The organism is Serratia proteamaculans, assembly GCF_949794035.1.
Lineage (GTDB): Bacteria > Pseudomonadota > Gammaproteobacteria > Enterobacterales > Enterobacteriaceae > Serratia > Serratia proteamaculans.
Genome location: NZ_OX461105.1, coordinates 458,512 through 514,972 on the forward strand (window position 1 = coordinate 458,512; position 56,461 = coordinate 514,972).

Below are 56,461 nucleotides of genomic sequence, written 5' to 3' on the forward strand. Positions count from 1 at the left end.
CGCCGTTCCAGCGACGGCAATCCCGCATCCAGCAAGGTCGTTTCCCCCTGAAATTTAAGCATTGCACTGCAAGGTCTGCGCCGAAATGCAGGCTCGCGCCGTGCCCGCTGACACACCAGACAATCACAGCCGAACACCGGGATCTGCTGAGCACCGCCGGTACCGAGAAAGGTCAGTTGCATGTCGTCACTCCCGATTATAAATACTTCTCCGCGAAGGCATGGATATCACGGAAATCCGCCAGCCGTTGTTGAAGCGTTTGGTGGTCCCAGTGCCACCACTGGCCGCGTTCAATACGTTCAATCAGTGTGTCGTCAAAACGCATACCGATCTTCTTGGCCGCCACCCCGGCGACAATTTCATAAGGGGCCACATCCTTGGTCACCACTGCCGCGCTGCCAATCACTGCGCCGTTGCCAATGCTGACACCGGGCATCACGATGGCGTTATGGCCGATCCACACGTCGTGGCCAATGGTCACGTGGTGCTCACGCCGCCAGTCGAAAAACGCCTCGTCATCTTCCCCCAGATCGTACTCCGACGCGCGATAGGTGAAATGGTGCTGGGCGATGCGCTGGTAGGTGGGGTGGTTGCCGGGATTGATGCGCGCGTAAGAGGCAATCGACACGAATTTACCGATGGTGGCGTAAAAAATCTGGTTATGTCCGGCGGTGTAGGAGTAATCGCCCATTTCCACTTCCTCGAGGATCGCATCGTCGGCCAGATGGACATACTGGCCGAGACGGCTGCGGTTAAGCGTCACGTTGTCGCCGATTTTCGGCTGCGCCAAATCGTTCATGGCATGGCATCCTGTGGTTGTTTGGCGGAAGCGGGCAGCAGCGCCAGTAGCGCTGTCAGGGTGTCATCAAGGTTGCCGTCGTTATCCAACCGGCTGCAAAGGGCGGGAAGTTTTTGCTGATACTCCGCCGCCCGCGCCAGCCGTTGTTCGATTTGATCGGCATTTTCACGCCCGCGATTTTGCAGGCGCTGGCGCAGAACATCGCTGCTGACCTGCAGGCATACCGGCAGCAGCTGTGCACCATAGCGCTGCTGCGCCTGCGACAGGTGGGCACGCGAGCCGTTGACCACCACGTCGATCCCCTGCAACAGCCAGAGATCGACCTCGATCCCAAAGGCGTAATGGTGCTGGTGCGCCTGCCAGTCGAGGGCAAATAACCCTTTGGCACGGCGGCGCAGGAACTCCGCTTCGCTGAGCGCAATATGGTTCTCGCAGCCGGCGTCTGCCGGCCGGGTGATATAGCGGTGCGCCACCAGCGGCGCGCTGTCGGCATCGGCCCGCAGTGCGGCCAACAGGCTGTCTTTGCCCGATCCGGAAGGGCCCATCAGATAGATAAGCTGCGCCATCAGAATACCTGCTTGCCCTGGCGCCACACGTTCTGCACGTAGATGTGCTCGCCGTGTGGTCGTGCCAACACCAGATCCGCCCGCAAACCTTCGGCGATAGTACCGCGATCCTGCAGATCCAGCGCTCTGGCCGGGTTACGGGTGATCATCTGCACCGCCTGCGGCAAGCTGTAGCCGTTGCGTTCATCGGCCGCAATGCGAAACGCCGCATCCAGCAGGCTGGCCGGATAATAGTCGGAGGACAGGATATCCAGTACCCCCAACGCCGCCAGGTGATGGGCCGCTACGTTGCCGGAATGCGAACCGCCGCGCACGATGTTCGGCGCGCCCATCAGTACCTGTAACCCCTGCTGGTGCGAAGCGAGCGCGGCATCTTCGGTGGTGGGGAATTCGGCAATCACGCTGCCCAGCGCACAGGACTCGCTGACGTGGTCGGCGGTGGCATCGTCGTGACTGGCGAGCGAAATTTTACGCGCCCGGCAATGGGCGGCGATCGCCTCACGGTTCGGCGTGGCCCAGCGGGCCGAAAGCCCGACCTGCTGCTCCTCATATTCACTCATTTGCTGGTCATTAAGATGGTATTTGCCCTGATAATACTCACGGTATTTTTCACGCGAGGCGAACTGGCGCTGGCCCGGTGAATGGTCCATCAGCGACACCAGCGACACGCCGGGCTTGTCCATCAACTGCTCGAACAGCGGCAGAGTGCTCTCGTTTGGCAGTTCGCAGCGCAGGTGCAGCCGGTGCTCGGCGCGGTTGACCCCGGCGCGTTGGCTATAGATCACCGCGTCGATCATTTTTTGCAGGTTTTCCAGCCGGTGGCCGCCGTCCCGAACGTCACCGATCGCCACCGCGTCCAGCACGGTGGTGATGCCGTTGGCTACCATCAGTGCATCATGGCTGCTCATGGCCGAATGCGCCGGCCAGTCGACGTTCGGCCGCGGGGTGAAAAACTTGTCCAGATTGTCGGTATGCAGCTCAATCAGCCCGGGCAACAGCCAGCCACCTTCACCGTTCAACGCCTGCGGCAACTGGCTTGGCGTATCGGCAAAGCTGCGGATCACACCGTCGTTGATCTCCAGCGATCCTTCGACGATCTGATCTTCCAGCACCAGTTTCACGTTATTGATGATCATCAGAGGATCTCCAGCGCCTGTGGCGCCTGCATGTCATATAACCTGTCGGCGACCTGCTGACGGACGCCTTCATCATGAAAAATGCCGACGATGGCTGCACCACGTTGTTTAGCCTGCTCGATCAGCCCGACCACTGCCGCGCTGTTACGGCTGTCGAGTGAGGCGGTCGGTTCGTCCAGCAACAGGATCGGGTAGTCGACGATAAAGCCACGAGCGATGTTCACCCGCTGTTGTTCGCCGCCGGAAAAGGTGGACGGTGCCAGCTGCCACAGGCGTTGCGGCACGTTGAGCTGGTTGAGCAGCGTCTCGGCGCGTTCGCGGCATTCGGCGCGGTTGACGCCCTGTTCCAGCAGCGGTTGCATCACTACGTCCAGCGCGCTGATACGCGGGATCACCCGCAGAAACTGGCTGACCCAGCCGAGGGTATGGCGGCGTACCGCCAGGATCTGGCGCGCTTCGGCTTGCACCATGTCCAGCCATTCCCCCTGGTGGTTGACCCAGATATGACCGCTGTCGGGCAAATAGTTGGCGTACAGTGAGCGTAGCAGCGTGGATTTACCGCTGCCGGAATGGCCGTGCAGCACCACGCATTCGCCATTGCTGACCGTCATGTTGGCGTCGTGCAGGACCGGCAGTTGCGTGCCGTGCTGCTGGTGGAGCACAAAGGTTTTGCTGAGGTGTTCAACCCGGATTTGAATAGTCATTTATCATTACCTTGCGTTACGACAGCACCGAAGAAACCAGCAGTTGGGTATAAGGATGGTGCGGATCGTCCAGCACCCGGTCAGTCAGGCCGCTTTCCACCACCTCGCCCTGTTTCATCACCAGCAGCCGGTGTGCCAGCAGGCGCGCCACGCCGAGATCGTGGGTGACAATCACCGCCGCCAGCTGCATCTCTACCACCAGCGTGCGCAGCAGATCGAGCAGCCGCGCCTGTACTGAAACGTCCAGCCCGCCGGTGGGCTCGTCCATAAATACCAGCTTGGGATGAGTCACCAGATTGCGGGCGATTTGCAACCGCTGCTGCATGCCGCCGGAGAAGGTGGTCGGCAGATCGTCAAGGCGTGACACCGGGATCTCGACGTCCTCCAGCCACTGTCCGGCCTGTCGGCGGATGTCGCCGTAGTGACGCTGGCCGATAGCCATCAGCCGTTCGCCAATGTTGCCACCGGCAGAAACCTTGGGCCGCAGCCCGTCGAGCGGATGCTGATGCACCACACCCCAGTCGGTGCGCAACAGGCGGCGGCGATCGCTTTCCGCCATCGCGTACAGGTCATGCTGTTGCCCGGCCTGCGGACGATAAAGGATTTGTCCGTGCTGCGGTGCCAGCCGTGCGGAGATGGATTTCAGCAGCGTGGTCTTGCCGGAGCCGGACTCACCAACGATGCCCAGCACTTCGCCGGGGTAGATATCGAAAGACACATCGCTAAAGCCTTTGCCCGGCGCGTACAGATGGGTGAGGTTATTCACCGACAGCAGTGGCGTGGTGCTCAGAGGGATAGAAGTCATCAGTGCTGCGCCTCTTGCGAAGGTTGCGCCAGCTGCTGCTGGCAGTAATCGGTGTCGGAACAAACGAACATGCGGCTGCCCTGATCGTCGAGCACCACCTCATCCAGGTAGCTGTGGCGTGAGCCGCACAGGGCGCAGGGTTCGTCCCATTGCTGCACGGTGAAAGGATGATCGTCGAAGTCCAGGCTTTCCACCTTGGTGAATGGCGGCAGGGCGTAGATGCGCTTTTCACGCCCGGCGCCGAACAGTTGCAGTGCCGGCATCATGTGCATTTTCGGGTTATCGAATTTCGGGATCGGCGACGGGTCCATCACATAGCGGTCATTGACCTTCACCGGGTAGGCATAGGTGGTGGCGATATGGCCGTAGCGTGCGATGTCCTCATACAGTTTCACCTGCATCACGCCGTACTCTTCCAGCGCGTGCATTTTGCGGGTCTCGGTTTCACGCGGTTCGATAAAACGCAGCGGCTCCGGGATCGGCACCTGATAAATCAGGATCTGATCTTCGCGCAGCGCAGTTTCCGGGATGCGGTGTCGGGTCTGGATCAGCGTGGCTTCCGGCGTGCGTTCGGTGGTTGCCACCCCGGCGACGCGCTGGAAGAAGCGGCGGATGGAGACTGCGTTAGTGGTGTCATCGGCACCCTGGTCGATCACCTTCAGCACGTCGGCGCGGCCAATCACGCTGGCGGTCAACTGAATGCCGCCGGTGCCCCAGCCGTAAGGCATTGGCATCTCACGGCCGCCGAACGGTACCTGATAACCGGGGATCGCCACCGCCTTCAGAATGGCGCGGCGGATCATGCGTTTGGTCTGTTCGTCCAGATAACCCAGGTTATAGCCGGTTAATACTTCACTCATCGCGGGCCTCCTGACGCTCGCTGAACTCCTGTCGCAGGCGCTTGAGCAATTCCAGCTCGGCCTGAAAATCGACGTAGTGGGGCAATTTGAGGTGGGAAACAAAGCCGGCGGCTTCGACGTTATCGGCGTGGGCCAGCACGAACTCTTCGTCCTGCGCCGGACTGGCGATACCTTCGTCGTAGTCGGGGCTTTGCAGTGCGCGGTCCACCAGCGCCATCGCCATCGCTTTACGTTCGGCGCGGCCAAACACCAGGCCATAGCCACGGGTGAAATGCGGTGGCTGGTCGGCCGGGTCGATGAAACCGTTGACCATTTCACATTCGGTCAGCAGGATCTCGCCGATATCTACCGCGAAACCCAGCTCTTCAGGCACTATCTCCGCCGAAACATAGCCGGTACGGATCTCACCGGCGAACGGGTGGGTACGGCCGTAACCGCGTTGGGTGGAGTAGCTCAGCGCCAGCAGAAAACCTTCATCACCGCGCACCAGCTGTTGCAGACGCGCCGAGCGTGAACAGGGGTAAACCGGCGGATTACGGGTGATATCATCCGGTGCGGTGCCGTCGTCCTGCTCCGCCAGTGCCAGTTGCTGCTGACTGAGTAAGTCGAACACGTGGGCGCAGTTCTCCGGCAGCGGTTCGTCGGCCTGCGGCGCACGCGGCGCTTCGCCTTCGGCCAGCAGGGCAAAATCCAGCAGACGGTGGGTGTAATCGTAGGTCGGCCCCAGCACCTGGCCGCCGGGCAAGTCCTTGTAAACCGCCGAGATACGGCGTTCCAGCCGCATGTTTTCGGTCGCCAATGGCTCGCTGACCGCCAGCCGTGGCAGCGTGGTGCGATAGGCGCGCAGCAAGAAAATAGCCTCGACCAAATCGCCACTCGCCTGCTTGATGGCCAACGCCGCCAGCTCAGGATCGTAGATGCCGCCTTCGGTCATCACCCGATCCACCGCCAGGCCCAGTTGTTGTTCGATCTGTTGGGTGCCGAGCGCCGGTACGCTGTCGTCACCGCGCCGTAGCTGTTCCTGTAACTGATGGGCGGCCTCAATGGCTTTTTCGCCCCCTTTAACGGCAACGTACATCAGCACACCTCCACATGGGTGGTTCGCGGCAACGCCAGCAGGCGCTCACCGCAGGTCAGCAGGAAATCCAGCCCCAGCGGGAAGCGCTGCGGGCGGTTAATCAGGTAGTCCAGCAGCACTGGCGGCAACGAGGGCGAGATCACCCGTTGCTGTTCAATGCCGGGGCCGGTCAGGCGCAGTGCAGTGCCCTGTTCCAGGCTGTCGAGCTGTACCACTACCGTGGTGCTGAACTCGGGGGAAATCTCACTGCCGTGCGGCAACGCCTGTAAATCAGCGGCCTGCAATTGCGCATCGAACAGGGCAAAACACACTTCTTCGGGGTTATTGGCCAGCGGCGCACCGCTGTGGAAGCGAATGTTTGTTAGCACTTGCTCACTTTCGAATGCCAGACAGAGTTGGATCGGGGTTTCCTGATCGGCCAGCGTCAATAACGCAGCGGTGCTGGCGGCGTTCAGCGCCCCCCAGGCCGGGCTGTCTGGCAGGGTGACGATATGGCCCGGTTCACTTAACGCCTTAAGGATCAAGCGGAAAGCCTGTTGCGATTGTTCAATCGGCTGTGCAAAACCTGTCAGTAGGCTCATCGGTTAATCTCCTCGTACCAGCGTAAAGAAGTCGACCCGGCTGGAGGCGACGGCGCGGGCGCGCAGTTGGCGTTGCTCATGCTGCAAGGCGGCCAGTGGCTCAATCAGCTGTTGTTGCAGTAATTCGGCCAGCTCCGGCAGTTGCAGCAGGGCATCCGCCAGGGCGCAAAGTTCGGCATGCGCCTTGTCACGTCCGGCGATATAGCTGTAGCCGTAGCCGCCGTTTTCGAGCTGTACCACCGCGCGGGTGACGGTCATGTCGCCCAGTACAAAGCGACGGCCGGTGGCCCCCATGCGGCCCTGTAACTGCGCCAGGCCAATCTCCGGCGCGCGAATGGTTTGGTAGCGCGGGCTGAGGTTCAGCGCCTGCCAGTGGCTGCGCAACTGGGTCGGCTGGCTGTGCGCCAATACCGACATCCAGCGTTGTCTTGGCTGTAAGGCTTGCATTCAGTGCTCCATGGTCAGTTCAATCATGTCGGCGCGTGCCAGGCTGACGGAGTATTCCGCCACGCTGTCACCGCCGGTGCAGACGTTCAGGGTGCGCACGCACAGCAGCGGCGCGTGGGTGGCTATTTCCAGCAACCGGCTCTCTTTGGCCTGTGCGCGGCGCGCGCTGATGCGCGTCTGCTTGCGGGTCAGCGGCTGGTGGATGTTGAGTTCGATAAATTCGTGCAGCGAGCCGCTGTGGAACTGCTGCAACGCCGGCCACCAGTCCAAATCGGGCAGATAATGGTCGATCAGGCTCATTGGCACGCCGTTGACCCGGCGCAGGGTGCGCAGGTGGATCACCGTTTCACCTTCTTCACGCGACAGTGCTCTGGCGACATGGCCATTGCACGGGCGTAATACTGCTAGTAAGCGCTCACTGGTGGGGTGGCTGCCCTGCTCGAACAAGTTCTGGCTGAACCGGGTATTGGCATGCAAGGGGTAGTCATACGGGCGCATCAGCACCAAAATGCCGATGCCGTGCCGACGTTGCAGCCAACCACGATCCACCAATTGGTCGACCGCGCGGCGCAAGGTATGGCGATTGACCTGATAGCGTTCTGCCAGCTGTTGTTCGGAAGGCAGATAGTCGCCACAACGGTATTGAGTTCGCAGCTCTTGCTCAAGCTGTGCGGCGATCTGCTGGTAACGGGTAGGGAAACTGGTCGGATGTCTAGATAAGTCCATCATAATAAAAACCTCAGCGTGCCGAATACTCATTAAAATCCAGGGGTTGTCAGCCTTTCTGACAGTGCTGGTGCTTACCCTATGACTTTCAAGCTGGCGTTATCTTGCCGGGCCCAGATGACAATCTCGTTACGCGTCAGTGGCGAACAGATGAACTATTTTGGACAGGCTGATGATGCGTCCGTGGCCGTGGCGCGCTAAGCTGACGTCATTGTTCACTGAACCGAGCCAACCCGATGCCACATCCCCTGACCGCAACTGAACACCGCAGCCGCCCCTGGCCGCTGTGGAAACCGATCCTGTTTCTGCTGGTGGTGGCCGTAGGCCTCTACTACGTCAAATGGCAGCCTTATTATGGCAAGGCTTTTCTGGCGGCGGATACCCACTCGATTGGCAAATCGATACTGGCTAACAGCGACAGCAGCCCGTGGCTGGCGGCCTGGCACTATGCGGTGGTTTATTTCACTGCGGTGTGGAAGGCGGCGGTGCTCGGCGTGGTGTTGGGCTCGCTGGTGCAGGTGCTCATCCCGCGTGATTGGCTGATGCGTACGTTGGGCCACCCGCGGTTCTCCGGCACCCTGTTGGGCGCGGTGATCGCGCTGCCGGGCATGATGTGTACCTGCTGTGCCGCACCGGTCGCCGCCGGGCTGCGCCGTCAGTCGGTGTCCAGCGGGGCGGCGATGGCGTTCTGGTTGAGTAACCCGGTATTGAACCCGGCGACGCTGATTTTTATGGGCTTCGTGCTTGGCTGGCAGTTTGCCGCTATCCGGCTGGTGGCCGGGGTGATTATGGTGTTGGGCATCGCCTGGCTGGTGCAACGTGCCACCGCCAAGGATCCGCAGCCTGCGGCACTGCAAATGCCGGTGATACCACTGGAGAAAACCGAGGCTCAGCCCTTTCTTGGTCGTTGGCTGAAGGCATTGTGGTCGCTGTTTTGGTCCACCATTCCGATCTACATTCTGGCGGTGCTGGCGCTGGGAGCGGCGCGTGTCTGGCTATTCCCCCATGCCGATGGTGCGATAGACAACAGCCTGCTGTGGATTATTGGACTGGCGATCGCCGGTTGCCTGTTCGTGATCCCCACGGCGGCAGAAATCCCGATTGTGCAGGCCATGATGCTGGCGGGAATGGGCACTGGCCCGGCGCTGGCGCTGTTGATGACCCTGCCGGCGGTCAGCCTGCCTTCGCTGCTGATGCTGAACAAAGCCTTTTCCGCCAAGGCTCTGTGCCTGACCGCCGCGCTGGTGGCGCTATGCGGGATCGTCACGGGCGTGGTGGGAATGGGGTTGGTATAAATTGTTTAATAAATAGTCTCTCATTCGTGTTTGTGTTGTCACAAATGTGCTAACGTTGGTCCGTTGTCAGTTGTTAATTATTGAGCGAATGCAGGAGTATCAAGATGGAAAGTCGTATCCAGTTTCGCATTGAGGATGAGACTAAACGTTTGGCGCAGAAAGCCGCAGAAGCCAAAGGGATCACTTTGAGCGAGGCGTGTCGACGTTTGGCTGAGCAAATGGCGGATGAGCAACGGGCAGCTGAGCAACATGAAAATTGGTTGAAAGAAAAGGTTGATGCCGCTTTTTCCCGTCTACATGAAGGAAGTGCGGTCTATCTTAGCCAAGAGCAGGTTGAAGAAAGCATGGATGCCTTTAAGGCAAAAGTCCGGGCGAAATACGACCAAAAATAGGGATCGTTATGCGTGTCGAATGGGATGATGAAGCGCTATTGGACAGGGAACGTATTTTTGATTTTCTCTATCCCTTTAATCCACAGGCTGCTGAGCAGGCTGATAGTGAGATTGATAAGGCAGTGAAGCGCCTGTTGGATTACCCTGAACTCGGTAAAATTTGGTACGGACAGGCGCGTAAATTATTGATCAGTCAAGCTTCATTATTAGTTTTATACGTTGTTGTCGGCGACGTGATTAAGGTTTTAGCCGTTGCCCATCAACGAGAGAAATTCCCTGACTTATAGAGTCAACGCAGCTTATGCACCACCTGATTAGCGCTGCCGCGCCAGATCAGCGCCGGGTCTTTTAAATCCTGCACAAACTTGCCGTCAATCAGCACGTTAATCCGATCCGCGATTTGCATTTGCTGGGCATCCAGCTCTGCCAACCGGTAGCCGGTCCACAGCCAGATATCCTTGCCGGGGCACTCGGCATGCACCCGTTTCACCAATTGCAGCACCGCCGAGAGATTGGCCGGATGCAGCGGATCGCCGCCGGACAGCGACAGGCCCTGACGCGGAATACGCGTGTCGTTCAGATCGGCAATCAACTGGTCTTCCATCGTCTGACTAAACGGCTGGCCGGAATTGAGCCGCCAGGTGCTTTTGTTGTAGCAACCGGGGCACTGGTGCACGCAGCCGGCAACAAACAGCGTGCAGCGGGTGCCGGGCCCGTTGACCACGTCGATGGGGTAGTACTGGTGGTAATTCATATTTCGCTTTCTGACGGTAGGGGCTCAGCATGCTGAGCCCAGATTCATAACAGCCCGGCGTTAGCCGATCTGCCCGTTCCCCAGGTGTTTCACCCGGCGTTTCACTTCTTCCTGCTTGCCGGCGTTGAACGGCCTGGCGTCCGGACTGCCGAGGTAACCACACACCCGGCGGGTCACCGACACCTTGGACGGTTCGTGGTTGCCGCATTTAGGGCAGGTGAAGCCCTTGCTGGTACAGGAAAATTCGCCGGTAAAGCCGCACTCGTAACACTCATCGATCGGCGTATTGGTGCCGTAATAAGGCACGCGGCTGTAGCTGTAATCCCACACGTCTTCCAGCGCTTTCAGGTTGTGCTGCAGGTTCGGGTATTCGCCGTAACAGATGAAACCGCCGTTGGCCAACGGGGGATAGGGCGCTTCAAAATCCAGCTTGTCGTAAGGATTGACCTTTTTCTCTACGTCGAGGTGGAAGCTGTTGGTGTAATAGCCTTTGTCAGTGACGCCCGGCACCACGCCGAAATCGGCGGTATCCAGCCGACAGAAGCGGTCGCACAGGTTCTCGCTCGGCGTGCTGTACAGGCTGAAGCCGTAACCGGTCTCATCTTTCCAGCTCTCGGTGGCGGCCCGCAGGTGGGCGACAATGGCAACGGCCTTTTCGCGCAGTGTTTCATCGTCGTAAACGTGTTGCTGGTTGCCGAACAGTGCGTTGATGGTCTCATGCAGGCCGATATAGCCCAGAGAGATCGACGCACGGCCATTCTTGAAGATCTCGGCGATATTGTCGTCCGCCTTCAAGCGCACACCACAGGCGCCTTCCATATACAGGATCGGTGCAACCCGGGCCTTGATGCCTTCCAGCCGGGCGATGCGCGTCATCAGCGCCTTCTTCGCCAGCAGCAAACGTTGGTCCAGCAGACGCCAGAAGCGGCTCTCATCGCCCATCGCCTCCAGCGCAATACGCGGCAGGTTCAGGCTGATCACGCCGATATTGTTGCGGCCGTCGTGTACCAGTTCGCCATCCTCTTCATAGGTTCCGAGGAAGCTGCGGCAGCCCATCGGCGTTTTGAACGATCCGGTGACTTTCACTACCTGATCGTAATTGAGGATGTCCGGGTACATGCGCTTGCTGGCGCATTCCAGCGCTAACTGTTTGATGTCGTAGTTAGGGTCACCGTACTGGTGATTGAGACCGTCGCGGATGGCGAACACCAGTTTGGGGAATACCGCCGTCTTGCGGTTCTTGCCCAGCCCGGCGATGCGATTTTTCAGGATCGAACGTTGGATCAAGCGAGATTCCCAGCAGGTACCCAGGCCGAAACCGAAGGTGACGAAAGGCGTCTGACCGTTGGCGGTGTGCAGGGTGTTGACCTCATATTCCAGCGACTGGAAGGCGTCGTAACACTCTTTTTCGGTGCGCGCCATGGCATAGCTCTGTGCATCCGGGATCTGCCACTGTTCGGCGACCTGCTGATGCTTGTTGAAGCTTTCGCTGACGAACGGCGCCAGGATCTCATCGATCCGATTAATGGTGGTGCCGCCATAAATATGGCTGGCGACCTGCGCGATGATCTGTGCGGTGACCGCGGTGGCGGTGGAGATCGACTTCGGGGGTTCGATCTCGGCGTTACCCATCTTGAAGCCGTTGGTCAGCATGCCTTTCAGATCGATCAGCATGCAGTTGAACATGGGGAAGAAAGGCGAGTAATCGAGATCGTGGTAGTGGATCTCGCCGCGCTCGTGGGCCAGTACCACGTCACGCGGCAGGATGTGTTGTTTGGCATAATGTTTGGCAACGATCCCGGCCAGCAGATCGCGCTGGGTGGGGATCACCTTGCTGTCCTTATTGGCGTTTTCATTCAGCAACGCCATGTTGCTTTGCTCCACCAGGCCGCGGATCTCCTGGTTCAGCCGACCGCGCAGCTCACGTGCGACGTCGCGATCGTGGCGATATTCAATATAGGCGCGCGCCAACTGCTTGTACTCGCCGGCCATCAGCTGATTTTCTACCGCCTGCTGGATTTCATGGATATCAACGCGCTGCTGCTGAGACATCCGCTGAGCGACTACGCGGGCGACAGTTGCGCAGTAGTCGGCATCGACAATACCGGCGGCCAGCGCGGCGCGCTCGATAGCTTGCCCAATACGTGCCTCGTCAAAAGGTACCTGACAACCGTCCCGTTTAATCACTACTGGTTTCACGTTGTTACTCCTTGTTCCCCGAGGGAGCGCTGATGCCCGGCAGACTGAACGCTGTTGGGTATCGGTATGATTTCGGCTTATCCACAGGGCAATGCCGCAGCGCACAAGGGCTGAGGCGACGTGTGGATAGTTTTGTTGATAACTACTACATATAGGTGCTGGTGTTTCTTAACGCACTATATATAGATATTGGCGGGGTTTTTTTGACATAGGACAAGGAAATGGAAAGAGCGGGCGCTAGCTGTACAACCGATTATTTTTGGCCAGAAAACTCAGGACGGGCGCTGACGAAAATGCTCGAGCAGGAACTCAACCCAGACGCGTACCCGTGGCGGCAAATCGGCGGAGGCATAGTACAACCACAGCTGGGTTGGCTGCGGCCAGCAGTCCGCCAGCACGGGCTGTAGCGTGCCTTGTGCAAAATGAGGTTCCGCATACCAGCGCGCCAGACAGACGATCCCCAGCCCGGCTAACGCCGCATCCAACAGCATCTCTGGTCGGCTGGCGACCAGGCGACCCTGCAGCTCCAGCGTTTTGGCTTCGCCATGTTGTTGCAATGGCCATTTTACGCTGCGGCCGGTGGCCGGGTTACGATGCAGCAGACAGTTATGCTGCAACAGATCTTGCGGATCCTGCGGCATGCCGTGTTGCGCCAGATAGCCGGGCGAGGCTGCCAGCACCATCTGCATCGGGTACAGCGGCCGCGCCACCAACCGGCTATCGGGATCGACCCGGCTACCGATCCCGACATCAAAACCTTCCCCCACCAGATTGACCACTCGCGCATCCAGTGAAAGATCGAGGTCGATCTGCGGATAACGCTCGAGGAACTGCGGGATCAACGGCATCAGCATCTGGCGGCCGAAGCCCGGGATCATGCTGACGCGCACCGTGCCGGACGGCGCCTGCTGTGCGCTGCCGGCGGTTTCCAGCGTGGCGGACAGTGCCTGCCACAAGGGGGCCACTTGCTGCAACAGCGCCTTGCCTTCGTCGGTCAGCACCACGTTGTGGGTGTTGCGCTGGAACAGCCGCAGAGCCAGCTTTTCTTCCAGCACGCGGATATTTTTGCTGATGGCCGCCGGCGTGACACCCAGTTGGCGTGCGGCAGCGGAAAAGTTCTGTGCCTGGGCGGCGGCGAGAAAGGCCGGCAGCAGGCGATGCACGTCAAAGGGCAGCGACATAATGGTTGATACTTTCAGTTGAAATTGAAGTGACAACCAACAGCCTACACCCGACGCGCAGGAAATGGAAAAATGCGATATCAAATTTTAATCAAGGATCTCCTATGTCGCGCATTTTAGTGTTAACCGCCCACCGTTTTCCCGATGACTCACGTATCAACAAAGCCTTGATCGACGCGCTACGTCCTTTGCCTAATGTGACGGTTCACGAACTGATGCGCGCTTACCCGGACTACCAAATTGACGTGGCGCGTGAGCAGGAGTTGCTGCAGGGGCATGGGGCGGTGGTGATGCTGTTCCCGTTCTACTGGTACAGTTCCCCGGCGATCCTCAGCGAATGGCAGGACGCGGTATTAACCCACGGTTTCGCTTACGGCAGCGAAGGTACCCAACTGCAGGGGAAACCTTTGCAACTGGTGGTCACTACCGGCGGCAATCAACAGGCCTATACGCCAGAAGGCTATAACCGCTATCCGGTGACAGATTTACTGCGCCCGTTCCATGCGATGGCCAACCTGACCGGCATGGATTACCTGCCGCCGCATCTGGTGCAGGGGGTGTTTGATATGAGCGATGAACGCCTGGCGCAAGAGGCTGCCGGCGTGGTGGAACTGCTGAAAAAACTGTAGGGCGCGGCAAGCCACGCCCCGACAGCATCAGTCTTCCAGCAACCACCATACCGCTTCGAACGGTCGCAGGGTGGTGGCCTGCAGCTGGACAGGTGCGTCGGCGTAGTTGCTCATCAGCGGACGCCACAAATCGGACGACTCTACGTTTTCCGCCTGCCAGGCCAGTGGTTCGCGGCCGAGGTTGGCCACTACCAGCAGGCGTTGGCCATTCCAGCTCCGTTGATAGCACCACAACGCCGGGTGCGAAAGAGCCAGATCGCGATAGTCGCCGTGGGTTAACAGCGGATACTGCTTACGCAGGGTGATTAACTGGCGATAGGCGTAAAACACCGAGTCCAGATCGGCCAGCGCCGCTTCGGCGTTGATCTGCGGGTAGTTTTCCGCACAGCCAATCCACGGCGTACCCTGGGTGAAACCGGCGTTCGGCGCGGCGCTCCACTGCATCGGCGTGCGACCGTTATCGCGTGATTTGCTGGCCAGGATCGCCAGCAGCTCGGCGTCACTTTTGCCCTGGGCGCTGAGTTCGGCGTACATGTTCAGGCTTTCCACATCGCGATACTGCCCAATGCGGCCAAAGCCCGGGTTGGTCATGCCGATCTCTTCGCCCTGATAGATATAAGGCGTGCCCTGCATGCCGTGCAGTACCATCGCCAGCATTTTGGCGGCCGGTACCCGCAGTTCGCCTTCATCGCCGAAGCGTGAAACGATGCGCGGCTGATCGTGGTTACACCAAAACAGCGCGTTCCAGGCCTGATTGTGCATGCCCTGCTGCCAGTGGCGGAATATCTGCTTGAGCTCGACATAATCCGGTGCCGCCAGGGTCCATTTTTCGCCACCGGCATAGTCCACCTTCAGGTGGTGGAAGTTGAAGGTCATCGACAGCTCTTCACCGCTCTGTGCCGCGTATTGTCGGCAATGCTCCAGCGTGGTGGAAGACATTTCCCCTACGGTCATCAGGCCACGCGGCTGGAACACATCGCGGCTCATTTCCTGCAAAAACTCATGAATACGTGGCCCGTCGGTGTAGAAACGGCGGCCATCACCCTGACTATCGGACGGGAAATCCTGCTGCTTGGAGACCAGGTTGATCACGTCGAGACGCAGGCCGTCGACGCCTTTGTCGGCCCAGAACTGACACACTTTCTTCAGCTCTTCGCGCACTGGTGGGTGCTCCCAGTTGAGATCTGCCTGTTCGGTGGCGAACAGGTGCAGATAATACTGGCCGCTGTCGGCGTGCCATTGCCAGGCGTTACCGCCAAACTTGGAGCGCCAGTTGTTCGGCAGGGCGTCACCTTCGCCGTCGCGCCAGACATAAAACTGACGGAATGGGCTGTCAGGATCCTGCGAGGCTTGGAACCACGGGTGCTCGGTCGAGGTGTGGTTGAACACCATGTCCATCACGATGCGGATGCTGCGCTGGTGGGCGGCGGCAATCAGACGGTCGAAATCCTCCATGGTGCCGTAGGCCGGGTCGATGGCGCAGTAGTCTGCCACGTCATAACCGTTGTCCACCTGCGGGGAGACATACACCGGCGTCAGCCAGATGGCATCGATCCCCAGCTCCTGCAGATAGTCCAGCCGTTCCGTCACACCGGCCAGATCGCCGTAGCCGTTACCGGTGCTGTCCTGAAAACTCTTCGGGTAGATTTGGTAGATGACACCGTTTTGCCACCAGGGGATTGGATTGCTCATAGTAATACCTTTGACTTGTGACAACGGGCCCGGCGTACCGGGCCCCTACATTTCAATCAGACCGGCAGCTCACCGCGGCTGGCTTTGCGTTTGTAGACCATGATGGTCAACACCAGTGGGATCACCACGGCAACCACGATCGCCACCGTGTAAATCATCCAGAACTGCGGTTTGATCGACAGGATACCCGGCAAACCACCGACACCGATGCCGTTAGCCATCACGCCGTCCAGGCCGCAGATCAGCCCGGCAAAGGCGGAACCGATCATCGCGCACAGCATAGGGAAGCGGTACTTCAGGTTGATCCCGTACATCGCCGGTTCGGTGACGCCGAGGTAGGCCGAAATTGCCGCCGGCACCGAGATTTCACGTTCGTTGGCCTTGCGGCTGACAATGATAATGCCCAGTACTGCCGAAGCCTGCGCAATGTTGGACAGTGCAATCAGCGGCCAGACCGGGGTGCCGCCCATGCTTTGGATCATCTGCATATCGATGGCCAGCGTGGTCTGATGCACGCCGGTGATCACCAGCGGTGCGTACAGGAAGCCAAACAGCGCGGCGCCAATTGGTGCGAAGCTGCCGGTCATCACGGCTTTTACCGCCCAGGCTACGCCATCGCCAATCATGCGGCCGAATGGCCCGATAAATGCGTGCGCCAGGAACACCGCCAGCAGCAGTGAAACCACAGGCACCACTACCAGGTACAGGTAATCCGGCACGATCTTTTTCAGCCGGGTCTCAATCCAGCCCAGCGCCATACCGGCCAGCATGGAAGGGATCACCTGCGCCTGATAGCCGACTTTCTGAATGGTGAACCAGCCGAAGTTCCACACTTCCGGGATCTGCTGCCCGAGCTGATAGGAGTTCATCAACTGCGGGGACACCAGCGTGATGCCCAGCACGATACCCAGCACCGGCGTGCCGCCCATTTTTTTCACCGTTGACCAGCAGATGGCGACCGGCAGGAACATGAAGATGGCTTCACCGAGCAACCACAGGAAGTCATAGATGGTTTTCCACGCCGGGTGCATCTGCGCCAACGTTTGACCGCCGGACATCGGGATGTCGCCGATCACGTTGCGGAAACCGAGGATCAAACCCCCGCTGATCAGCGCCGGCAGCAGCGGGAAGAAGATTTCGGCGAAGTGCGAGATAGCGCGTTCGCTCCAGGTCATGTTCTGGCGCGCCGCCACCTTGGCCTGCTCTTTATCGGCTTCATTGACGCCGGTGGTGGCGATCAGGGCCTGGTAGTAATCCCCAACCTCGGGGCCGATCACTACCTGGAATTGCCCGGCGTTGGTGAAGCAGCCTTTGACCATCGGCAACTCTTCGATTTCTTTCGGTTTGGCCAGAGCTGGGTCATTGAGAACAAAACGCAGCCTGGTAATGCAGTGGCTGACGGTCGCGATATTCTCGCGCCCGCCCACCAGCACAATCAGGCGATCGATATCCTGCTGTTTTACTTTGCTCATTATTAGATACCTTTCTTGGTATGGGACTGCCGCAGAGGTGTTGTCGGAGTAATGATCAAAGCTTAGTCACTCCGCTTTTTTTATGAAATGGGAACGTTCCCGGTTTGGGGCGAGGATCACAAAACGATAAAAAAATGACCATTTATCCAGCAGGGAATTTTGCGAGCCAGCCGAAACATCCGGAAATATTATCTTGAACAAGGGCATTGGCGGCTATACTGTCACCCTTAACAATCAATAAGTTGATTGAAATTAGTGGCACCTATTACTTAAGACGTTAAGCGAGTGCCGCTACCACGCACTTTTTTCAAGGAAGAATGATGACTTTGACACTGCCTCGATTGCTTATTGTCTTCACCGCACTGTTGCTGAGTGCCTGTACCAGCCAAAAAAGCAGCCCGGAACGCCACGCCAAGCATGCGATTTATCAAATGGCGCGAGAGGATTTTTCCCCAGAAATACGAACCCAAATTCCGGACTCGATAAAAGCCTCTATTCCGTTCTTTGACCAGTTCTATCAAATGGGGAAGGCCGATCGGGCCAAGGGATTGACGCGCCAGCAGGCAGAACAGCGGGAAGCCTATTTCCGCAGCCCTGAATTCCTCAGCGACGTGGGGAAGAAAGGGAAATTTATCAATCAGGAATATTCAGTGGATAACCCGCAAAAACAACGCCAGATCCTGCTGGATTCCGCCGTGGCTACTTACTGGGATGGCTATGACGGCCGGCCTTGAGGGATAGAGTAAAACGATGGCGTTAATTAAAAGCCCAGCAAACTAGTGTTTGTTGGGCTTTGTTTAAAATAAATTGTTTGTGAAACTTAGATAGTTATTCGATACCGTATTTTTTCTCTAGCACGAATTTTGGAGTTTTCCAGTTAGGGCCTTTTTTAACGAGCATTTTATCCCCCCATTCTACGATGCCACTTTGGCGTAACTCCTCAAATACTCGCATGAACTCACCGCTCTCAATTACTGAAAATTTGTAACGGCTAAATAATCTATCCATCTGAGGATAGCCAAATCCTGTTCCTCTCCCCGCTAGAAAGGCAATCACATCCGCGACTTTTTCTTCCTTTGCCAACCGATCAAAATCAATCATTTTAACATCCTCAATTCTTGTTCTTCCTCAGATTTTATAGCCTCGGGCGTATATAAAAGCGACTCGGAATTACCTAATCTATAATCCTCTAATGTTGCGGTGTGGGTATTATTCCATGTTTCTCCGGGGTTATTAGGGAGTGCACCATCTTTAACATCAAGATTACGATACCTTTCCAGTTCTCTAATCTCATGAGTATAAAACCGCTTGTCAGTATCGGTAGCTACGAGTTCACCTCTCAGAATTTTATCCAGGCGACCGATCATTACTTTATTGGCATCCGACTCTGTAAACCGCCCTATATGCAGTTTTACCTTGTCTACACCGGCACGGTCAATCCTAGCGGTTTTCCAGTCCAGATTCTGGATAGGCCCGCCGGCTTTCTCGGTATTGTAATCACGGCCGCTGTGTTCGCCTCTGGCGTTAGTTTCCCCATAAGGCTTACTGACCATCACATAGATAGCTTCAACGCCGACTTCCGTCGCATCCGGCTGCCACAGGATGAAATCTTGCAAATCCTGGACGACATCTGCAGGGAAGGTCGTGACGACTATGCTGTCCGCCTGCCTGACATTGGTGCCGGTATGTACTGGTGATTTGGGTGCCGGTGAACCATTGCCTGTATGTGACGGTGCTGCTGGCCCCGAGGGAACCGGGTTGATCAGTATGGTCCGGGCAGGCACGCCTCCCATTGCAGGCAATGTGATTTTATCCAGCCCGGTTGCCTCATCACGGACCGGTCTGAACACCGGTACGCTGGCAGATACACCGCCGACACCCGTTCTGACAAAGTTTACACTCTGCCTTCCGTCCCTGTCCCTCGATATAAAACCGCGCACCGGCAAATCGATCGAGGTCATCCCCGGCTGGATCGTCGTTGTTCCAACGGCCGCCAGACTTGCCTGGAAGGCAAACATATTGATGTCACGACCGGGAACCTGGTCACTGCCCGTTCCGGCTGCTGTCGGAATAAACCCGAGGGCAAGAGCCCCCAGTACCGATCCTGCGGCGACAGCGGTACCGGCACGTATGCTGCCGACTTCCGTTGCCCCACGCCACAGCGCGCCCGCTACGGAACCGGCCAGTTCGCTGGAGGTGGTTATAACACCTTGTGCCACCGTCGACATCTGCAGCATGGCGGGCGCACGGTTGAGTACCATTGCGCCTGCGGTAGCCAGCGCGGCATTGGCTGCTTTCAGCTTTTCGGGTGGGTAAGCCGGCGCGTCCAAAATACCCGCTTTGGCAAACAGCGCTTTCCTCGCCTCTTCAACTTTTCGGGCTTCTTCGGCCTTACGGGCTTCCTCGGCCTTACGGGCTTCTTCGGCCTTGCGGGCTTCTTCGGCCTTGCGGGCTTCTTCGGCCTTACGGGCTTCTTCGGCCTTGCGGGCTTCTTCGGCCTTGCGGGCTTCTTCGGCCTTGCGGGCTTCTTCGGCCCTGCGGGCTTCTTCGGCCCTGCGGGCTTCTTCGGCCCTGCGGGCTTCTTCGGCCCTGCGGGCTTCTTCGGCCCTGCGGGCTTCCTCGGCTTTCCGAACCTGCTCCTCTTTTTCCTGTTTCAATATTTCCTGTTGTTCTTGCCATATTTGTTGAGATGCATCAAGCATGTCCCAAGAATTACCACCAAGAATACCTATCCACGGGTTATTCGTTGGGGTATTTGGAAACCCAATGCCTGGATTTCCTGTATGATTGACATTACCATTATTATTAGGGTTTACTGTTAGTATGTCACCGTTCCAATTACCTGTGGTTGGCCATCCCCACTGTGCTCCGTCCCATATCTGACCTGTCTCAGGTGGAGTGCCATTGTTATTGTTACTGGAGTTTCCCATGAGAATCCTTTTATTAATTTATAAATAATGCAGTTATTTTTTTGTTTTATTTAGATTTAAGTTTATCCTTTGTATAATATAAGTTAAATATTATTATTTATTCTGATTTATTTGTTCTAGCACCGTCAACCGAGCCTCCAGCGCAAGCCGGGCTTCACGTTCTTCCTTTAGCGCTTCAACCAGCAACGCGACCACGCCATTGATATTAATTCCGCGGGCGTCTTTCAGAACGCTGCCGTCATTTAATTTCAATTCGGTGGTGGTGACGGATTGAGGTAATACATTCTCTACTTCCTGGGCAATGACCCCGGCTTCCGGCACGCCCTGTTTCAGGTAGGTATAACCGCCAATTTTCCCCAGCTTCTCCAGCGCACCGCCAATTTTTTCGATATCGGTTTTCATTCGGGCATCGGAGCTGCTGTTCCAGGTGCCATTGGTGTAGGCATTACCTTTATCCCGGAATTCATACCAGCCATCGCCGCCACCGTTGGCAACGTGCAGCGCCAGCAGGTGGTGCTTGCCAATACGTTCATAGTGGTATAGGTCGGCGGACAGATCTCCTGCTCCCTGTATATGCAGGCCGTTGGTAATGCGGTCGGCATTATTGTTAACGTTTTTATTGCCAGCAGCCCAAATCCAACCATCGGCATTGCGTTTGATTAATTGCCCGACCGAAAGCTCGCTGTTGGCTCTGATCTGTAATTCGTTCCAGTTCCCCTGCCAGTCACGGTAAGAGAGCAAGCCATGATCCTCCTTGCCGGCGACAACGCGCGATCCCATCAACATGGTGGTGGTCACATTGCCGCTGGTGAAACCGGCACTGACGTCGGCAGCATAGTAGACTTGCCCTGCGATCAGCGGTGTTGGGCCGGTGGTCTCGGCGCTGATGCCTGCATTGTGTGAAACCATAGCGCCGCCAGAGATATCTACGCCGTTACGCAGTGAAACCCGGCCGGTTGAGAGGTTAAAAGAGAAGGGACGCAGGGTGTTCCACTGCCCATCCTGTGCCTGACCCTTGGGTGTGGTCAGGGCGTAAAAATCCTTACCGTCGTTACGCAGCATCACGCCGGTATTGCCGTTTGCCAGGCGAAAACCGTTTGCCGCCTTGGTCACAATTTCACCGTCACTGACGACACGTTTACGCAGGGTGGTCAGTGACTTCAGCTCAGTCACATCGTCATTAACACCGTTAGCCACCTGAGCATTTTCCTTTTCTTCAGCCATGATTATTTTCCTTTTCGACTCTCTGTTTCCTGATGGTTAACAGCGTCCGGTACCCTCCGTTGCTCCTGAATGGCAGGTCTGGGGAGGTACACACTCCGTGTGCTGAAAAACCGCTAAAACACACAGAAAGCACTGTGTGTATAAACAGTAATTTACTTGGGGAGGTGAAGAAGGTCGATTAACGGTGGTTGTGTGGTGGTTGGTACAAAATAGCGATGAAGTGACGCTCACTGGGTGTGAGCATCAACAGAGGATTTCAGGCTGGGGAATTTATGCGGATAAACAAAGAACCGCCCTCAGGCGAGTTGGCTTGGCACGATGATCTGGCGGATGCCCTGTTCGCCGCTGAGTTGGCCCAGCAACTGTTGGGCGGCCTGTAGCCCGGCCGTGCCGTAGCCCAGATCAACTGAAAAGGTTTCGGGGAACAGGAAGTTCAGTAGCGGAGTGTTACCGATACCGCACACCTGCAGCGGGGCAATCTGTTGCTGTTGCAGGTATTTAATCGCGCCGAGGGCGATGGTATCGGAGGCGCACACCAGCGCGGTGGTCTGGGCATCGATGGCCGAGGCGGCCAGTTGAAAACCACTCTGATAACTCAGTTCGCCCAAGGCCACGCTCGGGGTAATCTGCTGCTGGCGACAGGCGTCGAGGTAGGCCTGGTGGCGGCGCATACCGGTGGTGGCGTCCGACAGTTGCACCCCCAGGTAGCTGATATGTCGGTGGCCATGCTGTTGCAGGCGATCCATCAGCAGCCGCACGGCGCCGTCGTCGTCGTAGCAAACCGAAGAAAACCCCTCATATTCGCGCGCCAGCACCACCATTTTATCCTGCCATGGGCTGAGCATGGCCGCCGTCAGGCCGGTGAAGCCGAACAGGATCACCCCGTCGACGTTGCGCTGCTGCAAGACGTGCAAATGCTCTTCCACCAGCCGGGTCTCGAACTGGCTTTCCATCACGATCGGGTCGAAGCCGTGCTGATACAGCAGCGGCAACATGGTGCGTACGGCCTGATTTTCGGACGGCGAATCGAGACGGGAAACGATAATGCCCACCACTTTGTCGCTCTGGCCGCGCATGGCACGTGCCGACTTGGACGGGGTAAACCCCTGCTGACGGATCACCGCTTCCACCCGTTCGCGGGTCTGCGGGCTCACGCTGCCTTCGTTGTTCAACACACGTGATACAGTGGATTTACCTACGCCGCTCAGGCGTGCGATGTCCTTGATGGTCAGCCGGTTTTGCATGGTTTAATTTTCGTTGAGGTTAAAAGGCGTAAACTGGCGGCCTACGCTGAATGCCCGTCAGCATAGCCTATTTTCCGCAACGGATCTTGGCGCTGTGCAGGGATTTACGTACTGCGCTGAACGGCCGCTCTTGTCGTTTGATCTTTTCATTTACCGGAGGTTATCAACCGTATGGATCCCGATCCGACCCCGTTAGACCCTGACTCGGCTCCCCGGTAAAACCTGCCCGCTTTGCGCTGCTGTTTTACCGGTGAAGTAATAAACGGTAACCGGTAGCGCGCGCCCGTCGTTCGCTCCTGCTGCTATAAAAAAAGACAAGGATCTGCCCAGGCAGAGGCTTTTTGGCGTGTCCAAAAACCCGGCTGGGGGCGATCCCGCGTTCACCCGCTGCCGTGAGGCAATGGGCGACGAGGTGCAAAAAATGAAACTAAAAAACATCCCCCGTCAGCTGCTGGGCCTGCTCAGCCGCAATTTACCGCGCCGTTTGGTGCACCGTGACAGCCTGTTGGACGGCCTGGGCGGCAAAGCGCAGGGGTTGCCCGCCGGTCTGGCGCAGCAGCGGCTGGAATGCGCTGCGGCTGATACCACCGAGCTTTACCTGCGTTTCCACAGCCACCCGGAAGGCATGACCGCCCATGAGGCGGAACGGGTGCGTGAGCGCTGCGGTGAGAACGTGATTGACGATCAGCAGCAAGAGGCCTGGTGGCAGCACCTGTGGCACTGCTATCGCAACCCGTTCAACCTGCTGCTGACCGCGCTTGGCATGATCTCTTATGCTACCGAGGATCTGACCGGTGCACTGGTGATCGCCCTGATGGTGGTGATCTCCACGCTGCTGAACTTCATTCAGGAAGCGCGATCCAACAAGGCGGCGGATGCACTGAAGGCGATGGTCAGCAATACCGCGACGGCTTACCGCAGCGACGCATTGACCGGTAAAAGCGAACATCTGGAACTGCCGATCTCACAACTGGTACCGGGCGATATCATCAAGTTGTCGGCAGGCGACATGATCCCGGCGGATCTGCGCGTGTTGTCGGCCAAGGATCTGTTTATCAGCCAGGCGGCGCTGACCGGTGAGTCTCTGCCGGTCGAGAAAATTGCCGAGCTGCGCGGGCAGGTGGAGGATCCGCTGGAATGCCAAAACCTGTGCTTTATGGGCACCAACGTAGTGAGCGGCACCGCGCTGGCGATGGTGATCGGTACCGGTGGCGACACCTACTTCGGCCAGTTGGCGCAGCGCGTTATCAGTCAGGATCAGCAACCCAATGCCTTCCAGAGTGGGATCAGTAAAGTCAGTTGGTTGCTGATCCGTTTCATGCTGGTGATGACGCCAATTGTGCTGTTGATCAACGGCTACACCAAGGGCGACTGGTGGGAAGCGGCGCTGTTCGCGCTGTCGGTGGCGGTGGGGCTGACCCCGGAAATGCTGCCGATGATTGTCACTTCGACCCTGGCGAAAGGGGCGGTGAAACTGTCCAAACAGAAAGTGATCGTCAAGCGTCTGGACGCCATTCAGAACTTTGGCGCCATGGACATTTTGTGCACCGACAAAACCGGTACCCTGACCCAGGACAAAATCGTGCTGGAGCGCCACACCGACGTGTTTGGCGTCGCCAGCGACCGGGTGTTGCATTACGCCTGGCTGAACAGCTTCTACCAAACCGGGTTGAAAAACCTGCTCGATGTGGCGGTGCTGAGCTGCGCGGAACAAAGCCAGCAGCCGGATGCGCTGCAGCATTACCACAAGGTGGATGAGATCCCGTTTGATTTTGAACGCCGTCGGATGTCGGTAGTGGTGGCCAAAGACGCGCAATACCACGAGTTGATCTGCAAGGGTGCGCTGGAAGAGATGCTGGCGATTTGCAGCCACGTGCGGCAGGAAGATGAAGTGATCCCGTTGACCGAGGCGTTGCTGGCGCGCATCCGGCGCGTTACCGACGATCTTAACCAGCAGGGGCTGCGGGTGGTAGCGGTGGCCAACAAGATCTTGCCGGCGCAGGCTTATGAATATGGTGTGGCCGACGAATCCGATCTGATCCTCGAAGGCTATGTGGCCTTCCTCGATCCACCAAAAGAGAGTACGGCGCCGGCGTTGGCGGCGCTGAAAAACAGCGGCGTAACCGTGAAGATCCTCACCGGCGACAATGAGCTGGTGGCGGCCAAGGTGTGCAAAGACGTCGGGCTGGCGGCGGATCACGTGCTGCGCGGCAGTGAAATCGAGCAGATGAACGATGAGCAACTTGCACAGGCGGCGGCGCGTACCACGGTGTTCGCCAAGCTGACACCGCTGCATAAGGAACGGATCGTCAAGCTGCTGCGTCAGCAGGGCCACGTGGTGGGCTTTATGGGTGACGGTATCAACGATGCACCGGCGCTGCGCGCGGCGGATATCGGTATTTCCGTCGATTCCGCGGTGGATATTGCCAAGGAGGCGGCGGACATTATCCTGCTGGAAAAAAGCCTGATGGTGCTGGAGCAGGGGGTGATCGAAGGCCGTCGGACCTTCGCCAACATGCTCAAGTACATCAAGATGACCGCCAGCTCCAACTTCGGTAACGTCTTCAGCGTGCTGATTGCCAGCGCTTTTTTGCCGTTCCTGCCGATGTTGCCGTTGCACCTGCTGATCCAGAACCTGATGTATGACATTTCGCAGATTGCCATTCCGTTCGACAACGTTGATGACGATCAGATTACCCAGCCGCAGCGCTGGAACTCCGGCGATATTGGGCGCTTTATGGTGTTCTTTGGGCCGATCAGTTCAATTTTCGACGTGCTGACCTTCAGTCTGATGTGGTGGGTATTCAAGGCCAACACGCCGGAAATGCAGACGTTGTTCCAGTCCGGCTGGTTCGTTGAAGGGCTGCTGTCGCAAACGCTGATTGTGCACATGATCCGCACGCGCAAAATTCCGTTTATTCAGAGCCGTCCTTCGTGGCCGCTGTGCATCATGACCCTGGTGGTGATTGCCACCGGTATCGGCCTGACCTTCTCGCCGCTGGCCGGTTTCCTGCAGTTGCAGGCGCTGCCGCTCGGTTACTTCCCGTGGCTGGTGTTGATCCTGACTGGTTATATGGTGCTGACCCAGTGCGTGAAAGGCTGGTTTGTGCGCCGCTACGGCTGGCAGTAATTCCCTCGCCCCTCTTGCGTCCGCAGGAGGGGCATTTGTGATCCAACCCGGCTTTTCATCCTCGCTGTTGGACATCTGCCCTGTGCTCAGTCTTTATTTACAGCTTCATTATCGTTTGCTGTTTTTATTGATTTTTTTCCTCTGAGGAATTTCTGATGCACAGATCCCTGCGTTATACGCTACTGGCTTCATCGTTATTGCTTTCCCTGGGCGCGCTGGCGCAGCCGGCCGGTGATTTACCGCTGATGCCCTGGCCGCAGCAGGTGGAACTGACCCAGCCGGCGGGCAAGCTGGTGCTGGATCACCGCCTGTCGATTAGCCTGCAGGGCGACGATCTGGCCGATGCGCTGCAGCGCTGGCGGCAACGTATTGAACTGCAAACCGGCTGGACGCTGGCACCACCGGCAGCAAAAGCCGCAGGTGTGGTGATTAGCGTGAATATCAAAGACAAGGTGGCGGCGCAGCCGCTGCCGGGTAGCGATGAAAGCTATAAATTAACGGTGGCGCCACAGGGCGTTACGCTGACCGCCAATACCCGTTTCGGTGCGCTGCGTGGCATGGAAACCCTGCTGCAACTGGTGCAGACCGACGGGCAAAATACCTTCATGCCGCTGGTGAGCATCACCGATGTGCCGCGTTTTCCGTGGCGCGGGGTACTGCTGGATTCAGCGCGTCATTTCCTGCCGCTGGCGGACATCCTGCGTCAGCTCGACGGCATGGCGGCAGCCAAGCTCAACGTGTTTCACTGGCACCTGACCGACGATCAGGGCTGGCGCTTTGCCTCTGAGCATTACCCCAAACTGCAACAGCAGGCCAGCGATGGCCAGTTCTACACCCGTGAACAGATGCAACAGGTGGTGGCCTACGCCACGGCGCGTGGCATCCGGGTGGTGCCGGAAATCGATCTGCCGGGCCATGCTTCCAGCATCGCCGTGGCTTACCCGGAGTTGATGAGCGCGCCGGGGCCGTACGTCATGGAGCGCAAATGGGGCGTACACCAGCCGACGCTCGATCCCACCCGTGAGGAAGTTTATCAATTTGTAGACGCCATCATTGGCGAACTGGCGGCGATCTTCCCCGATCCTTACCTGCATATCGGCGGTGACGAGGTCGACGCCAGCCAGTGGAAGCAATCAAAAACCATTCAGGCCTTTATGCAGCAGCATCAGTTGGCGGACACCCACGCGCTGCAGGCCTACTTCAACCAGAAGCTGGAAAAAATCCTCGAGCAGCATCAACGGCAGATGGTCGGCTGGGATGAGATTTATCATCCGTCGCTGCCGCGCAGCATTGTCATTCAGTCCTGGCAGGGGCAGGACTCACTCGGGGCCAGTGCACAGGACGGCTATCAGGGCATTCTGTCCACCGGCTTCTACCTCGATCAACCGCAGAGCACGGCCTACCACTATCGCAATGAGATCCTGCCGCAGCCGTTGGGGGTAGACACCCAGGTGCAGCCCGGTGAAAAAGCGCAGAGCTGGCAGTTCAGCATGCCACGGCTGAAGGGCAGCGCAGTGGAAGGCAGTTTTACCCTGATTGAAGGGAAGCAGGGTTGGCGCGGCTTTATCGATTTCAAGGGTAAATCCCGCCGCGCCTTGCAGGATGTCGTCTGGCGTTCACCGCAGCAGGTGAGCTTCCGCGTCGATACCTGGATGGGGGAGACGCGTCCGGTGTTCACGTTGGCGCAGGACCAACTCAGCGGGTATACGCTGGTGGGCAACGTGCGTTACCCGACCAGCGGCAGCCGGCTTGCGGCGATCCCGGAGGGCAAGATGCCGGTGGTGCCGGATGCGAAGCAGCAGGCCAATATACTCGGTGGCGAGGCGGCGCTGTGGGCGGAGAACATCAGGGCGCCGATCCTCGATCTCAAGCTGTGGCCGCGTGGGTTTGCGGTGGCGGAGCGTTTGTGGTCGGCACAGGATGTGACCGATGAAAATAACATGTACCGGCGGCTGGCGGCGGTTGATGCCTGGTCGGTAGTCTCGGTGGGCTTGCAGCAGCATGCAGAGACCGCCCGCGAATTCACCCGGCTGGCGAACAGCGTGCAGATCGCGCCGCTGCAAACCCTGGCCGAGGCGGTGGAGCCGGGCCAGTACTACACCCGCCAGCACCTGAAATTCAGGGCCGGCAATTACCACCAGTTCGAACCGCTGAATCGCTTTGCCGACGCGTTGCCACCGGAGAGTAATGCGGTGCGTGAGATGGGCCGACAGGTTGCGGCGTTAGTGAAAGATCGCAACGACCGGGCGGCAGCACAGGCGCTGCGTGAGCGTTTGCAACGCTGGCAGTTGAATACCGCGCCGGTGAAAACGGTGATTGCCGGTAACCGGGTGATGCAGGATCTGGCACCGGTGGCGCAGGATGTCGGTTCGTTGTCCGCGCTGGGGCTGATGCTGTTGGAGCGTTATCAGCAGGGTAAGCCGTTGAGCCAGGCCGAAGCCGGGCAGATACAGCAGCAACTGGATGCGGCGGCGCAAATACGCGACGAAGTGGTGATTGCGGCGGTTTACCCGCTGGAGGCCTTGCTACGCGCCAGCGCGATCGAATGAGGTCAGTATCGTTGGGCTCAGCATGCGTAGGGGCTCCACATGCTGAGCCCTAAAAAAACTACAGCTGCAACGGTGGCAACTGTTTGAAAATGCTGACCAGCCCTTCGCCCCAGCCTTTGCGGATGGCGCTGAAATGCGGATGATCTTCGGTGATGCGGTACTGCTGTGCGCTGCTGAAACTGTCGCGTAGGTAAATCATCACGTCGAGCGGCAGGCCGACCGACAGGTTACTGCGCAGCGTGGAGTCGAGAGAGATCAACGCGCACTGCATCGCCTGTTCCAGTGGAGTGTGGTAATTCAGCACCCGATCGATAATCGGTTTGCCGTATTTGCTTTCACCAATCTGGAAATAGGGCGTATCGCGGGTGGCTTCGATAAAGTTGCCCTGCGGGTAGATATGGAATAACTGCATCTCCTCGCCATGGATCTGGCCGCCGAGCAGCAGGCTGCAACTGAAGTCGGTGGTGCTGCCGCTTTGCTGGGCTTCGCTGTCGCGTTGGATCACTTCTCGCACCGTTTCACCCACCAGGGTGGCGGCTTCGTACATGCTGGGGGCATTCAGCAGGTTGGGGCGCTCGGCGTCCTTGCAGCGGCGCTGCAGCAGGCTGATGATGCTTTGGGTCGTCGCCAGATTGCCGGCGCTTTGCAGCACCAGCATGCGTTCGCCATCCTGCTGGAACACGTGCAGTTTACGGAAGGTGGAGATATGGTCCACTCCGGCATTGGTGCGTGAATCAGAAGCAAAGACCAGCCCGGATGCCAAGCGCATGGCCACACAATAGGTCATTCCACAATCCCTCAAAACAAGACTGGCACGCCGCCAAACGCCAGCGTGCCGTAAACCTTCACCTTCGGCAAGAGGCTATTGTCCGGTGGGCATCATCTGCACTTCGGCCATGGTCTGCATATTCTCGCAGCCGCCGCCGAGTCGCATGCCGCGCACCGGGCAGGCGTCCAGATAGTCGATGCCCACCGCCAGCTTAAGGTGTTGATTCGGCAGGCGAGTGTTATTGGTGACGTCAAAACTGTGCCAGCGTTCGTCGACCCAGGCTTCTGCCCAGGCGTGGGTAGCCACGTGCGTTGAGTCCTCGCTGTAGAGATAACCGCTGACATAGCGCGCCGGAATATTCAGGCTGCGGCAACAGGCCAGGAACACGTGGGTATGATCCTGGCAGACGCCGGTACCGGTCGCGAACGCCTGAGCCGCGCTGTCGGTGACGCTGGTAGAGCCCGGGGTGTAAGGCATTTTCAGCAGCAGTTCGCCCATCAGATTTTCCAACCCTTCCAGCACCGCCTGCGGTTGATAGTAGCGCAGGGCGAACGCCTGGATCGCACTGTCGGGCTGGGTCAGTGGGCTGTGGCGCAGGAACACCAGCGGTGACAGATGCCCCATCACCTGGTCCTCTACGCCATCTTCTATTTCCACCACGCCGTTGGCCTGAATGGTGATCGCCTGATGCGGATGATCCAGCGTCAGTACGTGCAGCACGTTACCGAAGGCGTCGGTGGTACATACCGCATCTTCCGGCAGCGTCAGTTGCCAGGAGATGATGCGCTGGTGCTGTGAATTTTGTGGCGTCAGACGCAGATACTGGGTGCTGCGCTGCACCTGCTGGGCGTAGGTATAATGGGTATTGTGCTCAATGTTAAGTTTCATTGTGCCTCCAGATAAGTGTGATGGATGCTCTCCGCAATGCCGCCAATCTGTCCGAGAAACGCGTCCAGCCAGTCGTTCAGGCCGACCTGGTTCAGATCCTTCATGCTGCTGAAACGCAGTTCGGCGTGCAGCGTGTGTGCCAGTCGGCGTGGCTGATTCGAACGGTTGCCGCCAATCTGTTCCAGTTGCTGCACCATATCGCCGACGCAGGCCAGCAGGGAGCGCGGGATTTCATTACGCAGGATCATCAGTTCGGCAATGGTGTCGCGGCTGAGCTGTTGCTTGTAGATGCTGTGATAGGCCTCGCGCGCGCTGACTGCCCGCAGCAGCGTGTCCATGCGGTAATACTCGCGCACCGGGTCGCCGTCGCTGTCCATTAGCGCGTTCTTCACCCCCAGCAGGCGGGCGGTGCTGTCGGCCCGCTCCAGCAGAGTGCCGAGGCGGATAAAGCACATCGCGTCGCTGCGCAGCAGGGTGCCGAACATCGCGCCGCGAAACAGGTGCGAACGTTCTTTCACCCAGTCGAAGAAGGCATCCGCCCCCACCGAGCCGATGCCCTGGCGGCGGATCAGCTTCATCTCGATCCAGGTGGCGTTAATGCACTCCCAAACTTCGGAAGACAGGCTGCCGCGCACCGCATGGGCATTGTTCCAGCCCATCTGCAGACAGCTGTAAATGCTGCTGTGGTTGCGGCTGTCGAGCGCAAAGAAGCTCACCAGATTGGCCATGGTCAGGTCAGGATAGGCGGCGGCGTACAACTGGCCGGTACTGGTCAGATTGAGCGGCACCTGCAGATCCTGATCTTCGCTGTCGCGGATCGGCATCATCGACAGCTTGTTGGTGACGTCGAGCACCCGGGCGATGCTTTCTGCCCGCTCCAGATAGCGGGCCATCCAATAGAGTTCACTGGCAGTTCGGCTCAGCATGCGTCGTCCTCCAACACCCAGGTATCCTTGGTTCCCCCGCCTTGCGACGAGTTGACCACCAGTGAGCCTTGCGCCAGCGCCACGCGCGTCAGGCCACCGGGCACCAGACGAATTTCCGCGCCACTGAGAGCAAATGGCCGCAGATCGATATGCCGTGGTGCCAGGCCGTCGTTGACGAAGGTCGGGCAGGTCGACAGCGCCAGCGTGTTTTGCGCAATGTAATTGTGCGGTTTGGCCAGCAGCAGGGTGCGGAAGTGGGCGATTTCGTCTTTGCTCGCCGCCGGGCCGATCAGCATGCCGTAACCACCGGCACCGTGGACCTCTTTCACCACCATCTGTTCCAGATTCGCCAGCACGTAAGACAGCTCATTTTTGTGACGGCATTGCCAGGTCGGCACGTTATTGAGGATCGGCTCTTCCTGCAGATAGAAACGCACCATGTCCGGCACGTACGGATAGATCGACTTGTCGTCGGCCACGCCGGTACCTATGGCATTGGCCAGCACCACGTTGCCGGTGCGATACACCGACAGCAGCCCCGGCACGCCGAGCATCGAGTCCGGGCGGAACGCCAGCGGATCGAGGAAGGCGTCATCGACCCGACGGTAGATTACATCCACCTTGCAGGGCCCGGCGGTGGTGCGCATAAAGACCGCGCCGTCCTTGACGAACAGATCGGCGCTTTCCACCAGTTCAACCCCCATCTGCTGCGCCAGGAAGCTGTGTTCGAAATAGGCACTGTTAAAGCGGCCCGGCGTCAGCACCACCACGGTGGGATCGTTAATCGGCGAGCTTTCACGCAGGGTTTGCAGCAGGTGCGACGGGTAGCGTTCTACCGGTGCGATACGCTGCTGGGCAAACAGTTCCGGGTACAGGCGCATCATCATCTTGCGGTTTTCCAGCATGTAGGACACGCCGGATGGGGTGCGCAGATTGTCTTCCAGCACGTAATACTGGCCGTCGCCGCCGCGCACCATGTCTACACCCACGATGTGCGCGTAAATATTACGGTGCAGGTCGACCCCTTGCATGCAGGGCTGGTACTGATCGTTGGCCAGCACCTGTTCTGCCGGAATGATCCCGGCTTTCAGAATATGCTGTTGATGGTAAATATCGTGCAGAAAGGCGTTGAGCGCCTGGACGCGCTGGCGAATACCGCGATCGAGCATCGCCCATTCGTCGGCAGGAATGATGCGCGGCACGCTGTCGAACGGGATCAGCCGTTCTGCGCCATCATCCTCACCATAAACGTTAAAGGTAATACCCACCCGGTGAAACAGCAGTGCAGCCTCTTCCCTTTTGCGCTGAATGGCCTTTTGATCGGCCTGTTGCAGCCAATGCCAGTAAGCTTCGTAGTGGCCCCGGTGTTTACCCTCAGCCAGAAGCATCTCATCAAAAAACGGTGAAGCAGACAGATCGATATTCAGCATCGTCACCTCGTCGACATTGCAGGCTGTAAACCGATCCAGCATAAAATGTGCCAAGGTGATAAAGGAGCGTAAATGGCGCGAAAACGCCGGGTTGCGGTGGGAAACAGCCCGCTTTCGGTGCAGCCGACCCGGCCACCGCCTTAAAACGGGGCAAAACTGCGGCGCGTGCCTCAGACTCTAAACCCAGCAGTGGATGCCTCGAAGACAGAATGAAAAGTGCGTTATAAAATTGAAGCCGTATTTCTAACGCCTTAATTTATAAAAGCATTCAAGGGACTGATAATGCCGCATGATTTTAATGTTCAGGAGCTGGGACAAAGGGTATTAGCAACAACCAATGAAATCTTTGCTGCCGGTGAACATAACATTCGGGTGCAAATGTTAACCGCAGAAGATTTGGAATGGTGCATTGTGCAGACGCGCCAACAGCCTGAAAATCAGCGTATCCCTTGGGCGTTGAGCGGAGCGGTGCTGGATAATCCCGATGCTTTCAGATTTAGCTTTAAAATTCTGGATGCGGATCAAAGGCCGGCTGGTGCCTGTATATGTCAGTTTTGCCCCGCGACAGGCAATATGCCTGCGGTGCTCAATGTTGAAATGCTGCAAAATCTCCACATCCAAGACTCGTGTCTTGATGGCAATACCTTTCGCTTTGCTCTCTATGCAGCCGTGTTGTTCATGGTCGAAACCCAATGCGTAGGCTTGCGGCTAATATCACCGATCAATGCGAGAGTCGCTGATTACTACATCAATGAACATCACTTTATTGATATCACCTCAGGTGATAATGGCATTCTCTATCGTGATGCACAGGCTTTATTCCAATGGTTTATCGAAGACTCAATCCGTCCAGATTCATCGGCCTCGGTTGATGCTGCACAATATTTGAGCGACAATGATGACCTGCTGACGGGATTATAGGGGGTGATATGGTCATTAAAACTACAGGTCGGATTGTAGCGGAAACTGCTTTCTATGAGCTGGAAGTGTATAAAGCCGAAGGGGAAGGGCTGACAATGGTCAAAACCTATAGCTCTGAGGAGATTAACAGCCTGACGCCACGTGGGAGGGCAATTACCGCCTCACCTGAGGATGTGATAGCGGTTTTGAAACAAGCAGCCAAGCACATTAAACCTCAAAATGATCCGATTATCGAAGCTGCCGGTGGTATCCGTCGAAACCGAACCCATAAGTAATCAGCAATGGCCGCAATAGCGGCCATTAGATTATTCAGTTCAATAATCACCTTTCACATTTCCGGGCGCCCTGGTCTTTATACCTGCAATGATTGCTGCGAAGTGCCGATAGACTGCCGCAGATAATTCAGCAGCATTTGTCGGGTAAAGCGCGGCTCTTCGATCCCACTGTGCTGCAGAAAATACTTCAGGTTGCTGCAATCCCATTGGTAGGTATTTTGGTAGAGCTGCACCGTCGATTGACCATTCACCATATTGTCCCTGAACAGGCTGAGCAACGGATAGAGCGGCGCATCGCCGTTATGTTCCCACTGCGCCCGCCACTGTTCGAAGGGCAGCGGCCGGAAACGGTAGCCGAATTCGCGCTCCAGCAGGTTGAAGAAGCCCTGCAACGTCAGGTTATTCTGGTGCTGGTGGATCAGGTTGAATTTCTTCCCCAGCGCCTGCGGATTGCGGCTGACATGCGCAATGGCCTGGGTCATATAGTCCACCGTCGTCAGGCCTTCGCGCAGATCCTGCAATGCCGGTAGCGTGCCGCTGGCAATGCAGGTTTTCACCAGCCGTCCCCACCATTGATAACTGGCACTGACGCCGGTTCGGCTGTGGCAGGTGGCGTACCCCAGACGGAAGGTCATCAGCGGTAAACCTTGCGATGCCGCCAGGTCGGCTATTTTCTCCATCACCCATTTGCTGCGTACGTAGCCGATGTCGGTGATCACCGCCGGCAGGTTCTGATCGATATCGTCACTTTCCCGCATCACCCGTTTGCCGGTGTGCAGATGCCCCCAGCTGTAGACCGAAATCGTCGACAACAACATCAGCGGCTTGGTGCGCTGGTGGGCGGCAAAGCGAATGATTTCACGCAGGCCCTGCACGTTGTCGCGTTTCATATAAGAATAGGGTTGGATAAAGTTCACTGCGCTCGCCGAGTGATAAATGATATCGACCTGCTGGCTCAGCGCAGCATAGCGCTCGGGTGACAGGGCGAAATTCTGCTCTGCCACGTCACCGGGGACCAGATGGATCCGTGCGCGCTGTTCGGCGGATAAAGCAATCTGATAGCGGGCCAGGATCTCATCGAGTCGTCGTTGAGGGGACTGCTGGTGGCGATCCCGTACCAGGCAATGCAGTTCGGCGCGGGTGGTGGTCAGTAGCTCCGCCAGCAAATGCGCGCCGACAAATCCGGTGGCCCCGGTGAGTAAAATGGCTTTGGGCGAGCTTATTTGCCGCAGGTCATAATCCGGGTTGAAGGTGACGCCCTCGGGCAGCCAGACATCGTCTTGCAGAGCACGCACCGGTTCGCTGTCTACCGTTGGCAGGGCATGGCCGCTGCGCTCATCCAGCGCTTGTGCCAGACGGTTGATCGTTGGGTACTCATAAATATCGCGTACATAGACTTTAATCCCAAGCTGCTGGTCGATGGCCGTCACCAGCTTTGCGGCCAGCAGTGAATGGCCGCCGACGTCGAAAAAGTTGTCGTCGGCACGGATATCGGTCATCCCCAACAGGTTGCGCCAAAGGGTGGCAATGGCTTGCCGACGGCCGGTTAGCGTTTCGGTTACCGTCGGTTGATCCGGGCGGGAGAGGGCCAGCAGGGCGGCCTTATCGGTTTTGCCGTTGGCGTTGATCGGCAGACGTTCCAGCAGCAGGTAGTCGGCGGGCAGGAAGTAGGACGGCAGTTTTTCCTTCAACTGTTGCTTCACGCGTTCGAGTAACTCAGGGGCATTTTTGTCGGCCACCAGAAAGGCCAGAATCTGTTTGTTGGCTGGATCCTGTGGCTGGGTGACGATGGCGACGGCTGCCTTCACGCCTGCAACCTGCGCCATAATGCTTTCTATTTCCCCCAACTCCACCCGATTGCCGCGGATTTTGATTTGGTCGTCGATGCGGCCGAGAAACTGGATACGCTGGTCCGGCAGCCAGCGTGCCCGATCGCCACTGCGATAGAGACGTTTACCGGCGAAATGTGGCGGCGTAATAAATTTTTCGGCAGTGAGCTGCGGGTTATTCAGGTAGCCACGCGCCAGGCAACTGCCGCTGATGTAAAGCTCGCCGGGCTGCTGGTCGCGGACCGGTTGCAGGTTGTCGTCGAGAATGAAGATCTCGGTATCCGCCACCGGTCGGCCGATGGTGGCAGGGGCATGTTGTGTCGCACAGCTGACCGGATTCCAGGTGGCGAAGATGGTCGCTTCCGTCGGACCGTAGTAATCCACCAACGGATAATTTATCCCGCTGAGATCGACCGGGTTGAGTTTTTCCCCGGCGGTAAACAGGTAACGCAGCGCCAGCTTTTCCGGCTGTGGCGTGCTGACGATGTCTGCCACCAGCACCGTGGGGACAAAAGCATGGGTAACCTGGTGGTGTGCAAAAAAGTTGAGCAAGGCAGAGGGTTGCAAGCGGGTCTCTTCATCCGGCAAATACAGCGTGCCGCCGCTGGTCAATGCCGCCCAGATTTCCCACTGCGCCACATCAAAGCCGATGCCGGCCATCAGCGTTGAACGACTTTGGTGATCCACCGCGAATTTTTGGTTATGCCAGAGAACAATATTCAGCAGTGAATGATGCTCAATCATCACTCCCTTGGGGCTGCCCGTGGTGCCGGAGGTGAAAATAATATAGGCCGTTGCATCTCCTTTTGGCTTTATTAATTCAAAGGGCAATAATTCACCTGAGGTTATATTATCAATCACAAGGGGATTTATGCTCGAGTCTTTTATTTCAAAATCGATTGATAAGTTACTTAATATTATTGTTTTAGACGCACTTTGTCTGACGATATCTTGAATTCTTTTTTCAGGGTATCGGGCATCGATGGGAATATAGCTGGCACCGGCTTTGATAATCGCCAGCATACCGATCAGTAATTCCGGCGTGCGCAGTGCCACCAGAGGTATATAGTCACCGGGGCTGATACCCTGCTGTTGCAACCGACCACAGAGTTGGTTACTGGCATCATCCAGTTGCCGATAAGTGAGGCGCTTATTGTTACTGACTATCGCCAACTTCTCGGGGAAATAAGCAACCTGTTGGATAAAATGATCCAATACGCTTTGAGCCATGGGTATATTCTCCTGAGATTATTAGTCTGATCAACAAACTACGAAGAGTCATGGCCCGGCCGGGTGAAGAATAATTATAGACGCATTTTTATTATGGGAATGAAAATATATTGAGAATGGAGTTATCTTTATAAAATAACTGGAATAATAATTTTCCTAAAATAAAAGCGGCCAGCCGATGGCTGACCGCTGGGCGCGTTAGCGTGGAATTAACGACGAACGGCGATAGCTTCGATTTCGATCTTCACGTCTTTCGGCAGACGGGCGACTTCGACGCAAGAACGGGCCGGGAACGGCGCGCTGTGCTCGGTGAAGAAGCTTTCGTAAGCGGCGTTAACGGTGGCGAAATCGTTCAGGTCTTTTACGAAGACCGTGGTTTTCACGATGTCGGCGACTTTCAGGCCGGCAGCTTCAACGATCGCTTTAACGTTTTCCAGTGACTGGCGTGCCTGTGCGGCTACGTCGTCGGCAACGGCGCCGGTTTTAGGATCGACCGGGATCTGGCCGGAAGTGATGATCATGCTGCCCAGATCAACGCCCTGCACGTAAGGACCAATGGCTGCCGGGGCGAGTTCAGTGCTAATGTTACGTGACATTTTTTCTCCTAATTTACCCTTCGTCTTTCAAACCGCAGCGTTGTTGACTGCGTGTGCTCACCCCAGTCACTGACTTAAGTCAGCTCCTGGGGATTCCCACACTTGCCGCCTAGCTGCGGCTCGAAATCCATTGGGTAATAAACGTGGGTATTTTCTTCAGTGACTCATTATAGGGAGTGGCGAGCAGATTAACAGCGCCGTTCCCGGTCAATAGGCATATTTCAGTCTGCCTGCAATACCACCTGATGTTCGAACTCTTTCTCGCAGTAGCGGCACTTCAGGTGCACGTCGCCGTCGCGGGATTTCACGCTAAAGCTGGAAGACACCGGCTCACTGCGGCTGATGCAGTTGCTGTTCGGGCAGGTCAGCACGCCGTCGATATGATCCGGCAGGCTGAGGGTCAGCTTGCGTACCACTTCGTAATTGTCGATGCGGTTGACGGTGGCTTTTGGCGCGTACATCGCCAGCTGGTTGGCCTGCTGTTCGGTCAGGAAGGTGTTCTCGATTTTGATCAGGTCTTTGCGGCCCAGCTCGTTGGAAGGCAGGTTCAGGCCGATAGTGATGCGCTGGTCGGTGGCGGTCAGCTTGAACAGCGTCAGCAGTTTAAAGCCTATCTGCGCCGGAATATGGTCAATCACCGTACCGCACTTGATCGCTTCAACCTGCAGTTTGTTATCGTGAGTCATGACGGTTCCCCCTTAAAGAGCCAAATCTGCGTTTAATACCAGCGCCAACAGCGCCTGACGGGCGAAAATACCGTTGCCCGCCTGCTGGAAGTAGTGGGCGTACGGCGTTTTATCCACGTCGGTGGTGATCTCATCAATGCGTGGCAACGGGTGCAGCACCTTGAGGTTGTCGCGTGCTCCGGCCAGATCTGCCGCGCGCAGCACGAACTGTGCCTTCACGTTGGCGTATTCGGAAGGATCCAGACGTTCTTTCTGCACCCGGGTCATGTAGAGAATATCCAGCTCCGGCACCACTTCTTCAATGCTGCTGTGCAGGCTGTACTGGATACCTTTCTCTTCCAGCATCTGCAGGATGTAGGCCGGCATCGCCAGCGCGTCCGGGGCGATGAAGAAGAAGCGGTTGCCTTCAAACTTGGCCAGCGCCTGCGCCAGTGAGTGCACGGTACGGCCGTATTTCAGGTCGCCGACCATGGCGATATTGATGTTGCTCAGGCGGCCCTGGGTTTCCTGAATGGTAAACAGGTCGAGCAACGTCTGGGTCGGGTGTTGGTTGGCACCGTCACCGGCGTTAAGCACCGGAATGCCGCCGGAGAATTCGGCCGCCAGCCGTGCAGCGCCTTCCTGCGGGTGGCGCATCACGATGGCATCGACGTAGGTGCCAATCACCGAAATGGTGTCGGCCAGGGTTTCGCCCTTCTTGCCGAGTGAGGTATTGCTGCCGTCGGCAAAGCCCACCACCGAGGCACCCAGGCGGTGCATCGAGGTTTCAAACGACAGGCGGGTACGGGTTGAGGCTTCAAAGAAGCAACTGGCGATCACCTTGTGCTTTAACAGCTCGGGCTGTGGATTGGCTTTCAGGCTGGCGGCGGTGCGCAGCACCAACTCCAGATCCTCGCGGCTGAGATCGTTAATAGAGATGATATGTTTGTGATACAGCGGGTTGGCCATTTTTCACTCTCCTCGACTCGTGCCCGTGGCGCGGGGCTTTGAACAGATTTTTCAGGCAAAAAAAAGCCCCTCAACGAGGGGCTTGAAACGATCGGTTTAGCAACAGGAGAAACAACGGCAGTGTGCTGCCGATTGGCAGTCGGTTTTGTCGGTTGTGGCTAACAAAACAAACGTCGTTTTTCATGCTTTCTCCTGGCAAATTGTCGTGCATTATACTCGCGCTTTTGATCACTGCAAGCGCTAAAACGCCGATTTTTGTCCTTTCGCAATCGATTGGCTGGTGGCTTTCAGAGACGGACTGCGTTATTCGACGATCATGGGGTTCGTCGTAGCAAAATAACCAGCACAAAAATACCGCCAAGACCGGCAGTAATAATCCCGATGGGCAGTTCCTGGGGCGCGGTAATGACCCTGCTTAGCAGATCGCCGGCTGAGAGCAATATGGCGCCCAATACGCCCACCAACGGCAGCAGACGCCGGTGACGAACGCCGGTAAAGGGGCGTGCCAGATGAGGGACCATTAAACCGACAAACCCAATCACGCCGGTTAATGCCACCAGTAACGCGGTCGCCAGCGAACAACACAGAAAGACTTCGGTGCGTAAGCGACGGGTGTTGATACCCAGAGAACCTGCGGTTTGTTCGCCGGCCAGCAAGCCGTCCAGCGAGCGCCAGCGTAAGGCAATCAATGCCACCAGTAACAGCAAAGCTATCAAGGCAAAAATCAAATTATCCCAACGAGCCAGCCCCAGCCCACCCAGGGTCCAGAAGAGCACGCTGCTGGCGGTGCGTTGATCGCCGGAAAACACCAGATAATTGGTGAAGGCGCCGAATAAAAAAGAGACCGCCAGGCCGCAGATAATCAGTTTCTCGGTGCCTTTCTGCGATTGAGTCATAAAAATAATCATCACCACCGCAGCGGAAAGTATGCCACCGACAAAAGAGGAAACCGGTAATGCCCAGGCTCCGAGGCTATTACCGAGCCGGGTGATCACCATGACTACACCGGCAGAGGCACCTGAGGAAAGGCCGAACAGGAAGGGATCGGCCAGGTCATTGCGGGTAGTGGTTTGTAATAGCGCGCCGACCAGTGCCAACCCGGCCCCGGCCAGTAACCCCAGCAGCGTTCGGGGCAGACGGAGTTCCAGCACAATGCTTTTGATCATCGGCGGCACTTCGCCAGAGGTGATACCCAGCGCGGTCATCACCTGCGAAAAGGAGAGCGACACGCTGCCTTGTGCCACATTGGCGAGGATCAGCCCTGCCAGCAATAGCGGGGCGATGACCCATGCCAACCGGAAACGCATTTTTTCCGTCATCAGATGAAGACAGTGGGGTGAAGCGCGTGAGCCAGTTTGTGGATGGCATCAATATTGACCGGCCCCGGCGTCAGCTCCTGATATTTTAATCTCAAATAACGATGATGGAGCACCGCCAGGGTGTGTTTCATCAAGGGATGTTGTTCCAGGAAACGTTGCCGTGCGTCGATATCGCCGGTGGCCTCTGACTGGTAATCCACCAAAATGATAAATTCAGGCTCCGTCGCCGCAACACTTTCCCAATTGGTGGTCGTCCAACTGGTATTCAGGGTATCCATCACATTCTTCGCTCCGGCGGCTTCAATAATCGCCGTCGGCATCGCGTAAGCCCCGCTGGTGTAGGGCTTATCCTCACCGGAATCATAAAGGAACACCTTTATCGGCTTTTGGGTCGCAACTTTGCTGTGGATATCGGCCACTTGCTGCTTCCAGCCATTGACCAGCGTTTGTGCATCTTCCTGTTTGCCGAAGACTTTACCGAGCCTGATGATGTCGTCGTATAACAAATCCAGACTGGCACGCGGGCGATGACTGTCGACGTGAATGCAGCTTTCACTCAGCACCAGCGTTTTGATATTAAATTTTGCCAGCGCCTGTGGGGTTACATCACCACGAAGCCCATAGTTCCAACCGGCGAAGAACAGGTCAGGCTCCACGGCGAGAAGATTTTCGATGGTCGGATATTTCGGTGCCAGCTCAGGGATAGTCCCTCGCTGCTGGGTGAATTCAGGGATGTTTTTATACCAGCCGGAGATCCCGGTGACGCCAACCATGGACGGCTGTAGCTGCAGGGCAAACGCCATTTGCGACATATTGATGTCTTGAATCACGGCACGCTGTGGGGCCTGGCTAAAAGTCAGTGGCTGGCCACAGTTGTCTACCGTGACAGGGAAGCCAGAAGCAGCGGCGCTTGTTGAGGTTAATGCCAGTAATGCGGTGAGGATTAACTTTTTCACATCGACTCCAGGTTGATAAACCGGAGTCAGTCGCCCGGTTGATTGGAAACCGGGGCAACATACCTGAATAATTTGTATGGCAAATGTAGTTAGATCAAACAACCTTCGATTTGGGTGAATTTCAGCGGGATGAGGGCGGTAACGCCTCGAAAAAGCGTAAGGCTGCGCCGGTGATCGGGTGGCGGGCTTGCAGCGATTTCATACCAAACACCTGTTGCAGATGCGCTGACTCCAGCACCGCATCGGGGGGGCCATAACAAAGGATTTCCCCTTGATTCATCATGATGACTTTGTCGGAAAAAGGTTGAACCAACTCAAGATCATGCAGCACTTTTAAGGTGGCGATGTTTTTTTCATGGATCAGCGACAGCAGTTGGTGTCGGGCCAGGGGATCGAGATGGTTGGTGGGCTCATCAAGTAATAGCAATGTCGGCTGCTGCGCCAGCACCCGGGCGAACCCGGCACGTTGACGTTCGCCACCCGAAAGCTGGCCTAATGGCATATCTTGCAGATGGCGGATACCCACGTCATCCATGGCTTTTGCCACAATCAACGGGTGCTCGGATTGCCCCTTTTCAGCCTGCCAGGGCAAACGGCCCAGGGTCACATACTCGTTAACCTTAAGCCGTAAATCTGCATTGTCGTGCTGGCTAAGCAAGGCGATAGAGCGCGCGCGTTGCTGGGGCTTAATGGCGGATAAGGGCGTTCCCTGAAAGAGAATTTCACCTTCGCTGGGCTTGAGTTCACCGGTTATCAGCCGTAATAGCGTGGATTTTCCGCTGCCGTTTGGGCCGATAAGGGTAACGGACTCCCCTTGCTGCAGGGCAAAGGTGAGCCGGTTAATCCGCGGGGGTTTCCCTGGGCTGGCCAGGGAAATATTCTGCACCGATAAGAGGCTGTCGGTGGGCAGGTTATTCATCAGCTATCCTTTTCTGTCATCAGAAAAACGTCTCTATGGTTTCGATAACGTTGTAATCATCATCAATCAAAAACAGCGTTTTCCATTTATCAAAGGTCAGGCACGGGTGCGAGGTGGCGAACACCAGAATATCACCAACCTGCAGCGGGAATTCTGCCGGGCAGCTCAGCATGGCGTGCTGATCCATTATGCCATGGGTAATCAGGTGCTGGGTGTCGCTTTCCTGGCGAACCCCGTTGCGGTAATGGGCGATTGGCTGTGGCAGACCGGCATCGAAGGCCGCATCCCGCTTGCCGAAGTTGACGATAACCCGGCCTGGTTCCGGCACCGACTGCACCAGCGCCACCAGTTCCAATGCCGAGGTTAATTCCCCCGCCAGGTCGCAGGCGTAGCGGTCGCGGGCCAGCACGGCATTTTGCGCGTCCTGGTAAATGCCCTGATCGTGGGTGATGTAGCAGCCGGGGCGGATCACCACCCGACAGTTTGCCGGCAGCGCTTCTTCACGCCAGACGTTACACACCACGTCATACCAGGAAGAACCGGCACCGGTCAGGATCGCCTCCCCGGCGTTCAACAAGCCTTGCTGGTGCAGCGTACGCAGCAGACCGGCGGCGTCACGCAGGAATTGTTCGATTTTGCTCTGGGCGTCATCGCCGTGCATCACGCCTTCATACAGTTCGATACCCTGCAGACGTAACCCCGGCAGCGCGGCTATTTCCTGTGCCAGTTGTTCCGCCTGCGCCACGCTGCGGCAGCCACAGCGCCCACCGGGTACCCCCAACTCCAACAACACATCCAGAGTTTGCCCGCGCTGGCTGAAAAACGCCGCGAGGGTTTGCGCATTGCTCAGGCTGTCGATACAGCAAAAGAAACCGCTATTGGGGTGCTGCGCTTTGAGTTCGGCGATCAGTTGCATATTGGCCTTGCCGACCAGTTGGTTCGCCATCAGTACCCGAGGCACACCGGCTTCCATGGCCACTTTTGCCTGCCAGGCCGAACCGACGCCAATCGCCCAGGCCCCTTGCGCGACCTGATGCTGGAAGATCCACGGCGTCATGGTGGTTTTACCGTGTGGGGCCAAAGAGACGCCGCGCACATCGGCATAGTTTTGCATCCAGGCAATATTGTTTTTCAGGCTGCTGGATTTAATGGCGGCGGCCGGCAGGCAGACATCCTCATTGAGCAGGTTTGCCGGCGCATCAGGGTGATTGTGCATCACGGCGGCTTTGTGGGTAACGGAGAAATCTTTTTGGTATTTCATAACATTATCCTTTAAGGGTTCTATCTTTTTCAAAATGAGTATCGTTATTAAAATTATTGATTTAACTGGTTTTTAAATATTTATTATCGTGAGTTGGGTACAAAGTATCATTTTTAGAACTGTTTTTTGTGTAGTCTTCCACTGTTTTCTTGCATTGTAAATGACAAAATTTAACCACTATGAGGTGAGGCGATGGGTGTTGAAATCGACATTATCTCGCGCATTACGGAGCGTTTTATCGAGCTGAGCAGCGCCGAGAAACGTATCGCGCAATTCATTCTGGACGATGCCGACGCGGTAACTGCGCTGCCGATCGCCGAACTGGCCCGGCAGGCTAACGTTAGTCAGGCTTCGATCACGCGGTTTGCCAAAACGCTGGGCTGCCGGGACGTGCGTGATCTCAAGGTCAAGCTGGCGCAGTCGTTGGCGGTGGGGCAAAGGTTTATTCATGAAGAGCCGGACCTGGAAGGGATCCAGGGGATTTATGAAACCATCATCAATGTCCTGAACATTAACCGGCGGACCATCGATGAAGCGGCGTTGGGCAAAGCGGTAGGGTGGCTCAGCGATGCGCGGCAAATTTTGGCGATTGGCATGGGCGGCGGCTCGACTATTTGTGCGGCAGAAGTGCAGCATCGTTTGTTCCGGCTCGGGCTGCCGGTGATCGCGCAAAGTGACGGTCTATTGGTCCGCATGATGGCGGCGGCGGTGAGCAAACAGGATGTGGTGGTGGCGCTGTCACTGGGCGGCTACACGCAGGAAGTGGTGGAAAGTGCCGCCATTGCCCGCCAGTACGGGGCCAAAGTGGTGGCGATTACCCCCGCCGGAACGCCGCTGGCGGCACAGGCTGACGTACTGCTGGCGCTGGTGGTGCGGGAAAATGACTACATCTACAAACCCAGCACCTCGCGCTACGCCATGCTGGCGATGGTGGACGTACTGGCGACGGCATTGGCCATGGCGAATAAACGCCAGTCCAGGGACCGGTTGCGTCGCATCAAGCTGGCGCTGGACAGCCATCGCGGAGGGGCCGATCGGCAGCCGTTGGGTGACTGAGCCGGTATCCCACAGACAATAACGGAAGGATGAGGATTCATGCGGTATCAGTATCTGTTTAAAAATGTCACGGTGATCGACGGCAGCGGCGGGCCGCAGTACCGGGCGGATGTTGCGGTCAAAGACGATCGGATCGCGGCGATTGCCCCTGCTATAGAAGCCGACGCCGAGGTGGTGATCGATGGCCGGGAGCGGGTGTTGTCTCCGGGGTTTATCGACGTGCATACCCATGATGATACCAACGTGATCCGCATGCCTGAAATGCTGCCGAAGATTTCCCAGGGGGTGACGACGGTGATTGTCGGCAACTGTGGCATCAGCGCGGCCGGTGCGGTGATCAGAACCCAGGTGCCGGATCCGATGAACCTGCTGGGTGAGAAAGAACATTTCGTTTACCCGACCATTGCGGCTTACCGTCAGCAGGTGGAAGCCGTGACGCCTGGAGTGAACGTCGCGACGCTGATTGGGCATACTACCTTGCGCAGCAACCAGATGGATGACCTGTTCCGCCCGGCCAATGCCGGGGAGATCGTCGCCATGCGCGAGCAATTGCGTACGGCATTGCAACAGGGCGCGTTGGGGTTGAGCACCGGTCTGGCCTACGCCACGGCGTTTTCGGCCCCCACCGAGGAGGTGATGGCCCTGGCGGAAGAGTTGGCGGGCGAGCAGGGTATTTACACCACTCACCTGCGCTCGGAGTTTGAACCTATACTCGAGGCGATGGATGAGGCCTTCCGCATTGGCCGTCATGGCCGGGTGCCGGTGGTGATTTCACACCATAAATGTGCCGGGGCTAAAAATTGGGGCCGCACCCAGGAAACGCTAAAACTGTTCGATAAGGTGCGTCAGACGCAGGATGTGTCCTGCGACTGCTATCCCTATTCCGCCAGCTCGTCGACGCTGGATTTAAAACAGATCACCGATGAATTCGACATCGTCATCACCTGGTCCGAAACGCACCCGGAGATGGCGGGGCAGTCATTGCGGGACATCGCCGGAACCTGGTCGATGAGCCTGCATGAGGCCGGCAAGCAGCTGATGCCGGCGGGCGCGATTTACTACAACATGGATGAGCAGGATGTACGCCGGGTGCTGAGTTATCCGCTGACCATGGTCGGGTCGGATGGCTTGCCGAACGATCCGATGCCGCATCCGCGCCTGTGGGGAGCCTTCCCACGCGTACTGGGTCATTATAGCCGCGATGAAGGCCTTTTCCCCCTGACCGTGGCGGTGCACAAAATGAGCGGCATGTCCGCGGCGCGTTATCAACTGCCGCAGCGTGGGCTGATCAAAACAGGTTACTACGCCGATCTGGTGTTGTTCGATGCGTTGAAAGTGAAAGACAGCGCAACCTTCAGCCAGCCCCAACAACCCGCCGCCGGGATTGACGCGGTGTGGGTGAACGGCGTACTGAGTTATGAACATCAGGCCGTTACCGGCCTGCGCGCCGGGCGGTTTTTATGCCGCCAGGGCAAATAAATCGACAGGAGCAAGGCATGACGATCAAAAGATACGGTATTGATGGTGGCACCGGCACTGGTGGGCAACATCTGCCCTTTTCCAGAGCGGTAGAAGCGGGTGGCTGGCTGTATATCTCCGGCCAGACGCCGATGAAAGACGGTGAAGTGGTGGAGGGCGGTATTATTGAGCAGTCCCGCCTGGCGATCCAAAACTGCCTGGATATTATGCTGGAAGCGGGATATGGCCTGGAGGACGTGGTACACGTAAAGGTCATTCTGACCGATGCCCGTTATTTCCAGTCATTCAATAAAGTGTTCCGTGAATTTTTCGCCGCTCATCCACCGGCGCGTATTTGCGCGGTGGCCGATTTGGTGGTGGATTGCAAAGTTGAAGTTGATATTACCTGTTATAACGCAGCACGCATTACCCGATAGTCCCTTTCTAAAAATATAAAACGTAATAGGGTGGTTCACCACCCTTAATAATAAAACGCCTGATTTATTTCAGGCGAGATAACGCTATTTTTATTTTCTTATTTTACTGCTACCCAACACTGACAGGATGTGAGATATGAATAATTTATCTTTCCTTATCTGGTTCGCTATCTATGCCCTCGCCATGATTGCACTTGGCTGGTATGTTTCGCGCCACCAAAAAAACGGCGATGACTTTCTGCTGGGTGGCCGTTCCCTGCCGATGTTTCTGACGCTCGGCTCGACGGTCGGCACCATGGTTGGCACCGGCTCCAGCGTCGGCGCGGTAGGCTTTGGTTATGCCAACGGCTGGGCCGGTATGCTGTATGGCATTGGCGGGGCGACGGGCATATTGCTGGTCGCCTGGCTATTTGCCCCGGTCAGAAAAATGCGTTTTATGACCATGAGTGAAGAAATATCATATTATACCGGCGGCAGTAAAATAATTAAAAACGTCGTTGCGCTGCTGATATTTATTGCCTCTATTGGCTGGTTGGGTGCCCATATTCTGGGGGGCGGATTATATCTGGCCTGGGCCAGCGGTATTGATATTAACGTGGCTAAAGTAATTATTGCCCTGGCCTTTGTGGTTTATGTGGGTATTGGCGGATATTCTGCGGTGGTTTGGATCGATACGGTGCAATCTATTGTGCTGTTCCTCGGCTTTATTTTGATGGCGGTGTTGGCGGTACAGCATGTCGGTGGTTGGGCTAACATTCAGCACGCGGTAGATCCCGCGGCGCAAAGCCTGTTTGCCATCGACAAACTGGGCATGTTACCGGCGTTCTCACTGGCCTTGGTGATCGCCGTCGGCGTACTGGCCACCCCTTCTTATCGCCAGCGGATTTACTCGGCGAAAACCGTCTCGTCAGTGCGTCAGTCATTCACCATTACCGGCATTCTTTACCTGTTTTTCTCCTTCCTGCCGGCCATCATCGGTATGGCGGTCTGGACCATGAACCCCAATCTGGAAAACAGCGGTTTCGCTTTCTTGTTCGGCACCCAGGTACTGCCGCACGTGGTGGCAATGGTGATCCTGGTGGCCGGGATGTCGGCGAACATGTCCTCGGGCAGCTCAGATGCCATCGCCGGAGTGTCGATCATCCTGCGTGATCTCTACACCTTGTTTACCGGCCATATGCCGGCGGAAGACAAGGCGATTCGCCTGTCACGGATCTTCCTGGTGCTGGTGATTGCGCTGGCGCTGGTGTTTGCCCTGACCTCCAACGACATCATCAGCTACATCACCAAAATGATCTCAATGATCATGTCCGGCCTGTTTATTTGCTCAATTCTGGGCCGTTTCTGGACCCGCTTTAACTGGCAGGGGGCATTGGCGGCGCTGATCGGCGGGGCGGCAACCTCAATGGCAGTGCTGATGAACAGCGATTGGCTGGCGTTTTGGGGCAACCCTTGCTTCCCTTCGGTGATGTTCAGCCTGATTGGCGCGGTAGTGGTGACGCTGGTGACACCGGCCAACAAAATGAGCCGCGAGCAGGCGCTGGAGATGATTACCCGCGAGCGGGAAAACCGTCCGGCGGTCAAGGTGCCGTTGGGTAAAAGCGCCGCCGTTGGCCGTAACGCTTAAGCGCAGGAGAACAGCATGACCGCAAATTATATTGCCATTGACTGGGGCTCCAGCCACCTGCGTGCCTGGCGCATAGAGAACGGGGCGTGTGTCGCGCAACAGCAGACGGCGCAAGGGATAAAGTTTGTCGAACCGGGCAGCCACGATGCCGTATTGATGGCGCTGCTGGCACCGTGGCGGGCGTGGATCGAAGCGCGGCAAATTCCGGTACTGATGGCCGGCATGGTCGGCAGTGACAGCGGCTGGCTGGACAGCGGCTATCAAAGGTTACCACTGCCGGTGGAAGCGATTGCCGCCGGGTGCATTGCCGTGCCGTCCTCGCTGTGCAGCCCGGTGTGGTTACGTCCGGGGCTGGCACAGTGGGAGGAGGAGGGTGCCAACGTGATGCGCGGTGAAGAGGTGCAACTGCTGGGAGCGCTGGCCTGCCAGCAGGCTGATATTTATCTGTTCCCCGGCACGCACAGCAAGTGGGTCAAACCCAGTCTTCAGGCAGATGGTGTGCTGATAGAAGATTTTTCTACCGCCATTACCGGTGAGCTGTATCAGTTGTTGCTGCAACATAGCCTGTTAGGCAAAGGTTTGGCGGAGGGCGAGAACGACCCGCAGGCGTTTGCCGACGGCGTACAGGCTTCGCTGCGAGGGGAAGATAGCCTGTTGAATCGCCTGTTCTACGCCCGCTCGCGACGGGTGCTGGGTTACTTGGCGGCGACCCGCGTGGCGTCCTGGTTATCCGGCGTATTGATTGGTGAAGAACTGGCACAACTGGTGCGGCGCTGGCCGCAAAGCGAGAGGCTGGCGCTGGTGGGGGATGCCCCGCTGGTGACGCATTATCTGGCCGCGTGTCATATCGCCGGGAAAAAAGCAGTGGTTATCGAGGCGCAGGTCGCCATGTTGAACGGATTCGGAAGGATTTATGCAGCCTTATAAATTACCGCTGGTGGCTATTCTGCGTGGTATTACACCCGCAGAGGTCCTGGAGCACGCCAGTGGCCTGCTCGAGGCCGGGTTTGAAATGATCGAAGTGCCCACCAACTCGCCCGACTGGCAGCAAAGCGTGCAGTTGTTGCAACAGCACTACGGTGCGCGAGCGCACATTGGTGCCGGGACGGTGATCGACGACGAAAAGCTGGAGGCGCTGATCGCCAGCGGTGCGCCGCTGATGGTGACACCCAATACCGATCCGTTGTTGATCCGCCGAGCCAAAGCCGCGGGATTGATTAGCTGCGTGGGGGCGATGACGCCGAGCGAGGTGTTTGCAGCGCTGGCGGCGGGCGCGGACATCGTGAAAATCTTCCCGGCGGGTGCGCTGGGTGTGGGCTACATCCGGGCGCTGGTGAGCGTGCTGCCGAAAACCACCCAACTTTACGCGGTGGGCGGTATCACCCCGGAGAACCTGGCGGACTATCTTGCCGCCGGTTGCACGGGCGCAGGGTTGGGATCCGATCTGTATCGCGCAGGCCAAACGTCGGAGGAAACCCGGCATAAGGCCGGGCGTTTTGCCGCCGCCTGGCGCAGGGCGGTGGAGTGACCCTGCGCCGAACAACGCTTACTTGCTGACGCGATCGTAGTAGACCATGTCGGCATTCAGGCCCTGCTGGTAACCTTTGACGTTATCGCGCAGCACCACTTCGGTTTTGGCCTGATCGATAAACACATACGGCGAACTGCGCTGCAGCTCCTGCTGCATAGCGGTATACAGCGCGGTGCGCTTGGCCGGATCGGCTTCGGCCACCGCTGCCAATGTTTGTTGGCTTAACTGCGGGATCTGCCAGCCATTGAGGCCCGCTACGGTGCTGGTCTTGCCGTCGTTATAGGCGAAGGCACTGGCGTTGGAGTGGGCGTCAAAGTAGTCCGGGATCCACAAACGGATCGCGGCCTGATGCTGGCGAGCGCGTACCCGCGAATAGACCTGGCTGCCGGCGGCCGGCAACAGTTCCAGCTTCACGCCGCCCTCGGCAAAGCTGGCCTGCAACGCCTGAGCGATAGTGATAAACGGCGGCTTGTTCTCCACGTCCAGCGTCAGTGCGGCGTTGGTGATACCGGCCTTGGCCAGGATAGCCTTGGCCTTGGCGGGATCAAAGCTGAACGGGTTGTCTTTCAGCGCCCCCGGCAAGCCGACCGGCAGGAAGCTCTGGTGAACAAAGTACTGGCCTTTCAGCAGATCTTTGGTGATGCCCTGATAGTCGATCAGATAGCGCGCCGCTTCCCAGAAGGCCGGGTTTTTCAGCAGCGGATTGGCGGTATTGCCGGTGTTGAACACCAGATAATTTTGCTCGGCGGATGGGATCTCCAGCACCTTCACACCCGGCTGCCCCTTCAGCGCCACGGTTTGGTCCGGGCCAAGCTCGCGTGCCACGTCAGCGTCGCCCTGCTGGATCAACAGACGACGGGTGGCAGAGTCCGGCACGCTTTTAATGATGATGCTTTTCAGCAGCGGCTTGCTGCCCGGCGACGTCGGGTTGGCATCCAGCACGATCGCCTGATGCGGCTGGTAGACGCGCATTTTGAACGGCCCGCTACCTGCGGAGTGCATTTTCAACCAGGCGTTGCCGTAGTCGCCGTCTTTGGCGTTGGGCTGCACCGCCTTGCTATCGACGATCGAGGCGATCGGCGTGGAGAGAATGTTCAGCGCCACCGCCGGGCTGACGTCAGCCGTCCAGCTCAGTTGCAGGCTATGTTCGTCGATTTTTCTCAGCTGTGCATCGATGTTATCCGGCTGCCAGCCGAGTACGTTGAGGATAAACGCCGGTGACTTGTTCATCTTCACCGCGCGGCTGTAGGAAAAGATCACGTCATCGGCGGTCAATGGGTTACCGGAGGCAAATACCGCCTGTGGGCGCAGTTTGATGATCAGGGTTTTGGCTGCCGCGTCGCCCTGCCAGCTTTCTGCCAGCACCGGTACCACCTTCGCCGGATCGTCGCGATCCGCCTGTACCAACCGCTGATACAGGCTCGGCACGGTCTGGATACTGGACAGTTCATTGGCTTCCGCCGGATCGAGGCTGACGATATCGTCCAGCGATTGCACTACCACCAATGTATTGGGTGGCGTGGCAGCCAGCGTGGCGGTGGACAGTGCGGCAAGAATTAACAGCGGCAGGACTTTGGCTTTCATTGATATTTCCCCTGAATGCACCGCGGGCTCCGGTGCCGAGAAGTCTTTGTTATCGTTAGTTTTCGCGGCGTTTCGCCGTCAGCATGCACGGTAGAACCTTTGCCGGTGGCTGACAAAGGTTAATCGGCTATTTGATATGCTTTAAACATCTTAGACGTAATGCCTGGGATTGGCAGAAAGGAGGGCGCGGGTCTGTAAACCCGCGCGGGTGTCAGAAGGTTTCGCTCAGGGTAGCGACCATCACCGCCTTGATGGTGTGCAGGCGGTTTTCTGCTTGATCGAATACCACGCTGTGCGCCGATTCGAACACTTCATCGGTGACTTCCATGCCGCCGTGCAGCCCGTATTGTTCCGCCATCTGCTTGCCGAGGGTGGTTTGGTCATCGTGAAATGCCGGCAGGCAGTGCAGGAACTTGACGTTCGGGTTACCGGTCAGTTTCACCATCGCCATATTGACCTGATAGGGTTTCAGCAGCCCGATACGCTCATGCCAGGTTTCTTTCGGCTCACCCATCGACACCCAGACGTCGGTGTACAGGAAGTCCGCGTCTTTCACCCCTTCGGCAATGTCTTCGGTCAGGGTGATCTTGGCACCGGTCTGTTTCGCCAGTGCCTGACACTCGGCGACCAGCTCCGGCTGTGGCCAGCAGGCCTTCGGTGCGACCAGACGCAGATCCATACCGGCCAGCGCGGCGGCTTCCAGCAGAGTGTTGCCCATATTGTTGCGGGTGTCGCCGAGGTAAGCGAATTTCACCTCGTTCAGCGGCTTGCCCGGCAGATGTTCCTGCACCGTGAGCAGGTCCGCCAGCAACTGCGTCGGGTGGAACTCGTTGGTCAGCCCGTTCCACACCGGCACCCCGGCATGTTTGGCCAGGGTTTCCACCAGATGCTGGCCGTAACCCCGATACTGAATACCGTCATACATCCGACCCAGCACGCGGGCGGTGTCTTTCATCGACTCTTTATGGCCAATCTGGCTGCCGCTTGGGCCGAGATAGGTGACCTGAGCACCCTGATCGAATGCGGCAACTTCGAAAGAGCATCGGGTACGGGTCGAGTCTTTTTCGAAGATGAGCGCGATGTTTTTGCCCTGCAGGTGGCGGGTTTCCTTGCCTTGTTGCTTGGCCAGCTTCAAATCGGCCGACAGTTTCAGCAGCGCTTGCAGTTGCGCCGGGGTGAAATCCATTAATCTCAGGAAGTGACGTTTGTAGAACGGGTTTATGCTACTCATTGCCGTATATCCTTACCGTTTAAATTGAATTTAAATTCACTTTATATGTATGAATATTCAATTTCAACCCCGCAGTGGAAATCTTTCACGTTTATCGTGGAAGCAATGCCGACGGTGTGTGAAAATAGGCGCAATACAGGCCATTTGACTTGAGGATATAGGCATGGCAAACAGCGAACAGCTAGACGAACAACGTGAAGAGACCCGCCTGATCATCGAAGAACTGCTGGAAGACGGCAGCGATCCAGAGGCGCTCTACACCATTGAACACCATCTCTCTGCCGAGAAGTTTGAAGTGCTGGAGAAAGCCGCTGTCGAAGCCTTCAAGTTAGGCTTTGAAGTGACCGACGCCGAAGAGCTGGAAGTGGAAGACGGTACCCTGGTGATGTGCTGTGACGTGATCAGCGAAGTGGGTCTGAACGCCGAAGTGATCGACGCTCAGGTCGAGCAGCTGGTGGCGCTGGCGGCACGTTGTGGCGTTAACTACGACGGCTGGGGCACCTACTTCGAAGATCCGAACGGCGAAGAAGGCGACGATGAAGAAGAAGAAGGTGACTTCATCGACGAAGACGACGACGGTAAACGCCATTAATAAACGCTGTGGGCCGGCGCTAGCCGGCCCTCTGATAAGAGCCGATGAAATACCAATCCCTGTTAGCCCCGATTTTAAACTTCCTGCACTGTGAAACCCCAGACGCCTGGATTGACGCCGCGCGTCGCCCGGAAAACCTGCCGCTGTTGCTGACCGACCATATGGTGTGTGAGTTAAAAGCCGCGCAGACCGGCATGTGGTTGATCCGTCGTTACGTGGCGGACAAGGAGAGCGGCGATGCGCTGCTGGCCCTGCTCAGGCCTTACGAGGCGTTTCTGCATGAAGCGCAGGGCGTGCCGGAAGCGCTGTTCAAGCAAAACAATTTCACCCGCAAGATCCTGCCGAAAAACGGCTCGGCCTATGGTCAGGATCTGGCAGATAAAATGGTGCTGCTGATCAAAGAAGAACTGCATCATTTCTCGCAGGTACTGGAGATCATGCTGGCGCGGCAGATCCCGTATAAGAAAATCACTGCCAGCCGCTATGCCAAAGGCATGATCCGTGAGATCCGCACCCACGATCCGGTCACGCTGATTGATAAACTGATTTGCGGTGCTTATATCGAAGCGCGCTCCTGCGAACGTTTCGCCCGGCTGGCACCGCACCTGGACGACGAGCTAAACCGCTTCTATGTTTCGCTGCTGCGCTCCGAAGCGCGCCACTACCAGGACTACCTGACATTGGCCGAACAGATTGCCGGTGGCGATATCAGCGAGCGAGTGGCCCACTTTGGTCGTATCGAAGCGGCGCTGATCCAAACCCCGGACAGCGAGTTCCGCTTCCACAGCGGCGTGCCCGTCACCGCCTGATTGCCGGGCACCCGTGAATGATGTTATTCCGGCGCGCCCAGCAACAAATCCACCGCTTTTTCCGCCAGCATGATGGTCGGCGCATTGGTATTGCCGCTGGTCACCTGTGGCATCACCGAGCAGTCGATCACCCGCAGCCGTTCAAAACCGTGCACCCGCAGTTGTAAATCCGTCACCGAGTCCTGCGGAGATTGCCCCATGCGACAGCTGCCCACCGGGTGATATACCGTTTTGCAGAAGTTGCGCACGAACTCTCCCAGTTGCGCCTCATCGTTCAGCCAAGCCGGCTGTGGCATCAGCAGATCTTTGATAATCGGTTTGAGCGCGGCGGTTTGCAGGAAACGCAGGCCGAACTTCACCGCACGCACGCTGCCGGCCAGATCTTCCGGGTGGCCGAGGTAGTTGGCGTGTAGTTTCACCGGATCTTTGGGATCGCGACTGCGCAACAACACTTCGCCACGTGCCTTCGGCTGCAGATAACCGACCTTGAGCGTGAAGCCGTGGATATTGGGCAGCGGTTCGCCGGGCACGTCGTCCCAGCTGTCGAGCAGCGGCAGGAAGTGGATTTGTACGTCTGGCCTGCCGTCACCCAGGCTGTCGGTGAAGGCGGCGCCTTCCAGCACGTTTGAACTCAGTACGCCGCTGCGGAATGCCAGCCATTCGGTGCCGTGACGCAGCGCCTGCAGGCCGCGATCGGCGCCGTACAGGCTGATCGGCTCGCGGGTGCTGACGTTGATCGACATATGCAGGTGATCGTGGAAGTTCTTGCCCACCGGCAGATCCGCCAGCGGTTCGATACCCAACTGTTGCAGATGTTCACGAGGCCCGATGCCGGACAGCATCAGGATCTTCGGCGATCCTACCGCCCCGGCGCTGAGGATCACTTCCTGTGTGGCATGAGCGGTGACTTCGGCGCCGCCGTTTTGGCTATACACCACGCCGGTGGCGACGTTGTTATCGAACACCACCCGGTGCACCAGCGCATTCAGTTTCACCACCAGCCGCTGTTCGTTTCGCACCGCTTTCAGGTAAGTGCGTGCGGTGCTGGCGCGTTCGCCATTGTGGGTGGTGGTCTGGTAGAAACCGACGCCGTGCTGGCCGTCGCCGTTGAAATCGTTGCGGTAGGGGAGATCCAGCTCCTGACCGGCGCGGATAAACGCCATGCTGAGCGGGTGACGATAGCGGTTCTCGCTGACCGGCAGTAGACCTTCGCCGCCGTGATAGGCATCCGACAGGCTTTCGTTGGCCTCGGCGCGTTTGAAGTAGGGCAGTACGTCCTGATAGCCCCAACCGATGCAGCCATAACGATCGGCCCACTCGTCGTAATCCTGTCGTTGGCCGCGAATATAGATCATGCCGTTGACCGAGCTGCTGCCGCCCAGCACCTTACCCTGGGCTATCTGCATGCGGCGGTTATTGGCATGCGGCTCCGGCTCGGTTTCATACGGCCAGCTTTTTTTGGCGATGATCTTCGCCACGCCGGCCGGCATCTTGATAAACAGGTTATTGTCGTCGCCACCGGCTTCCAGCAGCAGCACCCGTGCCTGAGTGCGGCGGATCAACTGCGCCGCTAGTACGCAGCCGGCGGACCCTGCGCCGACAATGATGTAATCAAAAGCGTTTTCCGACATGACTGCTCCCTGTGCGATTGCGGCATGAGCCTGTGTTGGCAGAGTATCGCAAGCGGGCGGCAGGTCAATTTGAATTCATTAATTTGTTAATGAATATCACAAAAAATATTTGTAATTTTTATTATATACATGATTTTTATGAATAAAAAACAATATAACGATATTAATGTTTTGTTGGTTTTTCTGAGCGATATGGGCTGGCGAGGAAAACCTGGGGTTTTATAAATACCCGGCGCATTGTTTCTTAAAGGAATATTAAATATGAGACTTATCCGATCTGGAAAGAAGGTGTCAGAGCAAAATAGCTGCTATATGATGGCGAAACCTGTTATTGGATAAGATATTAAGAAATATGGAAATTTCGATTAATAAATCTAATTATTTAAAAGGGATTGCCATCATTCTGATGTTAATCCATCACCTGTTTGCCTATCCGAGCCGTATTAGTCCGGATATCCCGGTTTATCATATGGTTAACAGCGTCGATATTGAGATGTTTGTTGGCCTGTTCGGCAAGATTTGCGTGTCGATGTTCCTGTTTCTCTCCGGTTACGGATTCTCGCTGAAAAAAGAAGTCTCGTTTAAATATATCTGGGGCAAGCTGAAAAACTTATATATCAGCTACTGGATAGTGCTGTTTATCTTTGTGCCGATCGGCATCATTTTCTTTCCGGGTGAAAGATATTCCCTGTCGCCGTCGCTGTTTTTCGAAAACCTGATTGGCATTAAATCCACTTATAACAGCGAGTGGTGGTTCTTTAAACTCTATGTTTTGTACGTGCTCTCTTTGCCGCTGTTATCGCGCTTGAATATCGGCCCATTGCTGGGGCTGCTGTTTTTGGCGGCGCTGTGTGGCAAGGGGTTGCAGTATGTCGCTTGGGCGCCAGAAGTATTGATCGAATATTGCACCTGGCTGCTGCCGTTTGGCTTTGGCATGGTGTTTGGCCGCAGCCAGAAAATGCCACCGAACTCGTGGCTGGCGAAACTGATCACCACCCTGAGCCGCACCCATCCGCTGATTTTGCTGATGGTGACGGTGGCCGTGTTTATTGTCGCCCATAACCCGGGGCTGCTGCTGGTGACACCGCTGTTTATTATCGCGCTGATGAAAACCGCCGATGGGCTGGGCAGTACGGTGAACCGGGTGGTGAGCGAGCTG

The 56,461-nt window shown here is 57.1% G+C and carries 53 protein-coding genes (2 of these 53 running past the window's edge); 18 read left to right on the forward strand and 35 right to left on the reverse strand.

The features are described from left to right. The 11 genes in view from phnP to phnF are tightly spaced (at most 16 nt apart) and all read right to left on the reverse strand, a layout consistent with a single transcriptional unit that may run on beyond the window. On the reverse strand, positions 1-182 hold the start of the coding sequence (gene phnP / locus QOT07_RS02100; protein WP_261427703.1) for a phosphonate metabolism protein PhnP. It extends 601 nt beyond the left edge of the window; 182 of the gene's 783 nt are visible here — the first part of the coding sequence; it begins with the start codon at positions 180-182; its stop codon lies off the left edge, out of view. Between the two features lie 14 nt (positions 183-196). After that, on the reverse strand, positions 197-799 hold the full coding sequence (locus QOT07_RS02105) for a DapH/DapD/GlmU-related protein (RefSeq protein ID WP_283602478.1): 603 nt from the start codon (positions 797-799) through the stop codon (positions 197-199). Further along, a complete protein-coding gene (phnN, locus tag QOT07_RS02110) occupies positions 796-1,365 on the reverse strand; it encodes a ribose 1,5-bisphosphokinase (protein ID WP_283602479.1) in 570 nt (189 codons plus the stop codon). The genes QOT07_RS02105 and phnN overlap by 4 nt, the downstream gene beginning before the upstream one ends. After that, positions 1,365-2,501, reverse strand: a complete 1,137-nt coding sequence (phnM, locus tag QOT07_RS02115) for an alpha-D-ribose 1-methylphosphonate 5-triphosphate diphosphatase (protein ID WP_283602480.1) — start codon at positions 2,499-2,501, stop codon at positions 1,365-1,367. Before phnM ends, phnN begins: the two co-directional genes overlap by 1 nt. Continuing rightward, positions 2,501-3,205, reverse strand: coding sequence for a phosphonate C-P lyase system protein PhnL (phnL, locus tag QOT07_RS02120; protein ID WP_283602481.1), 705 nt, complete (start codon positions 3,203-3,205; stop codon positions 2,501-2,503). Before phnL ends, phnM begins: the two co-directional genes overlap by 1 nt. A gap of 16 nt (positions 3,206-3,221) precedes the next feature. Next, the gene (gene phnK / locus QOT07_RS02125; RefSeq protein ID WP_099064519.1) at positions 3,222-4,010 is read right to left on the reverse strand and encodes a phosphonate C-P lyase system protein PhnK; all 789 of its coding nucleotides are present in this window, start codon (positions 4,008-4,010) and stop codon (positions 3,222-3,224) included. Then, positions 4,010-4,870, reverse strand: coding sequence for an alpha-D-ribose 1-methylphosphonate 5-phosphate C-P-lyase PhnJ (locus tag QOT07_RS02130; protein ID WP_017891399.1), 861 nt, complete (start codon positions 4,868-4,870; stop codon positions 4,010-4,012). Before QOT07_RS02130 ends, phnK begins: the two co-directional genes overlap by 1 nt. After that, positions 4,863-5,948, reverse strand: a complete 1,086-nt coding sequence (locus QOT07_RS02135) for a carbon-phosphorus lyase complex subunit (RefSeq protein WP_261285470.1) — start codon at positions 5,946-5,948, stop codon at positions 4,863-4,865. Before QOT07_RS02135 ends, QOT07_RS02130 begins: the two co-directional genes overlap by 8 nt. Further along, a complete protein-coding gene (gene phnH / locus QOT07_RS02140) occupies positions 5,948-6,529 on the reverse strand; it encodes a phosphonate C-P lyase system protein PhnH (protein ID WP_283602482.1) in 582 nt (193 codons plus the stop codon). The genes QOT07_RS02135 and phnH overlap by 1 nt, the downstream gene beginning before the upstream one ends. A gap of 3 nt (positions 6,530-6,532) precedes the next feature. Further along, on the reverse strand, positions 6,533-6,976 hold the full coding sequence (gene phnG, locus QOT07_RS02145) for a phosphonate C-P lyase system protein PhnG (RefSeq protein WP_099064523.1): 444 nt from the start codon (positions 6,974-6,976) through the stop codon (positions 6,533-6,535). Next, positions 6,977-7,702 carry a phosphonate metabolism transcriptional regulator PhnF gene (phnF, locus tag QOT07_RS02150; RefSeq protein WP_283604269.1) on the reverse strand — a complete coding sequence of 242 codons (726 nt, stop codon included), beginning with the start codon at positions 7,700-7,702 and terminating at the stop codon, positions 6,977-6,979. A gap of 236 nt (positions 7,703-7,938) precedes the next feature. Between phnF and QOT07_RS02155 the strand changes: the two genes are divergently transcribed. The 3 genes from QOT07_RS02155 to QOT07_RS02165 all read left to right on the forward strand — a co-directional run bounded on the left by QOT07_RS02155 (position 7,939) and on the right by QOT07_RS02165 (position 9,676). After that, positions 7,939-8,997, forward strand: a complete 1,059-nt coding sequence (locus QOT07_RS02155) for a permease (protein WP_283602483.1) — start codon at positions 7,939-7,941, stop codon at positions 8,995-8,997. Positions 8,998-9,101: 104 nt separating this feature from the next. Further along, positions 9,102-9,389 carry a type II toxin-antitoxin system RelB/DinJ family antitoxin gene (locus QOT07_RS02160; RefSeq protein WP_085119515.1) on the forward strand — a complete coding sequence of 96 codons (288 nt, stop codon included), beginning with the start codon at positions 9,102-9,104 and terminating at the stop codon, positions 9,387-9,389. A gap of 8 nt (positions 9,390-9,397) precedes the next feature. After that, entirely contained in the window at positions 9,398-9,676 is a 279-nt protein-coding gene (locus tag QOT07_RS02165) for a type II toxin-antitoxin system RelE/ParE family toxin (protein ID WP_283602484.1), read from the forward strand. Positions 9,677-9,678: 2 nt separating this feature from the next. On the opposite strand, the gene nrdG is transcribed toward QOT07_RS02165, so the two are convergent. The 3 genes from nrdG to QOT07_RS02180 all read right to left on the reverse strand — a co-directional run bounded on the left by nrdG (position 9,679) and on the right by QOT07_RS02180 (position 13,523). Beyond that, positions 9,679-10,143, reverse strand: coding sequence for an anaerobic ribonucleoside-triphosphate reductase-activating protein (gene nrdG, locus QOT07_RS02170; RefSeq protein ID WP_283602485.1), 465 nt, complete (start codon positions 10,141-10,143; stop codon positions 9,679-9,681). 60 nt (positions 10,144-10,203) lie between these two features. Further along, a complete protein-coding gene (gene nrdD / locus QOT07_RS02175) occupies positions 10,204-12,342 on the reverse strand; it encodes an anaerobic ribonucleoside-triphosphate reductase (RefSeq protein ID WP_207978075.1) in 2,139 nt (712 codons plus the stop codon). A 272-nt stretch (positions 12,343-12,614) separates the two neighbouring features. After that, positions 12,615-13,523 (reverse strand): LysR family transcriptional regulator, encoded by a 909-nt coding sequence (locus QOT07_RS02180; protein ID WP_262261554.1) that lies wholly within the window; start codon positions 13,521-13,523, stop codon positions 12,615-12,617. Positions 13,524-13,627: 104 nt separating this feature from the next. On the opposite strand from QOT07_RS02180, the gene QOT07_RS02185 reads away from it, so the two are divergent. Then, positions 13,628-14,152, forward strand: coding sequence for an NAD(P)H-dependent oxidoreductase (locus QOT07_RS02185; RefSeq protein WP_283602486.1), 525 nt, complete (start codon positions 13,628-13,630; stop codon positions 14,150-14,152). A 27-nt stretch (positions 14,153-14,179) separates the two neighbouring features. Here the strand turns inward: QOT07_RS02185 and treC are convergent, their stop codons facing one another. Continuing rightward, positions 14,180-15,844, reverse strand: a complete 1,665-nt coding sequence (gene treC, locus QOT07_RS02190; protein WP_283602487.1) for an alpha,alpha-phosphotrehalase — start codon at positions 15,842-15,844, stop codon at positions 14,180-14,182. A gap of 56 nt (positions 15,845-15,900) precedes the next feature. Beyond that, positions 15,901-17,316: a PTS trehalose transporter subunit IIBC gene (gene treB, locus QOT07_RS02195; protein ID WP_176979884.1), complete on the reverse strand. Its 1,416-nt coding sequence runs from the start codon at positions 17,314-17,316 to the stop codon at positions 15,901-15,903. A gap of 317 nt (positions 17,317-17,633) precedes the next feature. Between treB and QOT07_RS02200 the strand changes: the two genes are divergently transcribed. Then, entirely contained in the window at positions 17,634-18,050 is a 417-nt protein-coding gene (locus QOT07_RS02200) for an Exc2 family lipoprotein (RefSeq protein ID WP_237520845.1), read from the forward strand. Positions 18,051-18,144: 94 nt separating this feature from the next. Here QOT07_RS02200 and QOT07_RS02205 read toward each other — a convergent pair whose 3' ends face one another. The 4 genes from QOT07_RS02205 to treR form a co-directional block, all read right to left on the reverse strand. Further along, a complete protein-coding gene (locus QOT07_RS02205; RefSeq protein WP_261256962.1) occupies positions 18,145-18,417 on the reverse strand; it encodes a hypothetical protein in 273 nt (90 codons plus the stop codon). Further along, positions 18,414-20,246 carry an S-type pyocin domain-containing protein gene (locus tag QOT07_RS02210; RefSeq protein WP_283602488.1) on the reverse strand — a complete coding sequence of 611 codons (1,833 nt, stop codon included), beginning with the start codon at positions 20,244-20,246 and terminating at the stop codon, positions 18,414-18,416. The genes QOT07_RS02205 and QOT07_RS02210 overlap by 4 nt, the downstream gene beginning before the upstream one ends. 93 nt (positions 20,247-20,339) lie before the next feature. Then, positions 20,340-21,470 (reverse strand): tail fiber domain-containing protein, encoded by a 1,131-nt coding sequence (locus QOT07_RS02215; RefSeq protein WP_283602489.1) that lies wholly within the window; start codon positions 21,468-21,470, stop codon positions 20,340-20,342. 296 nt (positions 21,471-21,766) lie between these two features. Then, positions 21,767-22,714, reverse strand: coding sequence for a trehalose operon repressor TreR (gene treR, locus QOT07_RS02220; protein WP_283602490.1), 948 nt, complete (start codon positions 22,712-22,714; stop codon positions 21,767-21,769). Positions 22,715-23,135: 421 nt separating this feature from the next. Between treR and mgtA the strand changes: the two genes are divergently transcribed. Both mgtA and QOT07_RS02230 read left to right on the forward strand, forming a co-directional pair. Continuing rightward, the gene (gene mgtA / locus QOT07_RS02225) at positions 23,136-25,844 is read left to right on the forward strand and encodes a magnesium-translocating P-type ATPase (protein WP_283602491.1); all 2,709 of its coding nucleotides are present in this window, start codon (positions 23,136-23,138) and stop codon (positions 25,842-25,844) included. Between the two features lie 155 nt (positions 25,845-25,999). Continuing rightward, positions 26,000-28,393, forward strand: coding sequence for a beta-N-acetylhexosaminidase (locus tag QOT07_RS02230; protein WP_283602492.1), 2,394 nt, complete (start codon positions 26,000-26,002; stop codon positions 28,391-28,393). 58 nt (positions 28,394-28,451) lie between these two features. On the opposite strand, the gene QOT07_RS02235 is transcribed toward QOT07_RS02230, so the two are convergent. The 4 genes from QOT07_RS02235 to QOT07_RS02250 all read right to left on the reverse strand — a co-directional run bounded on the left by QOT07_RS02235 (position 28,452) and on the right by QOT07_RS02250 (position 32,406). Beyond that, on the reverse strand, positions 28,452-29,180 hold the full coding sequence (locus QOT07_RS02235; protein WP_283602493.1) for a proteasome-type protease: 729 nt from the start codon (positions 29,178-29,180) through the stop codon (positions 28,452-28,454). Positions 29,181-29,255: 75 nt separating this feature from the next. Further along, on the reverse strand, positions 29,256-30,050 hold the full coding sequence (locus QOT07_RS02240; RefSeq protein WP_085119529.1) for a transglutaminase family protein: 795 nt from the start codon (positions 30,048-30,050) through the stop codon (positions 29,256-29,258). Next, positions 30,047-30,976, reverse strand: coding sequence for an alpha-E domain-containing protein (locus tag QOT07_RS02245; protein WP_099065067.1), 930 nt, complete (start codon positions 30,974-30,976; stop codon positions 30,047-30,049). Before QOT07_RS02245 ends, QOT07_RS02240 begins: the two co-directional genes overlap by 4 nt. Then, entirely contained in the window at positions 30,970-32,406 is a 1,437-nt protein-coding gene (locus QOT07_RS02250) for a circularly permuted type 2 ATP-grasp protein (protein WP_085119621.1), read from the reverse strand. The genes QOT07_RS02245 and QOT07_RS02250 overlap by 7 nt, the downstream gene beginning before the upstream one ends. Before the next feature lie 282 nt (positions 32,407-32,688). Between QOT07_RS02250 and QOT07_RS02255 the strand changes: the two genes are divergently transcribed. Continuing rightward, positions 32,689-33,327 carry a hypothetical protein gene (locus QOT07_RS02255; RefSeq protein ID WP_283602494.1) on the forward strand — a complete coding sequence of 213 codons (639 nt, stop codon included), beginning with the start codon at positions 32,689-32,691 and terminating at the stop codon, positions 33,325-33,327. Between the two features lie 8 nt (positions 33,328-33,335). Next, positions 33,336-33,602, forward strand: a complete 267-nt coding sequence (locus QOT07_RS02260) for a hypothetical protein (protein WP_099065066.1) — start codon at positions 33,336-33,338, stop codon at positions 33,600-33,602. Positions 33,603-33,679: 77 nt separating this feature from the next. Here the strand turns inward: QOT07_RS02260 and QOT07_RS02265 are convergent, their stop codons facing one another. The 8 genes from QOT07_RS02265 to QOT07_RS02300 all read right to left on the reverse strand — a co-directional run bounded on the left by QOT07_RS02265 (position 33,680) and on the right by QOT07_RS02300 (position 43,346). Then, a complete protein-coding gene (locus tag QOT07_RS02265; RefSeq protein WP_283602495.1) occupies positions 33,680-36,661 on the reverse strand; it encodes an amino acid adenylation domain-containing protein in 2,982 nt (993 codons plus the stop codon). 209 nt (positions 36,662-36,870) lie between these two features. Continuing rightward, the gene (ridA, locus tag QOT07_RS02270; protein ID WP_017891419.1) at positions 36,871-37,257 is read right to left on the reverse strand and encodes a 2-iminobutanoate/2-iminopropanoate deaminase; all 387 of its coding nucleotides are present in this window, start codon (positions 37,255-37,257) and stop codon (positions 36,871-36,873) included. 221 nt (positions 37,258-37,478) lie between these two features. Next, complete coding sequence (gene pyrI / locus QOT07_RS02275) at positions 37,479-37,943, reverse strand: aspartate carbamoyltransferase regulatory subunit (RefSeq protein ID WP_020825003.1); 465 nt, start codon at positions 37,941-37,943, stop codon at positions 37,479-37,481. A 12-nt stretch (positions 37,944-37,955) separates the two neighbouring features. After that, the gene (gene pyrB, locus QOT07_RS02280) at positions 37,956-38,891 is read right to left on the reverse strand and encodes an aspartate carbamoyltransferase (protein WP_099065064.1); all 936 of its coding nucleotides are present in this window, start codon (positions 38,889-38,891) and stop codon (positions 37,956-37,958) included. 314 nt (positions 38,892-39,205) lie between these two features. Further along, positions 39,206-40,210, reverse strand: a complete 1,005-nt coding sequence (locus QOT07_RS02285; RefSeq protein ID WP_261427686.1) for a FecCD family ABC transporter permease — start codon at positions 40,208-40,210, stop codon at positions 39,206-39,208. Further along, complete coding sequence (locus tag QOT07_RS02290) at positions 40,210-41,166, reverse strand: ABC transporter substrate-binding protein (protein WP_283602496.1); 957 nt, start codon at positions 41,164-41,166, stop codon at positions 40,210-40,212. The genes QOT07_RS02285 and QOT07_RS02290 overlap by 1 nt, the downstream gene beginning before the upstream one ends. A 121-nt stretch (positions 41,167-41,287) precedes the next feature. After that, positions 41,288-42,085 (reverse strand): ABC transporter ATP-binding protein, encoded by a 798-nt coding sequence (locus tag QOT07_RS02295; RefSeq protein ID WP_099065061.1) that lies wholly within the window; start codon positions 42,083-42,085, stop codon positions 41,288-41,290. A 19-nt stretch (positions 42,086-42,104) separates the two neighbouring features. Then, entirely contained in the window at positions 42,105-43,346 is a 1,242-nt protein-coding gene (locus QOT07_RS02300; RefSeq protein ID WP_099065060.1) for an amino acid deaminase, read from the reverse strand. 192 nt (positions 43,347-43,538) lie between these two features. Here QOT07_RS02300 and QOT07_RS02305 point away from each other — a divergent pair, with 192 nt between their 5' ends. The 6 genes from QOT07_RS02305 (at position 43,539) to QOT07_RS02330 (ending at position 49,452) form a co-directional block, all read left to right on the forward strand. After that, positions 43,539-44,402 (forward strand): MurR/RpiR family transcriptional regulator, encoded by an 864-nt coding sequence (locus tag QOT07_RS02305; protein WP_099065059.1) that lies wholly within the window; start codon positions 43,539-43,541, stop codon positions 44,400-44,402. Positions 44,403-44,441: 39 nt separating this feature from the next. Next, on the forward strand, positions 44,442-45,881 hold the full coding sequence (locus tag QOT07_RS02310) for an N-acyl-D-amino-acid deacylase family protein (RefSeq protein ID WP_207978054.1): 1,440 nt from the start codon (positions 44,442-44,444) through the stop codon (positions 45,879-45,881). Between the two features lie 17 nt (positions 45,882-45,898). Next, positions 45,899-46,297 (forward strand): RidA family protein, encoded by a 399-nt coding sequence (locus tag QOT07_RS02315; protein ID WP_112347961.1) that lies wholly within the window; start codon positions 45,899-45,901, stop codon positions 46,295-46,297. Between the two features lie 136 nt (positions 46,298-46,433). After that, entirely contained in the window at positions 46,434-47,924 is a 1,491-nt protein-coding gene (locus tag QOT07_RS02320) for a sodium:solute symporter family protein (protein WP_219015304.1), read from the forward strand. A gap of 15 nt (positions 47,925-47,939) precedes the next feature. After that, on the forward strand, positions 47,940-48,851 hold the full coding sequence (locus tag QOT07_RS02325; protein ID WP_261427683.1) for a 2-dehydro-3-deoxygalactonokinase: 912 nt from the start codon (positions 47,940-47,942) through the stop codon (positions 48,849-48,851). Continuing rightward, positions 48,838-49,452, forward strand: a complete 615-nt coding sequence (locus tag QOT07_RS02330) for a 2-dehydro-3-deoxy-6-phosphogalactonate aldolase (RefSeq protein ID WP_261257008.1) — start codon at positions 48,838-48,840, stop codon at positions 49,450-49,452. The genes QOT07_RS02325 and QOT07_RS02330 overlap by 14 nt, the downstream gene beginning before the upstream one ends. A gap of 18 nt (positions 49,453-49,470) precedes the next feature. On the opposite strand, the gene QOT07_RS02335 is transcribed toward QOT07_RS02330, so the two are convergent. Together QOT07_RS02335 and argF are read right to left on the reverse strand one after the other, a co-directional pair. Next, a complete protein-coding gene (locus tag QOT07_RS02335) occupies positions 49,471-51,039 on the reverse strand; it encodes an ABC transporter substrate-binding protein (protein ID WP_283602498.1) in 1,569 nt (522 codons plus the stop codon). A gap of 211 nt (positions 51,040-51,250) precedes the next feature. Further along, entirely contained in the window at positions 51,251-52,270 is a 1,020-nt protein-coding gene (gene argF / locus QOT07_RS02340; protein WP_261416142.1) for an ornithine carbamoyltransferase, read from the reverse strand. 163 nt (positions 52,271-52,433) lie between these two features. Here argF and rraB point away from each other — a divergent pair, with 163 nt between their 5' ends. Beyond that, on the forward strand, positions 52,434-52,862 hold the full coding sequence (gene rraB, locus QOT07_RS02345) for a ribonuclease E inhibitor RraB (protein ID WP_099065051.1): 429 nt from the start codon (positions 52,434-52,436) through the stop codon (positions 52,860-52,862). A gap of 44 nt (positions 52,863-52,906) precedes the next feature. Further along, positions 52,907-53,671 carry a tRNA isopentenyl-2-thiomethyl-A-37 hydroxylase MiaE gene (miaE, locus tag QOT07_RS02350; RefSeq protein WP_085119538.1) on the forward strand — a complete coding sequence of 255 codons (765 nt, stop codon included), beginning with the start codon at positions 52,907-52,909 and terminating at the stop codon, positions 53,669-53,671. Between the two features lie 23 nt (positions 53,672-53,694). On the opposite strand, the gene QOT07_RS02355 is transcribed toward miaE, so the two are convergent. Then, entirely contained in the window at positions 53,695-55,302 is a 1,608-nt protein-coding gene (locus QOT07_RS02355) for a GMC family oxidoreductase (protein WP_283602499.1), read from the reverse strand. 352 nt (positions 55,303-55,654) lie between these two features. Here QOT07_RS02355 and QOT07_RS02360 point away from each other — a divergent pair, with 352 nt between their 5' ends. Continuing rightward, positions 55,655-56,461, forward strand: the 5' portion of a protein-coding gene (locus QOT07_RS02360) for an acyltransferase family protein (protein ID WP_261427680.1). 201 nt of this gene lie beyond the right edge of the window; only the first 807 of its 1,008 coding nucleotides appear in the window; it begins with the start codon at positions 55,655-55,657; its stop codon lies off the right edge, out of view.

What these genes read in the sequence shown, in the direction of transcription:
- QOT07_RS02265 (WP_283602495.1), bottom strand. Translation starts at nt 36,661, where the DNA reads ATGGCTCAAAGCGTATTGGATCATTTTATCCAACAGGTTGCTTATTTC.
- QOT07_RS02160 (WP_085119515.1), top strand. Translation starts at nt 9,102, where the DNA reads ATGGAAAGTCGTATCCAGTTTCGCATTGAGGATGAGACTAAACGTTTG.
- QOT07_RS02260 (WP_099065066.1), top strand. Translation starts at nt 33,336, where the DNA reads ATGGTCATTAAAACTACAGGTCGGATTGTAGCGGAAACTGCTTTCTAT.
- mgtA (WP_283602491.1), top strand. Translation starts at nt 23,136, where the DNA reads ATGAAACTAAAAAACATCCCCCGTCAGCTGCTGGGCCTGCTCAGCCGC.
- QOT07_RS02240 (WP_085119529.1), bottom strand. Translation starts at nt 30,050, where the DNA reads ATGAAACTTAACATTGAGCACAATACCCATTATACCTACGCCCAGCAG.
- treC (WP_283602487.1), bottom strand. Translation starts at nt 15,844, where the DNA reads ATGAGCAATCCAATCCCCTGGTGGCAAAACGGTGTCATCTACCAAATC.
- QOT07_RS02250 (WP_085119621.1), bottom strand. Translation starts at nt 32,406, where the DNA reads ATGCTGAATATCGATCTGTCTGCTTCACCGTTTTTTGATGAGATGCTT.
- QOT07_RS02325 (WP_261427683.1), top strand. Translation starts at nt 47,940, where the DNA reads ATGACCGCAAATTATATTGCCATTGACTGGGGCTCCAGCCACCTGCGT.
- QOT07_RS02330 (WP_261257008.1), top strand. Translation starts at nt 48,838, where the DNA reads ATGCAGCCTTATAAATTACCGCTGGTGGCTATTCTGCGTGGTATTACA.
- phnN (WP_283602479.1), bottom strand. Translation starts at nt 1,365, where the DNA reads ATGGCGCAGCTTATCTATCTGATGGGCCCTTCCGGATCGGGCAAAGAC.
- phnL (WP_283602481.1), bottom strand. Translation starts at nt 3,205, where the DNA reads ATGACTATTCAAATCCGGGTTGAACACCTCAGCAAAACCTTTGTGCTC.
- rraB (WP_099065051.1), top strand. Translation starts at nt 52,434, where the DNA reads ATGGCAAACAGCGAACAGCTAGACGAACAACGTGAAGAGACCCGCCTG.
- QOT07_RS02200 (WP_237520845.1), top strand. Translation starts at nt 17,634, where the DNA reads ATGATGACTTTGACACTGCCTCGATTGCTTATTGTCTTCACCGCACTG.
- QOT07_RS02180 (WP_262261554.1), bottom strand. Translation starts at nt 13,523, where the DNA reads ATGTCGCTGCCCTTTGACGTGCATCGCCTGCTGCCGGCCTTTCTCGCC.
- QOT07_RS02245 (WP_099065067.1), bottom strand. Translation starts at nt 30,976, where the DNA reads ATGCTGAGCCGAACTGCCAGTGAACTCTATTGGATGGCCCGCTATCTG.
- phnK (WP_099064519.1), bottom strand. Translation starts at nt 4,010, where the DNA reads ATGACTTCTATCCCTCTGAGCACCACGCCACTGCTGTCGGTGAATAAC.
- QOT07_RS02105 (WP_283602478.1), bottom strand. Translation starts at nt 799, where the DNA reads ATGAACGATTTGGCGCAGCCGAAAATCGGCGACAACGTGACGCTTAAC.
- QOT07_RS02135 (WP_261285470.1), bottom strand. Translation starts at nt 5,948, where the DNA reads ATGTACGTTGCCGTTAAAGGGGGCGAAAAAGCCATTGAGGCCGCCCAT.
- QOT07_RS02295 (WP_099065061.1), bottom strand. Translation starts at nt 42,085, where the DNA reads ATGAATAACCTGCCCACCGACAGCCTCTTATCGGTGCAGAATATTTCC.
- QOT07_RS02155 (WP_283602483.1), top strand. Translation starts at nt 7,939, where the DNA reads ATGCCACATCCCCTGACCGCAACTGAACACCGCAGCCGCCCCTGGCCG.
- pyrI (WP_020825003.1), bottom strand. Translation starts at nt 37,943, where the DNA reads ATGACTCACGATAACAAACTGCAGGTTGAAGCGATCAAGTGCGGTACG.
- QOT07_RS02235 (WP_283602493.1), bottom strand. Translation starts at nt 29,180, where the DNA reads ATGACCTATTGTGTGGCCATGCGCTTGGCATCCGGGCTGGTCTTTGCT.
- QOT07_RS02215 (WP_283602489.1), bottom strand. Translation starts at nt 21,470, where the DNA reads ATGGCTGAAGAAAAGGAAAATGCTCAGGTGGCTAACGGTGTTAATGAC.
- phnG (WP_099064523.1), bottom strand. Translation starts at nt 6,976, where the DNA reads ATGCAAGCCTTACAGCCAAGACAACGCTGGATGTCGGTATTGGCGCAC.
- QOT07_RS02310 (WP_207978054.1), top strand. Translation starts at nt 44,442, where the DNA reads ATGCGGTATCAGTATCTGTTTAAAAATGTCACGGTGATCGACGGCAGC.
- treB (WP_176979884.1), bottom strand. Translation starts at nt 17,316, where the DNA reads ATGAGCAAAGTAAAACAGCAGGATATCGATCGCCTGATTGTGCTGGTG.
- phnM (WP_283602480.1), bottom strand. Translation starts at nt 2,501, where the DNA reads ATGATCATCAATAACGTGAAACTGGTGCTGGAAGATCAGATCGTCGAA.
- phnF (WP_283604269.1), bottom strand. Translation starts at nt 7,702, where the DNA reads ATGGACTTATCTAGACATCCGACCAGTTTCCCTACCCGTTACCAGCAG.
- QOT07_RS02300 (WP_099065060.1), bottom strand. Translation starts at nt 43,346, where the DNA reads ATGAAATACCAAAAAGATTTCTCCGTTACCCACAAAGCCGCCGTGATG.
- treR (WP_283602490.1), bottom strand. Translation starts at nt 22,714, where the DNA reads ATGCAAAACCGGCTGACCATCAAGGACATCGCACGCCTGAGCGGCGTA.
- QOT07_RS02130 (WP_017891399.1), bottom strand. Translation starts at nt 4,870, where the DNA reads ATGAGTGAAGTATTAACCGGCTATAACCTGGGTTATCTGGACGAACAG.
- QOT07_RS02315 (WP_112347961.1), top strand. Translation starts at nt 45,899, where the DNA reads ATGACGATCAAAAGATACGGTATTGATGGTGGCACCGGCACTGGTGGG.
- QOT07_RS02205 (WP_261256962.1), bottom strand. Translation starts at nt 18,417, where the DNA reads ATGATTGATTTTGATCGGTTGGCAAAGGAAGAAAAAGTCGCGGATGTG.
- phnH (WP_283602482.1), bottom strand. Translation starts at nt 6,529, where the DNA reads ATGAGCCTACTGACAGGTTTTGCACAGCCGATTGAACAATCGCAACAG.
- QOT07_RS02255 (WP_283602494.1), top strand. Translation starts at nt 32,689, where the DNA reads ATGCCGCATGATTTTAATGTTCAGGAGCTGGGACAAAGGGTATTAGCA.
- argF (WP_261416142.1), bottom strand. Translation starts at nt 52,270, where the DNA reads ATGAGTAGCATAAACCCGTTCTACAAACGTCACTTCCTGAGATTAATG.
- QOT07_RS02320 (WP_219015304.1), top strand. Translation starts at nt 46,434, where the DNA reads ATGAATAATTTATCTTTCCTTATCTGGTTCGCTATCTATGCCCTCGCC.
- QOT07_RS02230 (WP_283602492.1), top strand. Translation starts at nt 26,000, where the DNA reads ATGCACAGATCCCTGCGTTATACGCTACTGGCTTCATCGTTATTGCTT.
- pyrB (WP_099065064.1), bottom strand. Translation starts at nt 38,891, where the DNA reads ATGGCCAACCCGCTGTATCACAAACATATCATCTCTATTAACGATCTC.
- QOT07_RS02210 (WP_283602488.1), bottom strand. Translation starts at nt 20,246, where the DNA reads ATGGGAAACTCCAGTAACAATAACAATGGCACTCCACCTGAGACAGGT.
- QOT07_RS02185 (WP_283602486.1), top strand. Translation starts at nt 13,628, where the DNA reads ATGTCGCGCATTTTAGTGTTAACCGCCCACCGTTTTCCCGATGACTCA.
- nrdG (WP_283602485.1), bottom strand. Translation starts at nt 10,143, where the DNA reads ATGAATTACCACCAGTACTACCCCATCGACGTGGTCAACGGGCCCGGC.
- QOT07_RS02285 (WP_261427686.1), bottom strand. Translation starts at nt 40,210, where the DNA reads ATGACGGAAAAAATGCGTTTCCGGTTGGCATGGGTCATCGCCCCGCTA.
- miaE (WP_085119538.1), top strand. Translation starts at nt 52,907, where the DNA reads ATGAAATACCAATCCCTGTTAGCCCCGATTTTAAACTTCCTGCACTGT.
- QOT07_RS02335 (WP_283602498.1), bottom strand. Translation starts at nt 51,039, where the DNA reads ATGAAAGCCAAAGTCCTGCCGCTGTTAATTCTTGCCGCACTGTCCACC.
- QOT07_RS02355 (WP_283602499.1), bottom strand. Translation starts at nt 55,302, where the DNA reads ATGTCGGAAAACGCTTTTGATTACATCATTGTCGGCGCAGGGTCCGCC.
- QOT07_RS02305 (WP_099065059.1), top strand. Translation starts at nt 43,539, where the DNA reads ATGGGTGTTGAAATCGACATTATCTCGCGCATTACGGAGCGTTTTATC.
- ridA (WP_017891419.1), bottom strand. Translation starts at nt 37,257, where the DNA reads ATGTCACGTAACATTAGCACTGAACTCGCCCCGGCAGCCATTGGTCCT.
- QOT07_RS02165 (WP_283602484.1), top strand. Translation starts at nt 9,398, where the DNA reads ATGCGTGTCGAATGGGATGATGAAGCGCTATTGGACAGGGAACGTATT.